The sequence below is a fragment of the Iodobacter ciconiae genome, assembly GCF_003952345.1.
Lineage (GTDB): Bacteria > Pseudomonadota > Gammaproteobacteria > Burkholderiales > Chitinibacteraceae > Iodobacter > Iodobacter ciconiae.
In genome coordinates this window covers 1,845,489-1,903,159 of record NZ_CP034433.1, presented here as the reverse complement: position 1 = coordinate 1,903,159, position 57,671 = coordinate 1,845,489, and the positions used below count along the sequence as shown (strand labels likewise).

Sequence of the window (57,671 nt, the reverse complement as noted above, 5' to 3'; positions counted from 1 at the left end):
ATTTTGAATGGCTCGCCATTGTTTACCGGCAGCGCTGGTTCGGGTGAATCAGAAATTCGCCGTTATATTTTTGAAACAGATCTGCTTGAAGCCATCGTCGCCTTACCGGCCGATATGTTTTACAACACCGCTATTTCTACTTATGTGTGGGTGCTTTCCAATAAAAAATCAGCCGAGCGTCAGGGCAAAGTGCAGCTGATTAATGGGGTAAACCTCTGCGGCAAGATGCGTAAATCCTTGGGCAGTAAGCGTAATGAAATGTCTGAAAATGATATTCGAGAGATGACCCGCTGCTTTGGTGATTTTGCCGTGGTCGATGCGCGTGAGCTGGGTAAGCCGAGCGATTCAAAGAGCAGCCGTGGCCGCCAGGCCGCCACGCCTAAGGCTGAAGTGGCTAAAACCTTTGCGGCCAAGATTTTTGCCAGCTATGAATTTGGCTACCGCCGTATCAGCATAGAGCGCCCGTTGCGGCTGTCTTATCAGCTTAGTGATGAGCGCATCGCAGCTCTGCGTTATGAGCCAGGTGCACTCAATGCTGCGATGAAATGGGTGTATGCCGAATACGGCCAGCCTTACTGGCAGGATTCACCAGAGTGCGAAAATTACGGCCAGCTGGATGATTACCAGGTTGAAATCCGTGCCTATCTTAAAAGCCATTTCAGCGACCTTAAAGAAAAGCAGATTAAAGATTTGCTGGATGCTAAAACATGGCGCGCCCAGCAAGCGCTGCTGCTAAAAGCCCAGGCTTTGCAGCAAGTGATGGGCAGCATGCAAAGCGATGATTTTAACGGTTTTGACAATGCCTTAAATATTGCCATGAAAAAATCTGCCATTGTGCTCGATAGCAAAGAGAAAAAACAATTCATTGATGCGGTCAGCTGGAAAAACCCTGCCGCCGAAAAAGTGATTAAAAAAGTCCACAAGGCCACTGCTAAGCCTTTATACGGGCTGTTTGCTGTGGGTAATGAAGTGGTGGAATATCAAGCCGATGGTGATTTGCGCGACAATGAGAATGTGGCACTGGATCCTGCCCGCAGTGTTAACGACATCAATGAAGCCTATTTTGTGAAAGAAGTGCTGCCACATGTACCGGATGCCTGGATTGATGCCAGCAAAACCGATGCTAAAGATGGCCAGGTTGGCATCGTTGGCTACGAAATCCCCTTCAGCCGTCATTTCTACCAGTATCAGCCACCACGTGATCTGGCAGCAATCGATGCTGATCTGGATGCAATCAGTGCCGAAATTATGGCGCTGTTGCAAGAGGTTCATTCGTAAGTACGCCCTTTATTTTTTGAAATTGCCGACTTTATGGATGCCGTATTTCAGTAAGCTTATTGTGTGGTAGCCCGCTATGCGTCTTGAAGATTTCTGACGCCGGGGGGCAATTGGTGTAGCGTTTGCCTAGCCTGCAAGGATTTACCATCAATGGTCCAATGGTCAAGCGGATTTACAATCAAGTGAGAGTTGATATTGACTGAAGCAGATCCTCCTAACTCCTCTTTTACAAAGGGGAGGGGGATAAAGCTATAAAGCAGAATTTCACTTGTACCAAGCAAGAGCAGCCTTTTATTTAAAAAATGAAGATGATGTGGCTTAATAAGAATAAGTTTCTATTTTTTAAAAAGAGAGGAAGATATAAATAATATGATGTGGCGTAATAAGAATAACTTCCTCCTTTTTTAAAGGGGGATTTATTCTTGGATTGCAAATTAATCACAACATAATCAGCAACAAGGGAATAAAAGAATGAGCCGGTATAAAGCGTATGCAGAATATAAGGATTCAGGAACTGATTGGTTTGATTCTGTGCCCGCTCATTGGGATGTAAAGCGAATCAGTTATTTTGCCAAAATGCGCAGCGGTGATTTAATTATTTCTGATCAAATTGAGGCCGAAGGTGAGTGTCCTGTTTATGGTGGTAATGGCTTGCGTGGGTTTACGACTGATTTTAACTTGAATGGTCATTATGTGTTAATTGGCAGGCAGGGTGCCTTGTGCGGTAATATTAATTATGGCCGAGGGAAATTTTGGGCTTCCGAGCATGCTATTGTTGTGTACCCGCTTGTTGATGTGAATCTTAAATGGCTTGGTGAAACACTTAGAGCGATGAATCTGAATCAGTACAATGTATCTGCAGCACAGCCGGGATTGGCAGTAGCAAATATTATATGTTTAAAAATACCATTTCCAACAAGAAGAGAGCAGGATCTAATTGCCAGCTTTCTTGATTATGAAACATCGAAGATTGATGCTCTGATTGAAAAGCAGCAAAGTTTGATTGCTTTGCTTAAAGAAAAACGTCAGGCTGTAATTAGCCATGCCGTTACTAAAGGCCTTAATCCAAATGCCCCAATGAAAAATTCGGGTGTGGAATGGCTGGGTGAAGTGCCGGAGCATTGGGATATTTCCAGATTGAAATTCTATTGCTCTGTAAAAGGTCGAATTGGTTTTAGGGGGTATACCATTGAGGATTTGGTTGATGAAGAGAATGGTGCTCTAGTTATTGGTGCTACCGAAATGAGCTCTAATGGCGGTATCACATTAAATAATCCTCAGTATATTTCATGGAAAAAATACCATGAATCTCCTGAAATTATGCTGAAAGAAGGAATGATTTTATTTGTTCAGCGGGGCAGCACTGTAGGTAAAGTATCAAATGTACCTTATAACCTGGGCTTGGCAACAATAAATCCAAGTTTGATTGTGCTAAGGGATTTGAAGCTGCGCTCATTATTTGTTAGTTATTGTTTGATGAGCTCTTCAATTCAAAATCTTGTAAAATTACAAACATCAAATACTGCGATTCCCATGATTTCACAGGAACAAGTGGGAAATTACTGGCAGTTAATTCCGCCTTTCGAAGAGCAGGCTGAGATTGAGAAATATATTTATGAGCAAACAGAGAAAATTGATTTTGGAATAAATTCGGTGCTGAAATCCATTCATTTATCTCAGGAACGCCGTACTGCACTCATTTCTGCTGCGGTGACTGGCAAGATTGATGTCTGTAACTGGCAGCCTTCTTAGGGAAGATTAACTTGTTATTTCAAAATGGTTTTATCGGGAGCCTGGCAAATACCGGCTTGCCACTTGCATGGAAATAACGAAACTGAATACGAGCAGAAGTTAGCTTAGTTTGTACTTTATACCGGCTGGTTTAGCCGTCTGCATTACTTAAAGTACATGACTAATAAAAAGAATGATGATGAATAAAGACGATGAATTAATCTTTCGAAATAATATTATTAAGCAGCTGCTTGTTCATGGTTGGATTTTGGGTAAGGCAGATCAATATAATTGTGAATTGGCCATCTATCTTGAGGATTTATTGGGCTTTGTGCAGGACACGCAAGATGGAGAATGGCAGAAATTTTGCATTAATTATCCAAAAGAGCCAGAGCAGCGATTTTTAGAATTAGTAGTGAAGCAATTGCAAAAGGCAGACCAAAATGCCACCGGCGCGGTATCGCGCACTTATGGCACCCTGGGTGTATTGCGTTACGGAATTAAAGATCGTAATACCCGTTTTAGCCTGTGCCAATTCAAGCCCGAGCATGATTTAAATCCTGACACCCTGGTGCGCTATAAAAAAAACCGCCTGCGGGTAGTGCCAGAGCTGGTATATAGCCCTTATGCCACGATGGCGCAGAGGGCCCAAACAGGAGCGAAATCCAAAACCTGGCGAATTGATTTGGTTTTATTTGTAAATGGCCTGCCGGTGGCGACGCTGGAATTAAAATCCGAATTTAAACAGGCGGTGCAAAACGCCATTAAACAATACAAAACTACTCGCCTGCCTATTGACCCCGTTGCCAAAAAGCCTGAGCCTTTACTGAGCTTTAAACGTGGTGCTATTGTGCACTTTGCAGTGAGCCCATTTGATGTGTATATGACGACTAAATTGGCGGGTGAAAATACTTATTTCTTGCCATTTAATAAAGGGACGACAGAAGGAGGGGCAGGTAATGATAAGCCCGCCGGTATTAATCAATATGCTACAGATTACCTCTGGAATGAAGTATTGCTGCCAGATCATTTACTTAATATTCTGGCACGTTATGTACACTTGCAAATTGAAGATAAAGAAGATTTTGAAGGGTGCAAATATAAAAAAGAAAGTATGATTTTCCCGCGTTATCATCAGTGGGATGTTGTAAGTAAGCTGATTCAGGCTGCCCGCATTGAGGGGCCGGGGCACAGGTATTTAATTCAGCACAGCGCCGGATCGGGCAAATCTAATTCAATTGCATGGGTAGCACATCAGCTATCGTCCCTTTATAACGAATTAGGAAAAAAACAGTTTGATTCGGTTATTGTGGTTACTGATCGCAATGTGCTGGATGCACAGCTGCAAGATACGATTCATCAGTTTGAATATACTGATGGCGTGGTGGGGCGAATTAATAATCAGGAAGGCGATGGATCAAAATCAGAGAAACTTGCCAGGGCATTAGAGAGCGCCCAGCCAATTATTATTGTCACAATTCAGACTTTCCCCTTTGTATTAAAAGCCCTTGAAAATAGCGTTAATTTAAAAGAGCGCTGTTATGCAATTATTGCTGACGAGGTGCATTCATCCCAAACCGGCTCTACTGCAAGGCAGCTAAAAGAAGTGCTGATGAAAGATGCGCTGCCGGATGATCTTATTACGGCTTCCGTAGCCCTGCACCGGGGTTCTAAAAACCTGAGCTATCTTGCCTTTACTGCCACGCCAAAGCCTAAAACACTGGAGCTGTTTGGCAGGCTGCCACACCCAGACAAAGCCGCATCGCTAAGTAATAAACCTGTTGCCTATCATGTTTACAGTATGCGCCAGGCGATTGAGGAAGGCTTTATTCTGGATGTGTTGAAAAATTACACCAATTATCAGGTAGCTTATAAGCTGGCGCTAAAGATTGAAAACTCTGATCAGGATGTTGAAAGCAAACGCACCAGGGTAAAGCTCAATCAATGGGTGCATCTGCATGATCACAATATTGCACAAAAAGTGATGGTGATTGTGGAGCACTTTAAAAGCCATGTGATGGGTTTGCTTGGAGGGCAGGCCAAAGCAATGGTGGTGACCAGCTCGCGTAAAGAGGCTGTGCGTTATAAGCAGGATTTTGATAAATATATCAAAGAGAAGGGTTATCAAAAGATTCATACCATCGTGGCGTTTTCCGGCGAGGTGGAGTTTAGTGATAAAGATCCGAGTGTGGCAAAGCTGTCGGGGCAGAAGTTTACCGAGAGCAATATGAACCCGCGCCTGAAAGGGCGTGATCTGCGCAAAGCCTTTGATTCGGATGGCTACCAGGTCATGATTGTGGCGAATAAGTTTCAGACCGGCTTTGATCAGCCCAAGCTCTGCGCCATGTATGTGGATAAAAAGCTGGGGGGTGTTGAATGCGTGCAAACCCTGTCACGCCTGAACCGCACTTATCCTAGCAAGGCGGAGACCGGCACTTTTATACTGGATTTCTTTAACGAGCCACAAGATATCCTCCGCGCGTTTCAGCCTTTTTATCAAACGGCTGAGCTGGCTGATGTATCAGACCCGAATCTGATTTTTGAATTGTTTACAAAACTGCGGGCAGCAGAGATATTTAGCTGGCCGGAAATCGAGCAATTTTGCACTGAGTTTTATTCAAAAAACAAAAGCAATACGGCTGTTGCCAATATCTGTAAACCTGCAATAGAGCGCTGGCAACAGCGCTATAAACGGGTGGCAGAAACATTTAAACAAGCTAACAGCCTGTTTGAATTGAACAAAAAAGAAAGCCAAAACATTGCATTACTCGACAATGCAAAGAGCCAGCTGAAAGATTGCCAAAAAGAAAAAGACGCATTGGAAATCTTTAAAAAGGATTTAGGCTCCTTTGTGCACTTTTATGATTTTATGTCGCAGATTGTTGATTACGATAATAAAGATTTAGAAAAACTTAGCCTATTTGCCCGCAACCTGCAACCCATGCTGCGTGAAATGATTATTGAAGGTGACGAAATAGATCTGGATAACGTCACCCTTGCCCATTACCGCGTATCCAAGCTGTATCAGCAGGATTTGGCGCTTAAAGAAAGTGCGCATCAGTTTAAAACTGGTGGTGTATTGGGGTTAACAAAGCTAAAAGATAAAAAAGCAGAATTGCTATCACAGCTGATTATTCGCCTGAATGAATTGTTTATTACAGATCAGCTTACCGATAGCGATATGCTCGACTATGCCTACGCCATTCGTGATAAAGTCAGCGAAAATGAAATGGTCATGAAGCAAATCAATAATAATTCTGCCGAACAGGCAATGCTGGGCGATTTTTCAGGATCGGTAGAAAACGCCGTAATAGATAGTGGCCGTGTGCACCAAAATCAGATGATGCAGCTATTTACCAATCTGCAAGGAATGCAGAGATTTAAACAGCTTATTTTTGATTTGCTGGTGATGGGCTAAAGAGATAAGGCCAGATATCGGGGTTTTGAGTAAGCCATAAAAGGCGTGATATCAATATACAGGCAGATAATATATAAACCTTGGTGGTTAATCTGTACAGAATTACAACCGCATATATGTTAGGTGAGAGCAGTTAATGTATTTGGTTTTAAATAGTATTGAAAAAATAGTTGTAATGAGCATTGAAACTGATGTAAAGATATATTGCCAGTCAGGTATTTTACAGGTAAAAGCCTTTAATTAGATTTATCTGGAAATAGGGAAGGTTAGCCAAAGGCATCACCCGTCCAGGGTTGAATTTGCAATTAAATTGATATACTGGTGGTAAGTTATTGTATGGATATATTTGAGCGCAGGTTGTAATAACCGAAAGACTCACCTATTGGGGAGCTTTGCATGAATGTGTTTTACATCCTAGCACTCTACGATTTTGTGATCATGCGGAACTAGACATGTAAGTATTTTGGCCGCAATTTGCTTTGTACTTGTGTAAGCGCTGCTGCAAAATCAGAGGCAGGGCTTAGGGGGTGATGTCTGTTTTAAAGGCTGCCGGGGCGAGGTCGTGTTTTTGTAGCAGGCGGTAAAACTCTGTGCGGTTGCGATCAGCCAGGCGTGCTGCGTCGCTGACATTGCCTCCGGTCAGGCGCAGCAGGCGTTCAAGGTAATCGCGCTCGAACAGACGTTTTGCCTCGGCCAGCGGCAAAATGGCGGCAGATTCGCTATCCATGGCTTTTTGTACCTGGGCCAGTGTGATGATGGGGCCGGTGGCCAGCACGCAGCATTGCTCAACCAGATTGGATAGCTGGCGAATATTGCCGGGCCAGTTGGCGGTGCTTAAAAAGCTGAGTGCATCGGCAGCAAAGTGGCAGTTTGTTTTGGCATAGCGCACTACTACTTGCTCAAGAAAATGCCGGGCCAGCAGGGGGATATCTTCCCGTCGCTCGGTGAGCGACGGCAGCGCCAGGGACACCACATTGAGGCGATAAAATAAATCTTCTCTGAATGAGCCATCTAGCAGCAAGGATTGCAAATCGCGATGAGTTGCCGATAGCACCCGCACATTCACCGGCACGGCACGGCCTGCGCCAACCGGCCGCACTTCGCGCTCTTGCAGCACCCGCAGTAATTTAACCTGCAGCTGCAGCGGCATATCGCCGATTTCGTCCAGAAAAATGGTTCCGCCGTCAGCCTCCAGAAATAAGCCATTTTGCTTCTGACTGGCGCCGGTGAAGGCCCCTTTTTCGTGACCAAACAGCTCGCTTTCAAGCAGATTTTCCGGGATTGCACCACAGTTCACCGCAATAAATGGGCGTTTGGCCCGCGGGCTGGCGCGGTGTATGGCTTGTGCCAGCACTTCTTTGCCCGTGCCACTTTCGCCGCGAATCAGCACGCTGGCGTCGGTTATGGCAACCAGTCTTGCCTCGGCAAGCAGCTCGTCCATCACGGGGCTGCTGCTCACAAAGCCTGCCCGCCATGCATCGGCTTTGGCATGATCCTGGCTGGGCGGGCTGGCCAGTACCAAAGCCTGGCTGACTTTATCCAATAGTGCTTTGCCATCAAAAGGTTTAATCAGGTAAGCAAACATGCCGTGGCTGATTGCCTCGATTGCATCAGGTACCGTGCCGTGGGCGGTGAGCATAATGACCGGCAGGGCGGGATAGCGGCGGCGCACTTCTTCAAATAATGCCATGCCATCCATGCCGGGGAGTTTCCAGTCACAAAGCAGTAGATCGGCACGTTGTACTGCGAGCGCATTAAGGGCGGCTTCGGCGCTGTTGGCCGCTTCTACTTCATAGCCTGCGGCAATCAGGCGGATGGATACAAGGCGGAGCAGATCCGGATCATCATCAACCAGTAAGATTTTATTGCTCATGGCTTTTTGTTCCTTTCCAACATGTCTTTTTCCATTTCTTTTAAGGCCTCCAGCTTGGCGGCCAGATCATTCGCACGTTTTTGCTGCTCTTTGGTAGCGGTAATCTGCTTATCAAGCAAGGCTGTGAGTCTTTTTCGCTCGTTGATTTGGCTGCTGATCAGCTGGGCGAGGCTCTGGCTGGCAGAGTCTGTAATGGGTATTGCATCAAGCTGAGCCTGAATGCGGTTCAGATCAGCATGGCTATTTATCAGCTGCTGGGCCAGTGCCAGCAGCCTGTCGTTGGGTGGGGTGGAGGCTGATCCGATTTCCGTTTTGCAGGTGGTTTGCAAGGGAGCGCCGCCGACAGGCTCCAGGCTGGTGCAGGCACTAAAGGCCATGCAACACAGGCCAAGAACAATGCGTAAGTGAATGGTGTGTTTCATGAGTGACCTTGTAGCTGCCAGTGCAAACGGAAACGGGCACCTTGCTGGCTGGGGATAAGTTCTACATCGCCATGCATCAGCTGGGCAAAACTTCTTGCCATGGTCAGGCCGATGCCGGAGCCTGCCGATTCGCCATCAGGGGGGGGGCCGCAGTGAAATGGCTCAAAAATGGATTCTTTATCCGGGCTTGCAATACCCGGGCCCTGATCCTGGATTTCTATCCAGTTTTGCTGGCCGCTCTGGCCGTAGGTGATGGTAATTTCGCCATCTGGCGGGCTAAAACGAATGGCGTTCAGCAGCAGATTATCCAGAATAATACCCAGCTTGGCATGGTCGGCATCGGTTTGTGCTGCGGTGCCGGATTGCTGGATATGCAGTGATTTTTTTGCCAGCAAAATGCGCCATTGCTGTAAGTGCTGTTTTAAAAAATCATCCATAGACAAAGGGGTGATTTCCAGTTCTGCAGAGAGCCATCGCCCGGCGTCGTGGGCTAATAGCGCATCAACCCGCTGTCTTAAAGTCTGCGCATTGCTTTGCACCATGATGCTTATTTCCTTTTGCTGCTGATTCAGGTTGCCCAGTACTTCTTCTTGCAAGAGCGACGAAGCTTCATGAATCACAGCTAGCGGCGTTTTTAGCTCGTGTGATACATGGCGGAAAAACTGTGCTTTTTGTGTTTCGAGTGCAACCAGCCGTAAATCAAGCTCTGCCAGTGATTTAGCCAGGCCTTGTAAATCGGCCGGGCCGGTGAGCTGCCAGCTTTGCCTGCGTTGGCCCTGTGCCAGCAGGGTGATTTTTTGTTTGAGCTGCCCGATGGGCCAGCTAAACAGGATTGCCATCAAGATGGCCAGGCTTAGCGCTGCAACGGGGGACAGAATTGTCAGCCAGTCAACCTGTTTCTGTTTGTGACTGACGTCTTCCAGCCATTGCCGCCGCTGCTCAGCCAATTGTTGCTCAATTAACTGATCCTGCTGTTTAAGCTGCTGATTGAGCCGGCGAAACAGGATATTTACCTGAGTTTTAGTCAGATGTTTGTCAGAATCTGCTTGCAATAGCAGCTGCAAAATTATCTGGCTGCTTAAGTGAAGCACCGGGTGGGTGTTAAAAATTTGCTGGGCGGACTCCAGGCGGGCCTTTGCGCTGCGGGCTGCGTTTAAAAAAGTGGCTTCCGGCAAAATAAGTAATTGCCTGTTGGCCCGCTCAAGATGGAGTGCTTGCTCCTGTGATTGTTGCGAGGCATTAGACCAGTTGCTGGCCTGGTCCTGCTGCTGCTGCGCTTTGATGGTGAGCTCCGCTAGGCCATAACGCAATTGCACCAGTGCAATTGAAGGGGCAAGGGCGACCAGAGCAAAGCCGATAATCAGAAGAGTGCGAAAGGAAAGGTAGCGCAGCATGGTTGCCAGATATTGGATTTTTATTTAAATAAGGAGTGAATCCTGCGTGCAATGAGCCGTCAAATCAAAGTAATAAATTGCTGTGTATGACTGATTTATAGCTGGCCGGTTGTAATAATAAACAGAGCTTGCAGGGGCTGGGTCTGAGTGGGGGATTGTAATAAAGTAAAAGCCTCTGCCAGTGAGATGGGCAGAGGCTTTTTGTATGAAGCGTTTTCGCTGAAAGCCGGGTCATGCTGTAGCGCCGCAGCAGGGCGGGGGGTTATAGATCCAGTGCTGCTGTTAAATCCCCCGGCGGCTGCTCGCCACGCTCTTTAAAGGCTGCATTACGCAGCTGGATGCCTTCTAATTCGGGTAAATCATACACTTTACTGATAAAGCGGATGATGGAAGTAGTGTCATACAGAGAGTGATCTACCGTTCCTTTTTTGGCAAAAGGCGAAACAATCACGGCAGGGATGCGGGAGCCGGGCCCCCAGCGATCGCCCTTGGGCGGGGCAACGTGGTCCCACCAGCCGCCATTTTCATCGTAGGTAATGATCACAACCATGTTTTTCCATTGTGGCCCGCTCATTAAGTGCTGCAGCACATTGGCAGTGTGCTGATCGCCCGATTGCACGTCGGAGTAGCCTGCGTGCATATTTAAATTGCCCTGCGGTTTATAAAAAGCCACTTGTGGCAGAGTGCCAGCTACAGCTGCAGCGATAAAGTGGTTGGAAATCGGGCTGTCACCTATGCCGGCATCCAATAAATGTGTTTCGCGGGCCTTGGTTCCTGGGGCAAATTGTTTGAAATAATTAAAAGGCTGGTGATGATATTGAAAATTAGGCGCATCTGCACCGCCCTTACCATCCAGCGTTGCCTGCCACGCACCTCCATACCAGGCCCAGCTTACCTTTTTGGCAGAAAGTAAATCGCCAATGGTGTTGTAGCTTTGTGGCGGCAGGGTGCTTGGGTCTTCCGGATCGGCCAGAAGCGGGTCGCCGCCAGGGGCCGGGGCTACAAAGCTTGGCTGATAGGGCGGAGCCATGGTGTTTACGGCATAGCCATCGGGCGTGATGGCCCCATTATTAATAAATTTGGGCTTGCCATCCATTGCAGAGGCGGGGCCTTTGGGATCAAGAGCCAGCTGATAGCCCCCTGGTCCATCGCTTAATACGGCGATTTTGTCTTTGGCCGGGCTGCTTGCTGCATTAAAGTATTCCGGAGTGCGGCCAGAAATTAAAAACTGATGGTTTAGGTAGGAGCCGCCAAAAGCGGCCATAAAGAAGTTGTCACAGAGCGTGTATTGGCGGGCAACTTGCCAGAGATTCAGATTGGTAGCGCTCTCGCTATAGTATCCCATGACCAGGGCACCTGAATCGCCCCACGCTACAAACTGATCGTTCTTTCCGCCATTGATTTGCATCTGGTTGTGATAAAACAAATGGCACAGATCACGGGTAATGACCGATTCTGGCAAGAGTGCACCCGCTTCGTCTTTTAGCGGAAATGGCGCATTAGGCAGACCGCTGATTTGTTGCTCGTTAATCAGATAGCGCTTGCCTGCAATCATCTGCCCGCGTTGCACCAGGCCGCCCCATATTTTTGGCAGAGTTGTTAATTGTTTGCCATCGCGGTCCAGCTGTGGGGCATATTGTGCACTGGCCAAAGGTGAGGCCACGCCGGGGAAATTGCCATAAAGATTATTAAAACTGCGGTTTTCTAAATAAATGACAACTACGTTTTTTACTTTATCTTTTAAGCGCTGTTTATTTATCGGGGCTATTTTATGAGCGGTGGGGTTTTTTGCAGCTCCCATCGCAGGCAGGGTATACGCCGCGCCCATTGCTGCCAGCCCGCTCAGGAGCCGACGGCGTGATGGATCGGATGGGATGTCGTTATGAGTGGCGTCGCCGGCTGGTTTTTTTTTGCTCATGCTGTGTATTCCTTAAAAAGGATCTGCATTGCTGTAAATGACGAGAGTCATTATCGCCTTCACATCATAATTAAAATAACCACTCTATTTAAAGATATACTATTTACAAAATAGTGATTTATCTATTTGTGTTAGGGTAAATAATTAGAAAGGTGATGTAAGAAAGCTAATTATTTTTTGAAATAGTTGAATAGCTTTTTTAAAAATCAGATCGTTTTCTGATAGCTATAAATTAATATAGAATTTAAATAATATTTTTATGTCTTTTGGGATGGGGGTACTGCAGAAGCGGTTTTCGCTGTAAGTGGCGGTTAGCGATACAGCGCTCCCACAAAATGCATCAGAATATTTATCTAAGTTGATTGGCTTGATGCTGTTTATATGGCGCTGTTTGACATATCAAATGCCAAATCGTTTAAACCAGTCAAGCATCATTTTCCAGCCATCTTGCGCAGCAGCGGGGTGATAGCTGGGTCGGTAATCGGCATTAAAACCATGGCTGGCATCGTCGTAAACGACGATGTACTGGGTTTGCAAGCGCAGTGTTTTGCGCATTTGTTCTATAGATTCAAGTGAAATACCCTGATCTTTACCCGCATATAGCCCCAGCACCGGGGATTTGATTTTTTGTGCAATATCAACAGGATGCAGCGGGTTACTGCTGCTGGCTTGCCCTGTCAGCTGCCCATACCAGGCAACGCTGGCTTTCACTTTGGGTTGATGTGCAGCATAAAGCCAGGTGATGCGGCCTCCCCAGCAAAAGCCTGTGACGGCAAGGCGCTGCGGGTCGCCGCCCTGTGCGGCAGCCCATTGTGCGGTTTGGTCCAAATCTGCTAAAACCTGCTCGTCGGGTACTTTGCTTACCAGCTCTTTAATCAGTAATTGTGTGTCGCTAAACTGGCGCGGGTCGCCCTGGCGGTAATAAAGCTCGGGGGCTATTGCCAGATAACCCTGTCTGGCCAGGCGCCTGCAAAGATCCTGAATATGCTCGTGCACGCCAAAGATTTCCTGAATCACAATAATCGTAGGCAGTGCCTGAGCCGCCTGTGCTGGCTGTGCCCGGTATGCGGGCATTTCTCCGATATTTACCGGCCCCACCAGTAAGCCGCTGCTATCGGTCTGGATGGTGGACGCGGCGACGGGTTTGACGGCCAGGGCAAAGCCTGCAATTAAACTATTTTGTAGAAAAGTACGGCGTGCTGCTTCTGGCATAAGGTACTTCCTTTTTCAAAGTGATAGCCTGGGTTGATTACTTGAAATAGCGTGATTTCCCCGCTTATTCAGGGTGGCATTAGGTAGCAAGGTATTAAAACAGAAATAAAAGACAGGTTTTGCAGGAGTGATATAGCAGATTAGCATGAGAAATACTGCTCATGCAGGCAGGCTGTGAATTGACTCTGGGCGTACACACCCACACCGCTTATTGCGGTGTGGGTGTGTGACTGGAGCAACTTAGTGTTTTTTCGAGGTGCTCTGTTTTTTCTTTACGGCGCTGCTTTGCTTTGTTTTAGTTGTAGTTTTACTCGATTTACTGCTTGTACTTTTGGCTTTCGTGGTTTTCGTTACCTTAGCGCTTGTTTCACTGCTCTTTTTAGAGTTGGTGGCCTTACTTGTTTTAGCGCGGCTGCCAGTGCTTTCCCGCGCTACTTTAGGTGCTTCACAAACTTTTTGTTTTTTACCTTTGCGCTTCACTGTTTTGCATACAGGCTTGCTGCTGGCGGCCGTGCTGTTTTTGGGCGTACCGGTGGCCGCATTTTTTGGAACGCTGGCTAAGAGTGCTGTCATATTGACAGGGGCACCGCCTGTGCCATCGTAGCGGCGTGCGCCGTTGAAACGGGAGGTCCAGTAGTTCTGGTTAAAGTTTGTGATTTCAACGCTTTTACCGGCGCGTGGCGAGTGGATAAAGCGGTTGTCTCCCATATAAATCCCAACATGGGAAAAAGTACGCCCCAGTGTGTTGAAGAAAACCAGATCGCCCGGTTTAAGCTCATCCTTACTGATACTGGTACCCGATTGCGCCATGCTCAGCGCATTATGGGGCAAGGCAATATTCATCGAATTTTGAAAAACATAGCGGACAAAACCACTGCAATCAAGGCCGGCTTCGGGGGTGGCGCCTCCCCATTTATATTTTACGCCAATCAGGCTCATAGCCTGCAAAAGTACGTCCTGGGCGGGGGCATAATCGGGTTTTGCTTCGGGTTTGGCCTTGCGGGGCCGGGGGGTTATGGTCGCAGCCGGAGCAGCTTGCTCAACAGCAGGTTCGACCTCGATTGTGGGCAGCTCATCGGCATAAGCCGAAACCGCACAGGCACCCACAAATAATGTGCTGATTAATCTTATCCATTTCATGTGCGGAATATGGGCTCTTTATCGGATTGACCTGGGCCAACTCTGGTTTATAGGGGCTTTAAAAGCAGGCGCTAATACTAGCATGTTCACCTGAGTTGGAAAAATGGAATACTTGCGCGAATTGGGTATGGGCAAATGAATATAAGGTTTGCTTAGCGCTGATGATTCTTTGTGGTAAAAAAGAGGTAATTATGGGTTTGCCCGGCAGATTGCTGCAGAGTTAGCGGACTGCTTTGCGCATTTATGATAAAAGGAGCTGGCGTTCTTATCTCTTTGCGGATTGTTCAATGCTGAAGGAAACATTTACTGTCATGCGTGATTTGCCGCGTGTGCGCGAAATAGTCGCTGTATTGGTGCGGCATGGTTTGGGGAATTTAGTACAGAGGCTGGGCTTATCCAAAGGATTAGAGCGGGCCAGCGATTTCCTGCATTTGCCGGGCAATTATGAGACCGAGCTGCTCGAATCTCCCGTGCGGGTGCGCCGTGCTCTGGAAGAGCTGGGCCCGGCTTTTGTGAAGCTGGGACAAGTGCTGGCAACAAGGGTGGACATGTTTCCGCCAGAGTGGATTGCCGAATTTGAAAAGCTGCAAAGCAATGTGCCGCCGGTTGATTTTGCACTGATTCTGCCTGAATTAACTGCTTTACTGGGGCAGGATCCTGCCGGTATTTTTCTGGAGCTCGACCCCAATCCGGTAGGCGCGGCCTCTATTGCACAGGTACATCGGGCTAGATTATTTGATGGTAGCGAGGTGGTATTAAAAATTCGCCGCCCCGGTATTATTCCTAAAATTGAAGCCGATTTACGCATTTTGCGGCATATTGCTTCACTAATGGAATTTGAATTCACTGAATCCCGCCGCTATCAGCCGGTTAAAATTGCCGAAGAGTTTTCTAAATCTTTGCGCCGTGAATTAAATTTTTTAACCGAGGCCAGAAACTCAGAGCGTTTTGCGCAAAATTTTAAATTGCACCAGGATATTGTTATTCCTAAAGTCTATTGGGAATGGACATCCGAAAGCCTGAATGTGCAAAGCTATATTGCCGGGATGGCGGGTAATGATTTATCCGGGGTGGATGCTGCGGGGCTGGATCGCTGTATTTTGGCATCGCGTGGTGCGGATGCCGTACTTAAAATGGTGTTAATTGATGGTTATTTTCATGCGGACCCGCATCCGGGTAATGTAAAGTATTTGCCGGATAATCAAATTGCCTTTCTGGATTTTGGTATGGTTGGTCGTTTACCCCATCCGCGTCGAGATCAAATTGTTGATTTATTAGCTGCATTGGCACAGCGCGATGAGTACGCTATTTTAAATGTATTGCTGGAGTGGACGGGGGACACGGTGGTGGATGAAGAAAAATTCACTGCCGACATTGCCGGATTCATGTTTGATTATGAAAACCTTGCTTTAAAAGATATTCGCTTTGGTCATTTACTAAACGATATTGCGCAAATGATGCGTGAGCATCAGATTATGCTCCCTTCCGATTTAACCTTATTATTTAAGGCGTTAATTACGCTTGAAGGATTGGGCAGACAGCTTGATCCAGATTTTCAGATGGTGACGCATTTAACGCCCTTTGTAAAAGAGGTTATTCTGGCGCGTTTTAGTCCGCGTGCATTAATGAAGCGAAGTAAAGAAGGTGTATTTGAAGCTGTACAATTATTGAGCGGTTTGCCCAGAGATATTGGCAAATTGATTAAACAGGCACGGCGCGGCAATTTACGCATTGATCTGGATTTAAAACGGCTGGATCACTTTGGTCAGCAAATTACCCGTAGTGCCAATCGCCTGACGATGGGGATTGTGACGGGCGCGTTGATTATTGGTTCATCTATTGTGATGACGGTGCAGGCTGGCCCTATGATTTTTGGCTTGCCGCTATTGGGGGTTATTGGTTTTGTACTGGCGGTATTGAATACGATCTGGCTGGTGTTATCCATCTGGATATCGGGAAAGGAAGAGATTTAGTGGTTTTTATTATGATCGCTGTATTTTATATTTAAGGTATTTCCGATATAAAAAAATCGCCCCGCAGGGCGATTTTTTTATGCAGCAAGGCTGATTATTTGCCGAAGTATTTGCTGTAAATCTTTTGGTAAGAGCCATCAGCCTTAACATCGGCCAGGCCTTTATTGAGCTTAGCTAATAGCGCTGTATTGCCCTTTTTGACGGCAATACCATAAAACTCTTTATCAAAGCTGGTGTCGTCAATCAGTTTAAAGCCTGAGTTCGGATTGTTGATCAGATAGTTTTTAACCACGCTATTGTCACCGATCACAGCATCTACGCCGCCGGATTTCAGCTCTTGCAAGGCTAGCACAATGGATTCATAGCGACGAATATTGGTATTACCTTTACCAAAGTGTTTTTGCGCTACGATATCGCCGGTGGTGCCATTTTGTACGGCCATTTTTTTTGTTTTCAGATCAGCCAATTTTGTAATCGGGCTTTTAGCAGAAACAACGATTAATTGTTTGGCTTCAAAGTAAAGTGCTGTGAAATCCATCGATTTCTGGCGTTCAGGCGTGATGGTCACAGCTGCAATGACGATATCCCGCTCGCCATTATTTAGCCCGGCAAATAACCCTTCCCAGGGGGTATTAATCAGTTTGACCTGCATACCGGCCTTGCTGGCCACTGCCTGGATCAGATCTGCGTCAAACCCTACAACTTCTTGTTTTTTGTTCAGGGTTTCAAACGGCGCAAATGTGGCATCCGTACCGACGGTCAGTACACGCTCTGCGGCCAATGCGGGCATAACCATTACACTGCTGGTGATTAAAGCTGCAACTAACTGGCGTAACTTTTTCATTAAATCTTCCTTGTGTACGAGGGATGACAGAATACTTTGCTAATAAATGGCGTCAATGCGGGGTAGTAATAATTGCCTTGTGAATTTTACCGATTATGGCCTTTACTCCATTACCACGGGATGCAGACAGAAAACGGGTTAATCCCAGAGCAATCAGCCAGGCTTCACAGTCAAAATGACTGATTTCCTGGCGTGTTTTTCCCTGGTAAGCCGCCATCAGCAAAACAAGTAAGCCTTTCACAATGCGCGATTCGCTGTCAGCTGCCAATTGGATATATTCACCTTGCCAGCTGACTTTTAACCAGGCTGTGCTTTCACAGCCAACAATACGATTTTCTTCGTTTAATTCTTCGGCAGGCAAGGGGGGTAGCTCGCGCGCAAGCTGCACAAGCAAGCGATTTTTACCTTCCCAGCCATGAGCGCTGGCTAGCCTGGTTTCTATTTCATCTTTATTCATGGAATCTGTCCGTACAGCCTGATTCTGTGGTGAGGGTTTTAAGCCAGCAGCTCTAATGTTTCGCTTAGGGCCGCCAGGAGTGCTTCTACATCAGCGCTGGTATTGTAGGAGGCAAAGGACGCCCTTAAGGTGCCTTTGAGCCCTAGGCTGCTCAGTAGTGGCTGGGCACAGTGGTTGCCTACGCGCACGGCGATATTTCTGGCGTCCAGAAACTGGGCCACATCGTAAGGGTGGGCATCGCTAAAAGCGATTGAAACGATAGGGCCTTTCTGTGCGGCACTACCGATAACGCGCAGGCCATCAATCTGGCTAAGACCCTGCTCCAGTTGCAGGCGCAATGCTTTCTCATGCAGAGCAATGGCAGGGCGGTCCTGGGCGGATAACCAGTCCAAAGCAGCCGCAAAGCCAATGGCCTGGGCAATGGCAGGCGTGCCGGCTTCAAAGCGGGCCGGAGCCGGGGCGTAGCGGGTGTTTTCAAAAGAAACGTGCTCTATCATTTCGCCGCCACCTTGCCATGGCGGCATGCTGGACAGAATTTCGGCTCTGGCCCAGAGCGCGCCAACACCGGTCGGGCCGTATGCTTTGTGGCTGGAGAACACGTAAAAATCGGCATTCAGTGCCTGTACATCGATTATTTTGTGTGCCGCAGCCTGTGCACCATCAATCAATACTTTAGCGCCCACATGATGCGCTGCCGTGATTAAATCCGCGACAGGCAGCTCGCTGCCAATGGCATTGGAAATATGAGCCAGGCCGACCAGCCTGGTTTTATCCGAGAGCAGAGCATGAAAATGCCCGATATCCAGGCTGCCATCATCAAGTAAACGCACCGGTTTGATGATTGCGCCGCAACGCGCGGCCAGCATCTGCCAGGGCACGATATTGGCGTGGTGCTCCAGTGTGCTGAGTAAAATTTCGTCACCGGCTTGCAGGTAAGTCGCTCCCCAGCTTTGTGCCACTAAATTGATCGCTTCGGTTGTGCCACGGGTGAAAACAACTTCATTGCTGGAAGCTGCGTTGATAAAGCGTGCCACGCTGGCTCTGGCCCCTTCAAAAGCATCGGTGGCCGCCACGGCAAGGCGGTATGAACCACGGTGCACATTGGCATTGGCTGTTTCATAGAAATGGCGCTCGGCATCCAGTACCACCAAAGGTTTTTGCGTGGTGGCGGCGTTATCAAGGTAAATCAGCTCGGGTGCGAGCTGCAGGAGCGGAAACTGGGCGCGCAGGGCGTGGGCATCAAACATAGGGGCTCAACAATCTATTCAGGCCGCGATTGTAGCGCGGCAGGCGGTTTTTCATGGAAATGATTCTGAGCTTGGGGTGTGTTCGAAGTAAAGCGTAATAAGGCAATATTTTGGGTTCTTTATTTCAAACTGACATCTCTTCTGTAGTTGTGAGCGGGCGCCTGCATGGTTTAAGCTTTGCCCTTCAACAGCCTGCGTACTTCCTATGACTACTCCAACTTCAGTAACGCCTTACAAGCAAGCGGTGTCTGCTCTGATTGTGATTCATACGCCTGATCTGCAGGTGCTTTTGATGGAGCGGGTTGATTTTAACGAGGCCTGGCAATCGGTAACGGGCAGCCGGGAGGGTGATGAATCACTGGAGCAAACGGCCCGCCGTGAGGTCTTTGAAGAGACCGGTATTGATACCGCCCTGTATGCATTACGCAATTGGCAGCAAAGCCATGATTTCGAGATTTTTGAAATCTGGCGTCATCGCTATGCTCCTGGCACGACGCATAACACCGAGCATGTCTTTAGCCTGGAAGTGCCCAGCCCGATGGCTGTGACACTGGCCAAAGGAGAGCATCGCCGTTTTAAATGGGTCAGCTGGTTGCAGGCTGCCGAAATGGTGTTTTCACCTTCAAATGCAGATGCAATCCGTAGCTTGCCGGAGCGCTGCGCCCATTAATTTCGCTCCCCCGGGTGGTTTTTAATGCTGCAGCCATTTTTTTAACAGGGTATTGAGCTGTAAAGGAATGATAGGTTTGGCCAGGTGGTCATCCATGCCGACTTCGGCACAGGTTTTTTTGTGAGATTCCAGCGCATCTGCGGTCAGGGCAATGACTGGGGTGGTATCGCCTCTGGCCCGCATTTTCCGGGTGGCTTCAAGGCCATCCATGATGGGCATTTGTAAATCCATAAAGACCAGATCGTAGTGATGGCCTTTTAGTTTATTGAGTGCTTCTTCGCCGTTATTTGCTTCATCGCAGCTGATTTTCAGCAGCGATAACAGCTCACGTGCCACCAGACGGTTAATAGCCACATCGTCAACAACCAGAATATGTTTACCTTCAAAGCTCATGGTTTGCTCGGCACTATCAGCAAACTGCACTTCGGCGTTTTCTGTTGCAATGGCTAAATCCAGACTAAAGCTAAACTGGCTGCCCATACCGGGCTGACTGCTGACGGTGATATCTCCTCCCATCAGATTGGCCAGTTTTTTACTGATGGATAAACCCAGTCCTGTGCCGCCAAATTGTCTTGTTGTCGAGTTGTCCGCTTGAATAAAGGGCTGAAAAAGCCGGCTGATCTGCTCGGCATTCATGCCGATTCCCTGATCGGTAATCGTAAAAAGCAGCTGCGTTTCATTCAGGCAGCGAAGCTCCAGTTGTACGCTGCCTTGCTGGGTAAATTTAATAGCATTTCCCAGTAAATTAATCAGAATCTGTGTTAAACGTAAAGCGTCCCCTTTGCGCCATTCTGCGAACTGATCGGGCAGAATCAGAGAGAGAGTCAGCCCTTTTTCTTCTGCTCTGAAGCGAAGCAGCGAGACAACCTGAGTCATAATGTTGCGGCATGAGAAGGTTTCGTTTTCCAGATTGAGGCGTTCGGCCTCTATTTTTGAAAAATCAAGAATGTCATCAATCAGCGCAATTAAGGTGTTGGTAGACTGAGTCAGTTTGGAGAGATAGTCGTTTTGCCTTTCATCTAAATTCGTGTGTTTCATTAAATGGGCAATACCGTGAATGGCATTGAGTGGTGTGCGAATTTCATGGCTCATATTGGCTAGAAATGCACTTTTGGCTTTGGTCGCGGCCTCTGCTTCTTCTTTTGCCTGATTGAGCTCGGTGATATCCATCATGGTGGCTTCGATATGACGCGGCTCGCCTTCGGTGTTGTAAAGCAGGCGGCTGGTGGTGAGCACATCCAGTATCTTGCCATTGCTGTTGCGAATCTTAATGGCGTAGCGGCTGACCCTTTCATGCTTGAGTATCATTTCTTGCAGTTGTTTTTGTTCCTGCACATTTTCAAAAAAACACAGCGCGCTCTGGCCAAGCAGGGCTTCGGCACTGCTTACACCAAGGATATCGAGCATCGCCGAGTTAATAGCGAGGATTTTGCCACTGCCAAGCTCCGTTTTCATATACCCCGTCAGCATGCTTTCAACAATGGCACGAAAACGGGATTCGCTTTCTCTCAGGGCTTTTTCGATGCGGTTTCTTTCTGCCAGTTCATTTTCCAGATGCTGGTTTACTGCGCTGAGTTCCTGGGTACGGATTTCTACCCGGCTTTCCAGTTCATCATAAAGCCGGGCGTTTTCCATGGAAATTGCAGCTTGCGCTGACAAGGCATGGATCACTTCCTGCCTGGCGGAGGTGAAGGTGCCTGCTGCCAGCGGGTTTTCCAGATAGTAAACGCCAAGAAGTACGCCTTGCTTGATAATCGGGCCGCATAATACTGATTTCACCCGGGTGTTATGCACATAAGAATCGCGTTGAAAACGCTCGTCCAGGCCTGCATCATCCAGAGCGACCGTTTCTAATGTGCGCCATACGTATTGCAAAATAGAGGCGGCCACCGGCAGGCTCAGGCTGTTTCTGGGGCGTACGGTAATGGTGTTGTTTTCGATGATTCCGACTGTTTTAAGCCGTGGCTGCCCGTCTTCAGCCAGAATCAGAGCGCCCATTGTGGCCCCCGCGCTCTCGATCATCAGCTCGGTTAAACGAACCAGCAGCGGGTCCAGTGCCAGCTCGCTTGCGATAGCTTGTGATGCTTTTAATACGCCGGCAGAGGAGAGAGGGCGGCCATGGAAGATATCTTCTTCTGGCGGAATAAACTGCCAGACCGAGCTGTACTCGTGACTTAGTGATTTAGCCAAACCTGTAGCGCCCCAGTGCTGAAGGCTGGAAATGGCGTTTTTAAGATGGTGAGTGGCATAAAGAGGGTAGCCATGTTCAACCCATAATTTGCAGGCGTGGATTTCAGCCAGGGCAATATCCTGGGTAAAACCCTGGTTGCGCGCTGCAGCGACGGATTGGTGGCAGTAGGCAAGTGCGACTTCATGTTGCCCGTTTAGCTGGGCAATCTGCGCGTCAAGCAGCTGTAATTTATGCGAGAAATTGGCCGGGCAATGATGACTCCATGCGGCCAGCTGCTCGCGGTGTGTCTTGATTTCTTCGCGCTCTTTGTTGCCGGGCGTGCGATTGGCAAGCCCCATGGCCAAATACCACAGTGCATCAAAGTTGGCGATAAAGCCCATGATGTAGCGGCTGAGCATGACGCCTTGGCGGGCGTGTAAAATGACTTCTTCGTAGCGCCCGGCAAAGAGCATGCGCTGGGCGCGGTAGATATGATAAAAACACAGGGAAGAGCGGCTGTCTCTTTGCTCGCATTCCTGGACAAAAATAGCTTCATTCGGTGTGTTGCCATCCCATGCATCGGCGGTAAAGGCCAGTACGGAGAAGTGCAGGGCATTCAGTGTGTCAATAGCCCATTGGTTTTTGCTGGCAATCGAAGATTGCAATGTTTGCTCGATCCGCTCATCCAGTTTGGACAGGGGTAAGCCGCTGATGTAGCGATGCAGCACATCTGCGCAGTATAAATAGCCGGTGAACTGTTGATCTCCTGTCATCAGTCCGGCATTGATACTGTCCTGAATCAGCGGGAGTGAGTCATGCAGTGGCCTGACCCAGGGCAGACAGCCAACAGCATAGGGCCAGCCGGTTTTGCATTTAAGTGCTTGTGCATCCAGCGGGTTAATCAGCTGATAGCCCAGGCTGGCAAACTCGAAGCCTCGCTGGTACTGGCCAAATAAGCTGCCTAATAACACACCAAACGTGCCGTAGCCCTTGCAGATTTCTATTGAGTTGCCGTGTTCCAGTGCAGTCAGCACCATGCGTGAAATAATAAAAGGGTAGTAGCGTGGGTGCCCAAAAGAGGTCGAGGTATCCAGATTCAGGAGGGTTTTTTGGATCAGCTGCTGGATAGGGTCACTTAGTACGGGCAATTGCAGCAGATCAGCCGGGCTGCGCTCTTTCATCAGCGCTTCAATTTTGGCCAGTATTTCCCGAAATGCAGCTTCCGGGTCATTGGGCCAGGCCAGGCCAAGAAGCTCGAGTGCTTCTCTGCCCGCTTCAATTGCGCCTTGATAGTCTGCACTGAGGGTTTTGCCAATAATGAGCAGATTTTGAAATTCTGCTTTTTCTCTTGCAGTGTGCAATTGCGGCATTGTGGCAAGAATGATTTCTTCTGATCCGGCCAGATCTCCCGAAAGAAAGGTCGCTTGTGCCTGCGTGTAGTGTAGCCGTAAGCGTAGCGGATAGTCGTTGTCGGTCTGCTCGTCTTCATTCAGAAGCCGCTGGGCATTATTTGCAAATTGCTTGGCGCTGGTATAGGCCGCGGAGGTAATGGCCTTGGTGGCAGTCTGTAAGAATAAATCGGCTAAATAATGGTTTTGCTCGGGATCTGCTGCTTGTAAGAAAACGTTTAATCCTGCGCTAAACTGCTGGGCAATAATGAAAAGCTGTTCCTGAAATTGTGTGCCAACCCGGTTGCTGGCCAGGTGGCGGGCAATACGTAAATGAGTTTCCTGTTGTTCGGTGTCATTCAGTAATGAGTAAGCGGCTTGTTGCACCCTGTCGTGCATAAAGCGGATTTGTCTGGGTTTGCCCGCATCACAGGGTATTTCGGTCATCAGCTCGGCCTGGCGTAAAACATGCAGGCTTTCATTGGCTTTTGCCTGAGTGAGTCCTGTGATTGCGGCCAGATCACTCAGATTACATAATTTACCAAAGCAGGCGGCGGCACTGGCGAGCGCCTGTACATGGGCAGGCAGCCTGTGTAATTGTTCGATAACAAGATCAACTACGTTCTCAGCTACATTATGTGTGGCGAGGCGGCCGATATCCCAGATCCACATGCGTGAGTCTCGGTCCCAGTAGATAAATTCTTCATCAACCAGTGTGCGAAGCAGCTTACCGATAAAAAAAGGGTTGCCTCCCGTTTTTTTATGGATGAGGTTGGCCAGTGAAAAAGTGGGCTCGGCGGTGTGCAGGATATCAATTAAAAATTCGTTTACCTGGGCTGGGGTGAGCGGGGCCAGCTCAAGCAGGGTGCTGCGCACATTCTGGGTTTGCCACTCTGCCTGGGCCAGAAGCAGGGGGTGGCCGGTACTCACATCGGTGTTGCGATAAGCACCAATCAGTAGCAGGTGTTTATTGTGGATACTCGTAAGCAGCTGGCCCATTAAATCCAGGCTGGCAGTATCTGCCCATTGTAAGTCGTCCAAAAATAAAACCAGCGGTGACTGGCGGTGGCATATGCCCTGAATAAAATCGATCAGCGTTTTATTGTAGCGATGGCGCAGCTCGGCCGGGCCCAGCTCGGTAACAGGGGGCTGTGGGCCGATCAGCCATTGCAGTGCCGGAATGGCGTCAATCAAAATTTGTGCATTGCTACCCACTGCCGCAAGCACACGTTTTTTCCAGTGATCTGTATTGGGTTCGGCCAGCCACTGCCGGATGAGTTTGTCAAAAGCGCTCGATAGTGCGGCGTAGGGAATGCTGCGCTGGTACTGATCGAACTTTCCTTCAATAAAAAATCCGCCCGCCATCATGATGTCGGGCCTGAGCGATTGCACGAGTGAGCTTTTGCCAATGCCTGAATAGCCGGAAATAAGGACTACTTCGGCTCCTTGAGACTGGCTGCGGGCAAAGGCATCAAGCAGCCCCAGCCTTTGATAATCACGGCCATACAGCGTATTGGTCGGGTGAAGTACACCGGGTTCATCATCTTCTCCCAGCGGGAAAGGTGCAGTGAGCCCGTTTGACAGGCGATCCGTACATCGTTGCAAGTCATGGGCCAGCCCCGCCGCTGTGTGATAGCGTTTCTCCGGGACTTTTTCCAGCAGCTTCATGATGATGGCGGAGAGCGCCTGTGGTGTATCGGAAATCTCGGTGGGCGAGGTAGGTATTTTGGCTAGGTGGGCGTGAATTAAAGACAGCGTGTCGTTGCTGTTAAAAGGAAGCTGCCCTGTAAACATGCGATAGCAGATAACCCCTAGCGTATAGAGGTCGCTGCGCGGGTTAACATCCGAGCGCAGGCGGCCGGTCTGTTCGGGAGAAAAATAAGCGGCACGGTGTTTTTGCGGGTCTGTTTCGCCGCCATCTGCCATACCTACAAAGCGGACGCTGTGATCGGGAGCGATGATGATGTGATCGGGCCATAGCCTGCCGTGAGGCTTGCCGCTGGCATGTAAAACAGCCAGCGCTTGTGCAATGGCCGTCATCCGCTGAAGTTTTCTGGCAAGGGTAATGGCAAGTTGAAGAGTGGTGCTGGTGCTGTGTCCGGATTCACTGATTAAGTCTTCCAGGGTACGGCCCGGGCAATCGCTCAGAACCAGTACCATTGATGCACCATGTTTGAACAAATCAAGAACCTGCGGCGTATGCCGGGTCTGGAGCTGATCAAGTAAATCACGTTCACTATTTAAGGTAATGCTGGCTCTGGGGAGCGATGCAATACGCAAAATGCAGGCGGTACCATCAGCACGTACGGCACGCAGCATGCTTCCTGTTATGTCTTGATACAGTGTGTTTTTCAGACTGTAGCCGGGGATATCCACACTTACTCCGAAGGTCTGGCTGGAAGCGTTTATTTTATTTGTGGCGGAAAACCGTCGTCGCTTGGTCAGCAATCATAAGGCCTGTAAGACAAATCAGACAGGCAATTGCGTATCTCCTTCGGCAGGGCCGTGGTGCTTGGCCGTGAATGATCTGTCAACTTCAATTTCAGCGCCGGTGTTGGGGCCGGCGCGGATTTTACCGAAAATCAACCATCCGCTGTAATTTTAAGTACTAATTCACGTAATACTTTATTAGCGTCTTCATTGGCTACCTGGCAGGTGCCTGCATTTTCGTGCCCGCCACCACCGTATTCCAGCATCAGCTCGCCAATATTGGTTTGCGAGCTGCGGTTAATAATAGATTTTCCGGTGGCATATACCGTGTTTTGCTGGTGCAGCCCCCAAAGCATATGAATTGAAATATTGCATTGGGGATAAAGCGCATAAATCATAAAGCGATTGGTCGCATAAATTGTTTCTTCATTGCGTAAATCCAGAACCACTAAATTATCATAAATACGGCTGCAATTAATGAGCTGCTCTTTAGCTTGCGGGGCATGCTCGAAATAGACTTCGATACGCTCTTGTACATCGGGCAAAGCCAGAATGTCCTCAATGCCGTGGCTGCCGCAGTATTTAATCAAATCCATCATTAACTGATAATTGGATATTCTGAAATTCTTAAAGCGGCCCAGCCCTGTACGCGCGTCCATCAGGTAATTGAGCAGCACCCAGTCTTTGGGCGTCAGAATTTCTTCACGGGTGAATTCGGCAGAATCTGCTTTATCAACCGCAATCATCATATCGTCGCTAATGGTGGGAAAGACTTTTTTGCCACCGTAATAGTCATATACGACCCGGGCGGCCGAAGGCGCTTTAGGATCAATAATGTGATTGTTTTTTTCACCGACCGTGCGAATAGTTTCGGAAAAATGATGATCGAATGAAAGATATGCACCCGGCACATAAGGCAAATTAGTTGTGATGTCATTAGCCGTTATCGTGATTTTGCCATCCTGCATATCTTTAGGATGTACAAATAAAATATCGTTAATCATATTCAGTTCAGTTAATAGCACCGCGCAGACTAAACCATCGAAATCGCTGCGGGTGACGAGGCGGTATTTGGGTTCTGACATGGCGCTATTTCCTTACGTGAATTAAGACTGTGCTGGTGGTTTAATCACAGACATAGCCGTGGCAACCATGCCTGCTATATCGCTTGCGTTAGAAGGGAGCAGCATGGTGTTGCCTTCCTTGGCAATATTGGCAAAAGCGGCTACATATTGCTCGGCTACTTTTAAATTAACGGCTTCCAGACCACCGGGCTGTTTGATTGTTTGTGCCACCATATGAATCGCTTCGGCGGTGGCGCGGGCAACAAGGCGCAGTGCTTCGGCTTCGCCTTCCGCTTTATTAATTGCCGCTTGTTTTTCACCTTCTGAGGCATTAATGGCCGCCTGACGCTCACCTTCGGAGCGCTGGATCGATGCTTCCCGCTGGCCTGTCGCCAGGTTGATCTGTTCTTGCTTTACCCCTTCAGATTGCGCAATCCGGCCTCGTTTCTCACGCTCTGCTGTAATTTGCTGCTGCATGGAGTGCAAGATTTCTTTAGGTGGGGTTAAGTCTTTAATTTCATAACGTAAAACTTTTACGCCCCAGCTGCGTGCAGCTTCATCCAGCGCATTTACTACTGCGGCATTGATGTCGTCGCGCTCTTCAAACGTTTTGTCCAGCTCCAGCTTGCCGATGACCGAGCGCAGGGTGGTTTGTGCCAGCTGCGTAATGGCCATTACGTAATCGGATGTGCCATAGGAAGCAAGCTTAGGATCGGTAACCTGGTAATACAAAAGGCCATCGACTTGCAGCTGGGTGTTGTCCCGTGTAATACAAATTTGTGATGGCACATCAAGCGGGATTTCTTTGAGTGATAAGTTGTAAGCAACCCGATCAATAAAGGGCACGATAAAGCTTAGGCCCGGTTGTAAAACAGCATGAAATTTACCAAGGCGTTCAATAATAAGGGCGTGCTGCTGGGGCACAACCTTGAATGTTTTTGCGATGAAAATAACAGCGGTAATCAAGAAAAAAAAGGGAAATCCGAATTCCATCAGGTGTGCCTTAGTGGTGAATGGTTGAGGATAAGAGAGTTGCCCTGGGTGGCAATAATTATGTAATGGCTTAAGCCTGTTTCGGAGCCAGCGGCCAGTTCCGCATCCCACAGTGTTCCGCGATAGCGAACCCGGGCATGCCTTTCTCCTTGCCATGCCACGATTTCTACATGCTGGCCGATATCACTGCTGATTTCCTCTGGGCTGCTGTCATGTTTACTTTGCCATTGCCTGAGCGCTGCGACAGCGATCAGGCCAACGAGCGCTGCCGTGCTAGTTTGCACTGTAAAGTTAAAACCTAGCCATGCGGTAAAGGCCGCACTGGCGAGCCCGATGGCGATGGCGAGTAAGTAAAAGCTGCCTGTCAGCATTTCTAATCCGGCCAGGAGAGCTGCTGCGATTAGCCAGAGCGTTATTAAACTCATTATGCTGTGTCTTTTGATATAAATATCTGCTTTGGTATAGCTGAAATACCCAGCTTCTGGCAAGCGTTAAGGAAGATTTCCATCAGCTTATTGATGGAAAACAGACAGTATGTAAGTTTCCGATTATGTTTTCTTTTCATTTTTATTGTAAGAATGGTGGGTTGGTTTGCGTGGATTTAAACCGGATATTTGAATGGCTCTGCTGATGCCAAAGTATGACAGGCAAGTGCGATTCAGGTTGTTTTTACCGAGGTCATTTAGGGACAGCATGCATGAAAACCGCTTGATTGTCAGGGTTGAAAGATAAGCCGTGCAGTGAAGGGGTGAGGCACAGGCGTGTCTCTCCCCTTACTTTATTATGGGTTCAGGTGGTTGAGAGGCAGGTGCGTGGTGTTTTTAAATTCTTTTAAAACAAAGCTTGATTTGATATCCGCAATACCAGGGTGTTGCAGAAGCTGCCCCATGACAAACTTGGAAAAGTGGGTCATATCTTCAAAGTACACCTGCAAGAGATAATCCATTTCCCCTGTCATTGCATAGCAGTTCACCACCTCCGGCCATTCCTGAATGGCAGTGACAAATTCCTGTAAATGGCTATGCCCGCGTTTTTCCAGAGAAACCCGGATAAATGCCTGCAAACCCAGTCCGATTAATAGTGGATCCAAAAGTGCAACATATTTGCGAATAACACCACTATCTTCGAGTTGTTTGAGCCTGCGCAAGCATGGTGAAGGAGACAACGCGATGATTTCGGCCAGCTCTACATTGCTTAAGCGGCCATGTAACTGAAGCTCGTTCAGAATTTTTATATCAGTCCTGTCTAATTCCATGGTTCTTTCTCCCCTCATTTTATGTTTAATTGGTGTTAAATTGCATAAATATTTATTTTGTTAGCATTTTAGATGAAAAATTGCTCTCAACTTTTTGTAGAATGAAAGGCTAGTTTAGAACAGTTGCTGTGAAAAATACCATTTAGGAGCGCTCTTGTGTATACCGATGAAGCAGCAACCCTCAGATCCGATATGCAATTGTCCGTACCGGATGCCGTACTTGATATTCATTCTTATCCTGTACCACAGTACACCGATGTTGAACATCAGACATGGGCCAGGCTGATTGCAAACCAGAAGGCGGTATTGCCAGGGCGTCTTTGTCAGGCTTTTTTAGATGGTATCGAGCAAGTGAAATTCCCCTGTGATCGCATTCCAAGTTTGGTAGAAATCAGCAATAAGGTTGAAGCACTTTCTGGCTGGAAACTCACACGCGTATCCGGGATTGTGCCGGATGAAGATTTTTTTAAGTTGCTGGCACAACGTATTTTTCCTTCTACCGATTTTATTCGTAAGCCGGACGAAATTGGGTATACCCCCGCACCAGACATGTTTCATGATTTATTGGGGCATGCTCCACTGCTGACACACCCTCGTTTTGCTGCATTTTTTGAGGCTTTTGGCCGTGCTGGTATGCGTGCTTTTGAGCTGGATCACCCCGCTAAAGTGTGGTTGCCGCGCCTTTACTGGTACACGGTTGAGTTTGGCCTGATAGAGGAGGCGGATGGCCTGCGCATTTTTGGTGCGGGTATAGCGTCTTCTCCTAAAGAGGTGATGTTCAGCTTATCCGAGCAAACGCGTAAGCATGTGTTTGATATCGAAAAGGTGGCAGAAACGGCATATGACATATGGCATATGCAGGAAGATTTGTTTGTAATTGAAAGTTTCGATGCGCTGGAAAATGATTTTTCAAAATGGACTGCTAAGCACGGTCTAAATTAACCCGATATGGCAATGCCGTGATGATATTTTGCGTAAATTAAATCACGGTATTTTTGTATTCGGGCTTCACCTACTGGAGAGATAGATGAAAATGGAAAAACCAAACATTAACCCGCTTGAAACCAATGGTTTTGAGTTTGTGGAATACACGGGGAATACTCAGGAAGCATTAGATAAGCTGAAGGCCCTGTTTATTTCCCTGGGTTTTGTGGAAATCGCGCGACACAGAAGCAAAAACGCCAGTTTGTTCCGCCAGGGTGAAATTAATTTTATTGTAAACGGTGAGTCTACACAGCCAGCTAGTCAGTTTGCCGAAATTCACGGCCCGTCTGCCTGTGCGATGGCCTGGCGGGTAGCTGACGCAGATTACGCGTACAAATATGCGATTGAGCAGGGCGCCAAGCCCTACAACCGTCCGATTGGTTTTATGGAGCTCAATATCCCCGCGATTGAAGGTATTGGCGGCTCGGCGCTGTATTTTGTTGATCGTTATGGCCAGGATCAAAATATTTACGACGTAGATTTTATACCGCTTGAAGGCGTGGATCAGCACCCGGTGGGCGTAGGTTTATTTGAAGTTGATCACCTTACCCATAATGTGATACGCGGCAATATGGATGTCTGGTCGGGCTTTTATGAAAATATCGCTAATTTCCGCGAAATTCGTTATTTCGATATTGAAGGCAAGCTGACGGGCCTTGTTTCACGTGCCATGACTAGCCCTTGTGGCAAGATTCGCATCCCGATTAATGAATCGTCTGATGATAAAAGCCAGATTGAAGAATTCCTGCGCCAGTACCAGGGTGAAGGCATTCAGCATATTGCGCTTGCCACTAATGATATTTTTGCCACTGTAGAAGCATTGAAAGCCGGTGGTACACGTTTTCTGGATACCCCGGATAGCTACTATGATCGCACCGATGCACGTTTGCCTGGTCATGGTGAAGATTTAGAGCGCCTGCGTAAAAACCGCATCCTGATCGATGGTGCGCCTACCGAGGGCGGCGGCATCCTGCTGCAAATCTTTACTGAAACAGTGATTGGGCCGATTTTCTTTGAAATTATTCAGCGTAAAGGCAATGAAGGTTTTGGCGAAGGCAACTTTAAAGCCCTGTTTGAATCGATCGAAGACGATCAGATTCGCCGTGGTGTACTAAGCGCAGATTAAGTTTGTATGCACACCGCCACACACGGCTGTTTGTGGCGGTTTTTGTCTGATTTTGTGGTATGGGGCATGGGTGTGAGTTGTTCGATGCCGCTTCAAATGCCTCTTTGCTGTGCTTTCATACTGCAAACTGCCACAATGTAGGGCTTTAAAAACTCAATACTGCTTATGTCTACAAGTTATCCGTTTAGCTTGCTTAATCTAAGTTCTGATGAGCAGCGTGTGTGCGCTTTGCTGCAAAAACAGCGCCAGTGCACCAGTGCTGAGTTAATCAGCAAGGCCGGGGTCAGTAATCCAAATGCCGTGATTGATGGCATTAATCAGCAGCTATTAGCTAGCCATAGCCAGTGGTTTATTCAATGTAGCGCAACACGCAGCTTGGGCCGGCAATCAGTCGCGCCTGTTGGTTATTACCGGCTGCTTAGAAAACTTTTTTAGTTTTCAGTAATTCTCTCCAGCCAATATTGATTCAGAATCAAACCTTGACGCACAAAAAAAGCAGGGCACAGAGAAAGCCCGAAAAGCCTTGTTATGGCTTCTCTTGCGTGCCTTGTGCCCGGCTATTTTCCGGCCAGTGTGTGAATTAAATATCAAGTCTCGCGTTCGGGCTTTGCTGCGTTATGCTGCTACTTCACCGCATCTTTAGGCTCATCCAGTAAGCGGATTTCTTCTTTTAGCCATTGCTCATCTTCAGATCCGGCTTCCAGCAAAATCAATAGCTTATTCCACCACTCTTTTGCTGCTGCTTTGTCGCCACGCTCGACAGCGGCGCTGCCTGCCAGCATAAGGGCATCGGGCTCATTTGCGTTGACGGACAGTGATTTGACTAATAGCTCGGTGGGTTTGCCTTTAAAACTCTTCTGTTCGATAGCGAGTACACCTGCAAAACGGGCGATTTCTCCTGCATCATTTTTAATGGCAGACCATGCTTTCTCGTAGGCGCTGATCGCCTCCGTGTAGCGGGCTTGTGATCGGTAGCTGCGTGCCAGCATCAGCCAGCCCTGCTGATCGTTCGGCTCTAAAACCATGCGCGCTTCAAGTTTTTTGACCATGGCGGCAATTTCACCCGGGCCGATATCCGGGCGCTGGTGCGTATTTGGATCCAGTGCGGTAGGTGTGCCCAATTTGAAATACAGCCCGCCTGCGGCTAATGGCAAGGCAAGCAGTAGCCCAATCACCAGGCTACGCGCAGAGCGCTCGTTTTGCTTTGGGCTGGCGTTGCCGACCTCATGAACCAGGCGGCTTTCAGCCTCTTCGCGGGCGATGGCGTGATCGGTTTCGCTTAAACGTCCATGGTGCAGGTCTTCATCCAGCTCGGCTAAGATAGTGTCGTGCAAGGCATAGCGTGCACGGCGGATATCCCCTGCTTGCGAGCGGCCCTTGAGTAGTGGCCAAATCAGCGCTGCTACCGTGATAACCACCATCAGTGCGCAAATCAGTGTGAATAGGCCAAAGTGCGATGTGTTCATTGTGTGTCCTTGCCATGATGGGTGCTATCAAACTCTGCCCGTAAAGCCGCAAGCTGGGCTGGGTCGGCCGTGCTGGATGCGGGTTTTCGCTGGCGGATTTGCCGCAGCAATAGAATCAAACCGATTAAGAGCAGCAGGGGCGGCAATAGCCACAGCAACAGCGTTCTGGCCTTGAAGGGCGGGCGGTAAGTGACAAAGTCACCGTAGCGATCAGTGAGGTGGCTGATGATCTGCGGGTTGCTGTCGCCAGCAGCAATGCGCTCACGCACTTCACGGCGCAGATCTTCGGCCAGCGGCGCACGCGAGCTGGCAAGGCTTTCATTCTGGCAAACCAGGCAGCGCAGCTCAGCAGACAGCTCGACCAAACGCGCATTAGCGGCCACATCGCTGGCGGCAGGTGCGGCCACTTTAGCTGCTGCGGGCTGTAGCATCAGTGCAAGCCATAATCCGCATAAAGCCAGAGCACTAAAGCCCAAACCTTGAACCACGGAGGAAAAGAAGGACACGGAGAGCCACGGAGAAAGCCAAGATTTTCTCTGTGTAACTCCGTGCTCTCTGTGGTTCAGGACCTGGGTTTTAATATTTCGCGCTTTAAAGTAATCCAGTAGGTGGTAGTTATTCATCATCGTGCCTTTTGGAGTTCAGGCAGAAGGATGTTTTTAAAGATGTCGGGGGTGACTGCGCCGATGTGTTTGTAAGCAATATTGCCCTTTTTATCGATCACAAAAGTCTCCGGTACGCCATATACGCCGTAATCAATGCCCACTCTGCCATCTCGGTCAGCGATGACGACGTTGTAAGGATTGCCACGGCTTTGTAGCCATTCTTTGGCGTCCTTATCCGTGTCTTTGTAAGCCAGCCCGACGAGGGTGACCTTATGCTCCGCAGCGATGCTGTTGAGCACCGGATGCTCCTGAATACAGGCGCTGCACCAGGAGGCCCATACATTAAGCAGCCACGGCTGACCTTTGAGGCTGGCCGGTGAAAACTGCCCGCTGGCATCCAGACGATCGAGCTTAAATTGTGGCGCAGACTTGCCGATCAGCACGGATGGAAGTTCACGCGGATTGAGCGTTAAACCCGCCGCCAGCAGCAATGCCAGTGCCGCAAAAATAATTAAAGGAGCAAAGCGTTTCATTAAACTTTCCTAAGCTACAAAAAAGTTCTGTAGACACAGAGAATGGGGAAAATACAGTTTTTGAAAAACCCAAATCTTGAACTACGGAAGGCAGAGGGAACACGGAGTTACGCGGAGAAAACCAATGCCCTGAGTCATTTTGAATTTTCGTGCATTTGAATTTTTTCTCTGTGTTCTCCGTGTCTACAGGTTTAAGGTTTTACATTCTTAGCAGTCAAGCGTTGCTGCCGGTAGCGGCGGTCGGACAGGGCGATTACGCCGCCCAGCGCCATCAGCAGGCAGCCGTACCAGATCCAGCCAACGAGTGGCTTGTAATGCACACGCACCAGCCAGTCACCGGTGAACGGGTTGTCACCCAGCGGCTCGCCAAGGGAGACATAAATATCTTTGACCGGTGTGTGATGAATTGCCGCTTCGGTCATCGGCATCTGGCTGGAGAAATACTGGCGTTTTTCAGGCTGCATGACGCTGATGGCCTTGCCATTCTGGCTGAGGGTGAGCTGCCCTGTGAGCGCGGCATAATTACTGGCACGGGTTGATTTCACTGCGTCAAAGCGAAGGTTAAAGCCCGCAATCGTATGTGTGTCGCCAAAGGCCATACGCAGATCATCTTCGCGCTCGTAGCTCGATACCACGGTTACACCCGCTACAAACACCGCAATCCCGAAGTGGGCGATATGCATGCCGGAAAATGCCGCTGGCACATTGCACAGCGCCCGCCACCATGTATTGCCATTATGGCGGTTGCTGACTAAGCGACGGCTCCAGTCACGCAGCGAAGTGATGGCTACCCAAAGGGCGATACCCAGTGCGACGGCTACGCCCCATTTCCATTGTCCCCAGCAAAGTGGCAGCAAGATGCCGCCCACGATCGCCAGAATCATCGGTCCGTAATAAGCTAGCCACAGGCCGTGACCATCCTGGTTTTTCCAGCGTACGCTGCCGCTTAAACCCATCAGCAAGAGGGCTGGCATCATCAGCGGAATAAACACGCTGTTGAAATAGGGCGGGCCAACGGACAGCTTGCCCTGACCCAGTGCGTCGATCAGTAGCGGATAAAGTGTGCCAAGAAAAACCGTGGCACAGGCGACCACTAAAATCACATTGTTGGCAAGCAGCAGCGCTTCGCGCGAGCACCAGTTAAATGCACCGCCGCCTTCCAGTAATGGGGCGCGCCAGGCATAAAGTGCCAGCGATGCGCCGATCACGAGGCAGAGAAAAATCAGAATAAACAAGCCGCGAGCCGGGTCAGTGGCAAAGGCGTGCACCGAAGTCAGCACGCCGGATCGCACTAAAAACGTGCCTAAAAGCGAGAGCGAAAAGGTGCCTATGGCCAGCAGTACCGTCCAGTGTTTAAAGGCATTGCGTTTTTCGGCTACCGCCAAGGAGTGAATCAGCGCCGTGCCCGCCAGCCAGGGCATAAAAGAAGCATTTTCTACCGGATCCCAGAACCACCAGCCGCCCCAGCCCAGCTCGTAATAAGCCCAGGCGCTGCCCAGCATAATGCCCAGCGTCAGTGACACCCAGGCGGCTGCGGTCCAGGGGCGGCTCCAGCGCGCCCAGCTGGCATCCAGCCGGCCGGAAATCAGCGCGGCTACGGCAAAAGCGAAGGCGACCGAAAAGCCGACATAGCCCATATAAAGTAAGGGCGGGTGAAAAATCAGCCCTAAATCTTGCAACAGCGGGTTTAAATCTGCGCCATTGCTTGGCGCGGGAAGCTGGCGAATAAAGGGGCTGGACGTCAGTAAAATAAACAGATACAGGCCGCTGCCCACCCAGGCTAACACACCGCTGACTAAAGATTGCACAATAAGGGGTAAGTTGCGGGCAAATACCGCCACTGCTGCCCCCAGCCTGCCAGCATCAGTACCCACAGCAGGAGAGATCCTTCATGCCCGCCCCAGACTGCTGCAAATTTAAACCAGACCGGCAGTAGGCTATTGGATTGACGTGCTACATAGCGGATCGAAAAATCGTCTTGCAAAAATGCCGTGGCCAGCAGCGCAAAGGCGCTGGCGGTGAGTGCTAATTGCAATAGTGCGGCGGGCCTGGCGACGCGCATGGCGGGTAGCCACTGCCGCACCCCGCCCCAAATTCCCAGCGTGCCTTGCACCAGCGCTACCAGTAGCGCCAGAATCAGCGTGAAAGTACCGAGTTCACCAATCATTGTTTTTCCTGTAGTAAAGCTGAGCATGAGTCATTAAGGGCAAAAGGTCTGTAGGCACAGAGAGCATAAATAACACAGAGTACGCAGTAGAAAACAGAAGCATTCTTCGCTGCTGAATGCCGTTTAATCCCGTTTTTTTTGTTTTTCTCGGTGTACTCTATGTGCTCCCTGTAGCTCTGCGTTTGCAGACTTTTTATGTCTTTTTATCTGCTGCTTTCTGATGTGCTTTGTTGACTGCATCCTGCGCTTCTGGGGGCATGTAGTTTTCGTCGTGTTTGGCGAGCACTTCGGTGGCGGTGAAAATGCCGTTTTCCCAGCTGCCTTCTGCCACTACGCCTTTGCCTTCTTTAAATAAATCCGGCAGCAAGCCACGAAATTGCACCGGGATATTTTTATCGGTGTCGGTCACGGTAAAGCGAATGCTGACGCCATCGCCTGCGCGGATCAGGCTCTTATCCACCACCATCCCGCCCAGCCTGAAAGCCCGGCCATGCGGCGCTTCACCATTGATGATTTGCGTTGGTGAATAGAAAAAAACCAGATTCTGGCGAAAAGCATTCACAACAAAAAAAGTGACCAAAGCCAGCGTGATTAAAGCACCCGCTATCCAAAAAATACGCTTACGTCTGGGGGACATGGGGTTCTCCTACTAAATGATAAAAAGCCATGCATTGCATTGATCGTTTTGCTGTAGTGCGCGCATAAATGGTGGAGATTGCCGCGCTATTAGCGCATGGGCTTTTTGGGTGCCCCCTTAGTCCAGCCGATCGAGGAACAAGCGGCATGGGGTAGTCGTCGATTCGTGTTTGAGCGAAGCGAGTTGAATCGACGCCATGTCGATTGTCCGCAGAGAGGGAACCCCGCGCAGCGGGGCGCAGACGCTGGGGCGGCCTTCTTTGGCTTCGTTTCTTGGCCGCGCAAGAAAGGAAGGTCCAGCGGGACGCCCGCACCAAAATCAATGTGCCGAAGGCACTAAAAAGGTCTTTTTGACTTTGCTTAGCACGCATGGGGTGAACTTCGCCAATGTGAAGGGTAATGAGCGCGGCGGGTTGCACCCGCCCTACGAATGCGATCAACGCTCATATCCCTCATCCCCAATTTCTTCCGCCAAAGCCATCCTTCTCAAATGCCGGATTACTTGCTTGCGTTGCTGCCTGATCAATAGGCACTCCATGCCCAGCACTAAAACACAGGCGATGAGAGAGCCCCATACATACAGGCCATAGCCGCCCATATGGATAAAATCACTGAAGTTGGCCCAGTAGAGGGTTGAGAACATTATTTTTCTCCCTGTGCGATGCGCTCTTTTACCCAGCGGGTATAGCCTTCGCGCTGCAAAATGAGTGTGCGAACACGGGATAGACAGCTGGCGATGCTGTACATCCATGCGGCCAGCGACATCAACAGCATGGCAACCAGCATGGTACTGGCCATGCTGCTGCCTTTTTCCATTGAGATCGATGCGCCCTGGTGCAGGGTATTCCACCATTTGACCGAGAAATAAATCACCGGCACATTAAATACGCCGACAATTGCCAGCACCGAGCCAGCTTTGTCGGCGCGATCAGGTTCGTCAATGCTGCGGGTAAGGGCGATAAAGCCCAGGTACAGAAAAAATAATAGCAGCATGGAAGTGAGCCGGGCATCCCAAACCCACCAGGTTCCCCACATGGGTTTGCCCCAAAGGGCACCCGTGAATAGCGATAAAAACGCCATCAGCGCGCCTGTCGGGGCTAGCGCTTGTGCCATCATGGCAGATAGCCGGGTGCGTAGAATCAGATGCATTACCGACCAGAAAGCCATCACGACGTAAATAAACATCGCCATCCAGCTGGTGGGCACATGCAGAAAAATAATCCGGTAGCCTTCACCTTGCTGAGCGTCGCCGGGGGCAATCGCAAAGCCGATCCAAAACCCTGCAGCGCAGAGCAGTATGGCCAGAGCCATAAACAGCGGAATCAGCCGTCCTGCCAGCGGGTAAAACTGCATGGGAGAGGCGAAAGAAAATAGATTCAGCCAGCGCGGGCTGTGGGGTGGTTTCATGGTGTTCCTGAGTGCTTCTTTATAGGGTCTTGTGTGTTTAGTGTGGGTGGACGAAACATATGCATTTATTCAACCGCCAGTTTTACTGCCATTGCGGCCAGCCAGGGGGCTAAAAATAAGGTGGCGCAGAGGATGGCTGCGAGCAGGGATAATTCGGCCATGCCAGATAATCCGCCAGCGACTGCAGCGACTGCGCCGCTGCCAAAAATCAATACCGGCGCATAAAGCGGTAAAACCAGCAGAGCTAAAAGCATCTCCCCCTGACGCACACCCAAAGTGAGTGCTGCACCTATGCTGCCTAGGGCGCTAAGTGTAGGTGTGCCAAGTAGCAAACTTGCTATGAGAGTCAGTAGGGTATCATTTTCCAAACCATATTGAATCCCTAAAAGGGGGGCGATCAGGGTCAGCGGGACGCCGGTTGTGAGCCAGTGTGCTGTCAGCTTGCCTGCGACCATCACGCTGGCGGGGGTGGGGGTGATTAAAAGCTGCTCCAGGCTGCCATCTTGCCAGTCATTATTAAACAGCCGGGGCAGGGCCAGCAGATTGGCGAGTATCGCCGCCACCCACAGCACTCCGGGGCCGATGCGGGCGAGCAGCTTAGGTTCGGGGCCAATGGCGAGCGGAAACAGACAGGCTACCAAAACAAAGAACACCACACCTACTAGTAAATCGCCACGCTGTTGCCAGGCAAGTAATAAATCGCGGCGGATAATAGTGGCAAAAAAGTGTGCACTACTCATACTGAACAGCCTGCACTTAAATTTAGCTCGATGACGTTTTGTATGGCGTCAGGCAGGGCCTGATGTGAAGTCAGAATAACAATGCCGCCATCATGATTGTGCCGGGAGATCCATTCGCCCAATTGTTTTTGTGCCGCTTGATCAAGTGCTACAAAAGGCTCATCCAGTAGCCAGAGCGGGCGGCTTATTGCCAGTAACCTTGCTAAGGCCGCGCGTTTTTTCTGTCCCTGCGATAGGACGCGCACGGCCAGATCGCTCTGGCGGATGAGGCCAGCCTGGGCCAGTGTTTTTAGTGCAGCGGCTTCGCTTAATGCTTGTCCTGACAGATCAGCTGCAATGCGTAAATTAGCCAGCGGGCTGAGTAAATCTTTTAAGCCATCTTTATGGCCCAGATAATGCAGCATCCCGTAGTAATCATCTCCCCATTTTGCCAAAGGCCGGCCTTGCCAGCTGATTTCGCCATCTTGCGCTGTGCTCAATCCTGCCAGTATTTTAAGCAGTGTCGTTTTGCCTGCACCGTTTGCGCCGCGCAAATGCAGGCATTGCCCCGCATGGAGGGCAAATGATAAACCGCTAAAAAGGAGGCGATCAGCGCGCTGAGCTGAAAGTTTGGACACAGAAAGCATGGTGGGCAGTATACGGATTTGAGTTTTTTTACTGATAGGTATTTGGATCTATCTCAGAAGAGGTAGCCCTAAATGCAACGGACTCATTCATAGGCTTGGCGTTATAGTATGGGGCGATAAAGGGTGATTGGGCTATTGTTCAGGAGCCGGGCGAGTCTATGTTTGTGTGCTGATCCGCAAGCTGGCCGCGTTATGCGCTACCTGTGCGGGCAAAGTAAACCCTATAATACTTTGTATTCTGGCGGCATTACAAATGCGCATTGCTGAATTATCACAAATCGCTATATGGTGCGACTAATGATGGGTCTTATTGATTAATGCTCTCCCTCCCGTTTTAAGGAAGCTTGATGTTTGCCTCTCCGATTGCTCCCTTACAAGATCGCTTTGGCCGCGCTATTCGTTATTTACGCTTATCGGTAACGGATCGTTGTGATTTGCGCTGTAATTACTGCCTGCCTAAAGGTTTTAGTGGTTATGAAGAGCCTACAAACTGGCTGAGCTTTGATGAAATGACGCGCTTAGTTGGTCTCTTTGCTCAGGCTGGTGTTTCGCGTGTGCGCCTTACGGGGGGCGAGCCTTTACTACGGCACAATTTACCTGAGCTGGCCGCTCGTTTGTCGGCGCTGCCGGGGGTGGAAGATCTATCGCTCTCTACCAATGCAACGCAATTGGTAAAACACGCGGTAGCGCTGAAAGCTGCCGGGGTGAAGCGCATTAATGTCAGTTTGGATTCACTGGATAAGGGCTGTGTTAATACGATTACCGGCCGGGATAGTTTTGATGCCATTATGGCTGGAATTATGGCAGGCAAAGCGGCGGGCTTTGATCCGATCAAGCTTAATATGGTTGCCATGCGCGGCGTGAACGAGCACGAAATTAACCGTATGGTGGCTTTTTGCCTGGAAAACGGGTTTATTTTGCGTCTGATTGAAGCCATGCCCATGGGCAGTACCGGTCGCAATGCGCAATATCTGGATTTAAACCCAGTTCGTGAGCAGCTGGTTGCCCAGTTTGGCCTGATTCCCGAAGTGGCCGAGCTGGGTGGCGGGCCGGCGCGTTACTGGCAAACGGCAGACGGTAGCGGGCGGGTGGGTTTTATTACCCCAATTTCGCAACATTTCTGTGCCTCCTGTAATCGCGTCAGGCTGGCCGTGGATGGCACTTTATACATGTGTCTGGGGCAGGAAGAAAAATTTGAATTTGCACCGCTGCTAAGGGGGGGGGCAAGCGATGCAGAGATTTTAACCGCACTCAAAACCGCCATCGAGCTAAAACCGGAACGCCACGAATTTAAAGAACAACCCGGTAAAATCATCCGCTTTATGTCACAAACGGGCGGCTGAATCTTTAAAAACTCTGTAAACACAAAGGGTGGGGAGAACACAGAGCCCACAGAGAAGCCTAAGTGCTGTTTGCTTTTCTCTGTGTTCTTACTTGACTCTGTGTCTGCAGAGTTTTTTTTAATACGAGCTACCCCAGCTTTATCCCTTGTTCCACTGCCCAGATGGCGGCTTCTAGCCTGGAGCGGAAGTTTAATTTTCTGAGCAGGCTTTTAACGTGCACTTTTACCGTGCCTTCTGCAATGCCCAGCTCTCTGCCAACTAATTTGTTGGATAACCCGTTAGCCAGGCAAGCGAGTATTTCTCTTTCCCGCTCGGTTAGGGATGCCATCATGGCGTTACGCTCACTGCCATCGTCTTCCCGCATGGCCAGAGCAAGTACTCTGCCCAGGCGCTCCGGTATGGCCATTTGTCCGTCCAGGGCTTCGGCAAGACTACTGATGATTTCTTCCGGCTCCATGTCTTTTAGCAAGTAACCATCGGCGCCTCCCCGCACTGCTGCTACCAAATCGGAGGATTGGTCGGACACCGTGAGCATCACGACACGGGAATCCAGATCCAGCTCTTTTATGGCGCGCAGCGTGGCAATGCCGTCCATATCTTTCATGTTTAAATCCAGAATAACTAAATCGGGATTTTTTGCTTCAACCACAACAAGGCCCTCTGCTCCGCTGGCTGCTTCGCCAACGACATTAAATCGTGCATCCAGGGCCAGAAGCTGAATGACACCCTTACGAAATAAAGGGTGATCATCGATAACAACGACGGTATATGTGTTGCTCATGACGTGTATCCTTCTGCAACAGGGCTATTGGGGGTGAATTGTAAGGAAACGATGGTGCCGTTTGGGAAATGGCGGGCGATGCTGAGCTCTCCCTGCAGGCTGTTGGCGCGGTCGCGCATGATGCTTAATCCGTAGTGCTGCTTTTTTTCAGGATGATCATTGATACCCAGCCCGTCATCTCTGATTGTTACCAGGACGGTTTGCTCTGACCAGATCAGGGTGACCCAGGCATGCTGTGCATGGGCGTGGCGTTCGATGTTGGCGAGTGCCTCGCGCACAATTTGTAAAATGTGGATTTCTTCATGTGCGCTCAGCTCGACACCCATCAGGTGGTTTTCCAAAAATACCGGATGGGCTGCGCGCTCTGCAAATTCGTGCACAGTTTGTTCCAGCGCTTCGGTGAGCCCGCGCTCGTGCATTTGCAGGCGAAAAGTATTGAGCAATTCGCGCAGCTGGCGGTAAGCATCATTCAGGCCCTGGCGCAATTCTGTGAGTACGGCCTGGGCTGTGTCGCTGCGGGCTGCTTCAGGAAATTCGGTTTGTAAGCGCATTACTTGGATCTTTAAGTAAGACAGAGATTGCGCCAATGAATCGTGAAGCTCTCTGGCAATGACCGAGCGCTCTTCGTGCAGTGCTAAACGATGCAGAGCCTGCTTACGTTTGGCATTGGCCAATGCAGTACCGATCTGGCGCGCTACCGCCTCAAGTAATTGCCGCTGCCAGTCAGCTAGTTTTTGTGAGGGCTTGAGTTGAATTGGCATTATGCCGTAGTTCTTTCGTCCGTCACTGAGTTGAAATACCGGGTAATCAGTGGTCTGGGTCGGTGTATTTGCGGCTTGGCTGCAAGAAGCACAGGCTTTTTGATCGCAATACTTGCTTGGTTTATTGGTGATGACGGCAAAGCGAAATGCCAGTGGAGCCTGTTCGGTTTCAGTGATGCAAATGGCTGCGTGTTCCAGCTCGATCACGCTGCCTAAATCACTTAATACCTGGTCAAAAGTGTTCTGATCAGGCTCTTGATCAGACAGGCGCTGCTTAATACGATAGAGTAGCTCCAGGCTGCGCTGATTTTGTGATAAAGCCCTGGTTTTTTCACTGACACGAGATTCTAACTCACCAATGCCACGGGCTAATTCAGCCACCATGTGGTTGATGGCTTGCCCTAGTAAAGTGATTTCGCCCGCGCCGTCTTCCGGCGCACGTACGTTTAAATCACCGCTTTTAATTTTACTGGTGGTGTGAACCATGGCAATAAGTGGTTGTGTGACGTGTTGCGACAGCCAGCGTAAAGTTCCAATAAGCACCAGAACCATAATACCTAAACTAATCCATTGGATACGTCCCAGCCAGAGCAGGCGCGTTTCGTGCCTGGCTTCAATGGCCTCTACATAGGCATCAATTAAAGAAACAAAGTGAATTGCTTTTGGCAGCAGGCTGCCATCGTGATTTTTTTTAAGTTGAGATAGCTCTTTTTTGATTTCTGTCCGCCAGGTTGTTTCCATATGGTCGTAGTGCGCCCGTATCGGATCATTTGCCTGATTGGGTAGGTTATTGAGTAATGTCGGGTGATAGAGGCGGTGCTCAAACTCGTTAATCACTGTTTGCAGTTGAGGATGGCTGGCTGGCGGGGGGGCGGGAGGGGATTCGTGAGTGGCAACAATCAAATAAACCTGCTTACGCAAGGAGCCTGCCAGATTGATTACGGTGCCTTCGCCTGTTGAGCGCACTACTGTGCTCCAGCTCATAAAAAAAGCCAGAAATGCAGGCAGAACCATCAGTAATAATGCACGGGTAATAAACTGCAAAATTGACGTTTGGCGGAAACCTTCCTTAATACGCATATGCCATACCTCTAAATTTCCATTCCAGTGATCATGTTACGGTCCGATTCGTTTACGGTTTGGAATACACGTCATCCGTTTAATGCGCTTTTTGCCAAAATCAAGTTTGCATAAGGGCTTAAGCAATGTAAAAGCTGCAAAATATAGCCTGTTTTACTTCATTACTTCATGTAGTTTAAGCGTGTTATAAGCGTCGGCCTTGTTTTGCTTACCCCTAAAGAGGTAAATGCAGGGGGGTTTTTGGGCTTACACCTCTAAAGAGGGATTGTATGTATTACAACTGCAGCCTAACCTTAGAAACTTACCATATTTGATTGGCTGTCGTAGTGGATCATTCTCGCCGAAACTTATTGTTTGGTCGCCGTCCGCAAGCGCCTGTCGCGCCGCGTCCTCCTTGGGCGACGGCGCATTTTTTGGATCGTTGTACCCATTGCGGTGATTGTTCTGCTGCCTGCCCTACGCAAATTATTAAAGTGGGTGATGGTGGTTTTCCAGTTGTGGATTTTACACAGGCCGAATGCAGCTTCTGTGGTGAGTGCACACAGGTATGCACCAGCCTGGCTTTGGATCAAAGTGTCAGTCCGCCCTGGCGAATCCACGCAAAGATTAATGAAAGCTGCCTGGCTGAGCGTGGTGTCGAATGCCGGATTTGCGGCGAAGCATGCGGCGAGCAGGCCATTCGTTTTCAGCTGGCAGTTGGTAAAGTAGCTCATCCCTTTGTTAATGCAGAACAATGTACAGGCTGTGGTGCCTGTGTTTCGTCCTGCCCAAGTCAGAGCATTCGTTTGCTGGAGCTGGTTGCATGAATATTTTTAGTCTTGTGATTCGGGCCGTTCCCGATCATTTAGAAAACGTCAGAGCGGCGGTGTTACTGGTGCAAGGGGTCGAGTTGCACCTTGAGCATGAGGGGCGTCTGATTATTACGGTTGAAGATGTGCCGGGTGTCCGCTCTTCAGATTTACTCAAGCAAATTCAAGATATCCCCCATGTTGCATCAGCCACACTGGCTTATGAATATTGTGACGAAGAATTATCCCAATCCCCTTTATTGACATCAGAAAAATCTGAGGAGCGCTTATCATGAGCCTGGATCGCCGTGAATTTATTAAAATATCTGCCGTAGCCGCAGCGGCTGCCAGCGCAGGTATTCCGCTTGCAGGTGCCGCACCAAAACCCATGCCTGCTACGGCGGGTGATGGCAAAAATAGTATTCGCTGGGATAAAGCTCCCTGCCGGTTTTGCGGCACGGGCTGTGCGGTGCTGGTGGGTACACAAAATGGTCGTGTGGTGGCTACGCAGGGGGACCCAGATGCAGAAGTGAACCGGGGTTTGAATTGTGTGAAAGGCTATTTCCTGTCCAAAATTATGTATGGCGAAGATCGCTTAACCCAGCCTTTACTGCGAAAGAAAAACGGCCAGTATCATAAGGATGGTGAATTCACCCCGGTTAGCTGGGATGAAGCGCTTGCCGTTATGGCAACAAAATGGAAAGACGCACTGAAAACCAGCGGGCCGGAATCGGTAGCCATGTTTGGCTCGGGGCAGTGGACTATTTATGAAGGCTATGCCGCATCCAAGCTGATGAAAGCAGGTTTCAGATCCAATAATATTGACCCGAATGCACGCCATTGCATGGCCAGTGCCGTGACCGGTTTTATGCGCACCTTTGGTATGGATGAGCCTATGGGGTGCTATGAGGACATTGAAGCTGCGGATGCCTTTGTGCTCTGGGGCTCGAATATGGCTGAAATGCACCCTATTTTGTGGAGCCGCATTACTGACCGGCGTTTGTCCAATCCTAAAGTTAAAGTTTCGGTGCTCTCAACTTACGAGCATCGCTCGTTTGAGCTGGCCGACATTGGTTATGGTCTGGTTTTTACCCCGCAAACCGACTTGGCGATGATGAATTTTATCTGCCATCACATTATCAAAACTGGCCGTGTGAATCAGAAGTTTGTAAAAGATCACTGTAATTTCAAAATTGGTGAAACAGATATCGGTTACGGATTAAGACCCAAGCATCCGCTTGAAGCAAATGCAAAATCGAATGGCTACCCCGATGCTAACGGTAAGCCTAAAACCAATCCTAACGAGATGAAAGACGGCTCATTTGAGCAGTTTTCAAAATTTGTATCTGATTACACGGTCGACAAAGTCAGCAAGCTCTGCGGCATTCCGGAAGACCGCTTAATTGCGCTGGCCGAGCTGTATGCTGATCCAAAAATCAAAGTGACCTCGTTCTGGACCATGGGCTTTAATCAGCACACCCGTGGCACATGGGCGAACAATATGATTTACAACATCCACTTGCTGACAGGTAAAATTTCCGAGCCGGGTAATAGTCCGTTCTCACTCACTGGCCAGCCTTCGGCCTGTGGTACGGCGCGTGAAGTAGGCACCTTTGCCCATCGCTTGCCTGCTGATATGGTGGTGACCAATCCTGAACACCGCAAACATGCCGAAGAAATCTGGCGCATTCCTGAGGGCACCATTCCTGCCAAAATCGGCTTACATGCGGTGGCAATGGCGCGTGCGATTAAAGATGGTAAGGTGAAAGTTTACTGGCAGATGTGTAATAACAATATGCAGGCTGGCCCGAATATTAATGAAGAGCTGTACCCGGGCTGGCGCAGGCCGGACACTTTTATTGTGGTGTCTGACCCTTATCCAACGGCATCGACTCTGGCTGCCGATCTGGTGTTGCCAACTGCAATGTGGGTAGAAAAAGAAGGTGGCTTTGGTAATGCCGAGCGTCGTACCCAGCTATGGCGCCAGCAGGTGGATGCACCTGGTGAGTCCAAGTCTGATTTGTGGCAGCTGATGCAATTTGCCAAGCGCTTTAAGGTTGAAGATGTGTGGCCTGCAGATTTGATTGCCAAACAGCCTGCGGTAAAAGGTAAAACGTTGTACGACGTATTGTATGTAAATGGCAATGTGGACAAATTTAAAGCTGCAGATCAATTTAAAGGCTTTGAAAATGTTGAAGCCAAACTTGCCGGGTTTTATGTTCAGAAAGGTTTGTTTGAAGAGTATGCCCAGTTTGGTCGAGGTCACGGACATGATTTAGCACCGTTTGATCTTTACCATCAGGTGCGTGGCTTGCGCTGGCCGGTGGTGAATGGCAAAGAAACCAAATGGCGTTATCGCGAAGGTTATGATACTTACGTGAAGAAAGGCGAGGGCGTGCGTTTCTATGGCAATAAAGATGGCCGGGCCAATATTATTGCCCTGCCTTACCAAGCGCCGCCGGAAATGCCCGATGCCAACTTTGATATGTGGCTCTGCACGGGACGCGTGTTAGAACACTGGCATACCGGCACCATGACCCGTCGCGTGCCGGAGCTGCATAAGGCGGTGCCGGAGGCGATGGTGTTTATGAACCCGAACGACGCTAAAAAACGTGGCTTGCAGCGTGGCATGCTGGTGAAAGTATCGTCTCGCCGTGGTGATATTAAAGCCCGCCTGGAAACGCGCGGCCGCAATAAACCGCCGGTAGGGCTGATTTTTATCCCTTTCTTTGATGAGGGGCGTCTCGTGAATAAGCTGACGCTGGATGCGACTTGCCCGATTTCCAAACAGACCGACTTTAAAAAATGTGCGGTGAAAGTGGTAAAGGCTTAAGGACCGGATATTGAGCATGGCGGGGCAACCCGCCTGAGTACCACGTGGTATAAAATGGCGGGTTTCACCCGTCTTATGAAAGGGGCTGGTGGCTAACGGATCGTAATCATTTAGCCGTTTGCCTGCCTTAAAGGAGAGAAAAATGAAAAAATTAATGCCGATGCTGGCTTTGTTTCTGAGTTTCTGTATGGTTTTGGCCCCTGTAACGCAGGCAGAGGGCATGAAATCCTTGCGTGGCACTGAGGCTGTTAAAGGTGACGCGCCTTCTGAAAATTATCGCTGGGAAAAAGACCGTAAGCCTTTGCCGCGTCAGTTTGTACAGCAGCCACCGTTAATTCCGCATACCACCAAGGGCTATCTGGTTACTAAAGAGTTTAATAAGTGCCTTGATTGTCATAGCTGGGATCGCACGGCAGACACTGGTGCAACTAAAGTATCAATTACACATTTTAAAACACGCGGTGGTACCGAGCTGACTAATATTTCGCCGCGCCGGTATTTCTGTCAGCAATGCCATGTACCGCAAACAGATGCCAAACCACTGGTGGATAATACTTTTAAGCCAGCCGATGGCTTGGTTAAATAAGCGGAAAAGGAATGACAAATGAGCGATGAGACCAAGCCTTCACTGAAAGCACGGCTCTGTGCACGGATGCAAGCACTACGCAGTATGCGCATCGGTTATGTTGGTGTGATTGTGGCGTTTTTTGTGGGGATTATTTTCTGGGGCGGCTTTAATACCGCACTGGAGATGACCAATACTGAGAAATTCTGTTTAAGTTGCCATGAAATGGCTAGCAATGTGTACCCGGAATACCAGGAAACTGTGCATTACACTAACCGTTCGGGTGTTCGTGCTACTTGCCCGGATTGCCATGTTCCGCATGAATGGGGTCCGAAAATGTGGCGTAAGCTTGAGGCTTCTAAAGAAGTCTGGGGCAAGCTGACCGGCTACATTAATACACGTGAAAAATTTCTGGATAAGCGTCTCGAGCTAGCAGAAAACGAATGGAAAAGGATGAAAGCAAATGATTCTCAAGCCTGCCGTAACTGTCATAACTACGAATATTTTGATTATATGGAGCAAAATACCCGCTCGGCCAATGCCCACCAAAAAGGCTTATCTGAAGGCATGACTTGTATAGACTGCCACAAAGGCATTGCGCACCATTTACCTGCCGTCAATCAGAATGTGGGGCCAGATGGTAAGGGTGTCAGCAAAGACGTCATGCACCCCGCATCGCCTAAGCCAGCAGTTAAAGCTGAAAATGCCAGCGAGGAAGAAATCGCAGGTACGCAGTAAAAATTGGATTTCGAGTCAGGCAGACAAAGCGGGCATCTTCGGATGTCCGTTTTTTTTGTCTGAAGCAAAGTGGGGTGTGGTGAATGGCTTTGTTTTATACGAAGAAAACTGGTGGTTTTTAAAAGGGGTATTACTGGCTTAGATAGCTTACTTAGCCCATGAGCGAAAATTGCATTTTATTTGTACTCCGATCGCGTATTTTATCCGTAGGGGCATGGACAGCATCTTGGTGAAATTTATAACAATGCTGACTTTTTTGTTAAAAATTGTAATTTGTTCTGGTGTATTTTAAACCGATGGGGGGTTGCTATGCATTCGATCCGTAGTGCTATTGGGTCACTGTTTGGAATATCTGGTACTAAAGCGGCGGCTTCGGTATCTGGCGAGGCGAGTCATAAAAGTAAAAATGTCTCGATGGGAAGGATAGTTGCGGTTTGTGATCATACTTCCGTTTTATCTACGAAGTATTTATCAGATTGCTCCGCACTCGCTGTGTGTTCCGGCTGGAACGGGGCGGTGTACGAAAGCCGTACACTGATGCATTTGACAGGTAGTGCTTTAGATTACGGTCTGATTGAGTTTGATGTTTACAAGCTGCTTTTTCAGGTTAAGACACACTTAAAAGGAGGGGATAAAGTGATCTGGGTTGCAGGACTTGATTGTCAATCCAACCTCAGGATGGGGATTAATATCGCTCAGATGAGCCGTACAAAAAATCAGCCAATACTAGAACTTCTTCAGATGAACGGGATAGAGGTAGAAATTGCAGGCTCGGATGCTGTAACTATTTTCCCTGACGGGTCCTTCAGGCTTGGTGAAGGGGTGGATAGCAGGGGTGTTTTAAGTCAGCAGGATAAGGAGGCTTTGTTCGCCGTCATTAACGAATAGCATGCAATATTTTTCGTGTTTTTGCGGGGATGTTTTTTCAGCGCATCCCCGGTGAAAACACCCACGGGTAGTGGTCTAACTAATACAACTGTCAGAGAGTCTGAGTAATTTACATGCGAATACTTGCTTTAAATTTGGCGCCTTTAGCAAGTTTAGTGCTGAGTACCCTTGGCATTGGGTTAATTGCCAAAGATATTTACATAATTTTAGTTGCTTGATTTTACATTCACTCCAACCTAGGTAGGTTTTCTGGCCGCAACAAATAAACGTACTAATTCCAGCTGGTTTTTATTTGAAGCTTGGCGAAACTTACCTTTTAGTAGAGCTTCAGCAGCAGCAGGCGCACCTGCCTGGTATTGCATGAGCACTTCAGCAGCACAAAAATGGAATTCTGAATGAGCTGTACATGCAGAGTGATATTCAGGGTAATGAGAAAAACTTAATTTTCCTGGTCCATGCAGCCACCTCCCAAGCTCGCACTGGTTGTCTTGGGCAATGATGCTAACGTCAAGAGACTCCTTTCCTTTCCCGTCCAGCTCATTTTTTAATTTGGTTTTCCAGGCCGTGTGGGCATCCAGAACCTGTTTTAAATTCAATCCGGCAAGGACTCCTTCTTCGGAATCAACCACCAATTCTGCCTTTTCATTCCCGGACAATCGTTGCCGAAGCCAATCCATCAATGCCATATTTATCACTCCCTTGTTTATTTTAATATTTAATGTAATTACATTAGCATTTGTTTATATTCATTACAATTAACCTGATCGGTAATTGTCAGGGATGCAAAAATATGTTAGTCATTTAGGACGCATTGGATTTTTGCTGTTTCTGTATGCAATAGACCGCTCTGGTTGACACTTTTGCGTATGCTTAGCAGCTGATTATGTAATGGTTATTTAAATTAATTTTTTGGTGTTTTATTAAAGGAAAAGGCGAAATGGTTATTCTTTGGCTATTTTGCACCAGGGCAAAAAACTTGACAGGTTGAGGTGTTTCGGTAAGAGGCTGTTTGTTTTTAATGATTGATTTGGATGAAATGATAGTAAGGGTGTATATCCGAAATCAGGAAAAAGAAGACGAGGGGCATGGTTAAATAAAGCGGATCTGTGAGGCTTACTGATGCTTTCGAGGTGTTTTTCTAATGGCCCCCAGCTTTATTTGAGGGCCTGTTTAGTAAAAAGTGTGTTGTGGCTCATATTTGCTTATCTGCGTGTTCGTGCAATCCATTGCTGCACAGCAGGTCTTTGCCATTGTATGTTCGCGTAGCTCTCTAGTTTTGCGGGTACAGGATCACCGTTTTTAATCAGGCGTTGCAGCATCAGCGCAAGGTCGGTGTCGGCAATGCACCATTGATCAAACAGTTGGGTCTGATGATCTTGAATCAGTAAATCAGCCGTGGCAATCAGCTTCTCAGCGGCGGCTTGGCCTTTAGTGCTTAGTGGCTGATCGCTGGGCGAAAAAAATACCACATTGGTTGAGCGTTCAATGCGTAAATCGAGTAGATCACTACGCAGCCAAGCCTGAATCTGCCGTGCTTTGGCACGCTGACGCAGATCTGCCGGATAAAGCGCCGCGTAGTCTGGCGCGGGGAAGCGCTCTTCCAGGTATTCGCTAATGGCGGAAGATTCTGATAAAGCAAAATCAGCATCTTGTAAGGTCGGCACGCGGCTGGTAAGAGATTGTTGGCGGAAGGTGGTTTGCTGTTGCTCACCGGCATCTAAATCTAGGGTTTTGATTTCGAAAGGCAGGTTTTTTTCCAGCAATGAAACAAATACCGACATCGCATAAGGGCTAGTGAACAGTGAATCTACATAGAGGGTAAAGGGGGCTGGATTCATGCTGGATGCCTTGTGAGGATTGAAAATATCAGGCCGTCTTACATCGGGCCATCATAAATACATCAACAAACTGACCGTTTCTGAATGCATAGTTTTTACCTATGCCTTCTTTAATAAAGCCATGCTTTTCATAGAGGGCGAGGGCGGCTAAGTTGTCGGTGTAAACAGACAGCTCTATGCGGCTGATGGCCTGCCATTGTTCAGCCGTTTCGATCGCGGCCTGCATCAGTGCATCGGCTATGCCTTGCCGGCGGGCGTTGCTTTTAACCGCCATGCCTATCCCTGCCACATGCTTACGGCGCGGGTTTTGTTCGATATGCAGGCCTAATTGCCCAAGTACCTCATCCTCCCTGACTGCCACCAAGCTGATGGCGTGGCCGGGGGGATTACTCAGACGAGATTCCCAAAGCTCGGCAGACGGATACGGGCTTTGTAGCGTGGCCGCATAATTGCTGGGTTCGGCATACAGCTGGCGAATTTGCTCTATATCTTTTCTTTCGCTATGGCGAATACTAGGCATGCCTACCTCCTGAATATGTAAGTTGAGTGTATCAAATCACTACTTATAGAGTCAGGTTTAATTGGGGAAAAAGGAAGAGCTGTGTTTAAAAGCGTAAAAAAAGAGGCGAATCCTCGCCTCTTTTTAGCTTAAAGCTTACGCAAGCTGCAGGTGTTTAACAGGCTACTGAATCATGGACAAATAATAGCCGATCGGAAAAACCAGCAATCCCATGCCAGAGAGCAGCATTTTTCCCGGCCAGGCGGCCATTTGCCAGCGGCGTAAGCAAAATACGGCAGCAAGGGGAAAAGCCAGCAGCATGCCTGCCGCCCAAAACCAGTTTTTATTGCCCAGTGCCGTCATTAAAGACACCATCAGGCCAACAAAACACAAGGCCACGCCGATGGAAAACACAATCACGAGCAGGCCAATCAGCCAGGGTGAAGTAAGAAGAAGCACAGTTTTGTTCCTGCATTGTAGGGCGGGTGAAGCCCGCGTATTTTTCAGCGTTGCTCGCGGGTTTTACCCCTTAGGCGCTAACCAAAGTCAAAAGCCATTTTTTTTTGTGCCTTCGGCACATTAATTTTGGTGCGGGCGTCCCGCTGGACCTTCCTTTCTTGCGCGGCAGAAGGCCGCCCCAAACAGCACGAAGGCCCCTTACTGCGGACAATCGAGGTGGCGTCAATTCAACTCGCTTCGCTCAAACACGAATTGACGACGGCCCCACCCCGCTTGTTCCTCGCTTCGGCGTGCTTCAGGGGGACTTAAGCCCCGTGCCGAGAGCGTGGGCATAGGGTTTTTTCGCTGTTTGCTCATGAAAAAACGATTTGGTTAGCGCACATGGGGTTTCATCCGCCCTACATGATTAAATTGCGTAGCTATCAGGGCGGGCAGGTGTGCCTGCTGATTGTGTCAGCACTTCATAACCGGTTTCGGTGACTAAAATGGTGTGCTCCCACTGTGCGGACAGGCTGCGATCTTTGGTGACAATTGTCCAGCCATCGCTCATGCCTTTGATGTCGCGTTTGCCTGCATTAATCATCGGTTCAATCGTAAAGATCATGCCTGCCTGCATTTCCGGGCCTGTGCCTGCTTTGCCGTAGTGCAGTACTTGAGGATCTTCGTGAAATTTGCTGCCGATACCGTGGCCGCAGAATTCACGCACGACCGAGTAACCTGCACCTTCAGCATATTTTTGAATGGCTGCGCCAATATCGCCAAAGTGCGCGCCGGGTTTTACCTGATCAATTCCGATCCACATGGCGTTATAGGTTACTTTCGCCAGGCGGCGTGCGGGCGCAGAAACATCTCCTACCAGATACATACGGCTATTGTCGCCATGGTAGCCGTCTTTGATAACGGTGATATCCAGATTGACGCAGTCGCCGCTTTTGAGTGGCTTATCAGCAGGAATACCGTGGCAAACGACTTGGTTGACCGAGGTGCAAATCGCTTTTGGATAGGGTGTATAGCCGGGTGGGCAGTAATTAAGTGGTGCAGGAATAGTGCCTTGCACATCTCGCATATATTCATGGCAAAGGCGATCAATCTCAGCCGTTGTGACGCCTACTTTTACAAAGGGCGTAATGTAGTCCAGTACTTCGCTGGCCAATTTTCCAGCGACGCGCATCTTGGCGATATCGTTGCTATTTTTGATAACTATAGACATGAGTGGGCCTCAAAATGGCGAAGAGAGTGTTGGCAGAGCCAGCCTCTCTTCGCAGGGTATTCATCTAAGCAGTAGTAATTTTTGTGCCTTAGCGCTTATTGGCTTCTGGTAGCACAATGTTTACTTCTAGTACTTCAAAGTCATCCTTGCGATCAAGTTGCACAATGATGTCTTCCGGGTTGATTGCTACATATTTGGAGATGACGGCGATCAGCTCTTTTTGCAATTGGGGCAGGTAGTCTGGAGTGCTTCTACCGTTTCTTTCATGAGCCAGAATGATTTGTAGGCGCTCTCTTGCAACGGAGGCTGTTTTTTTCTTTTCACCAAAGAAATAACTAAGAATAGACATGCATTAACCCCCGAATAACCGTTTCCACAACGGCGCTTTGGGTGCTTCAACAAAACGCAATGGACGCTCTTCACCCAGAAAACGGGCGACCACATCTTTGTAAGCCTCAGAGACATCACTGCCAGCAAGGTGAATGGCCGGGCTGCCCGAATTAGACGCTTGCAAGACACTTTCGGATTCCGGAATCACGCCAATTAATTTAATGCGCAGCAGGTGCTGTACGTCATCAAGCGATAGCATCTCGCCTGAATCGACGCGCTTAGGGCTGTAGCGGGTGACCAGTAAATGTGTTTTTACGGTGCCGCCGTCTTCTGCGCGTTTGGATTTTGCATCCAGAATGCCGATGATGCGGTCGGAATCGCGTACGGATGAGACCTCGGGGTTGGTGACAACGATCGCTTCTTCGGCAAAATACAGGGCCATAAAGGCGCCCGTTTCAATGCCGGCCGGGCTGTCGCAAATGATATAGTCAAAGCCGGATTGTTCCAGCTCTTTCAGAACTCTTTCTACACCTTCTTTAGATAATTCGTCTTTATCACGGGTTTGTGAGGCAGGTAGAATGTAAAGATTGTCACAATTTTTGTCTTTAATCAGAGCCTGGTTGAGTGTGGCTTCACCTTTAATGACGTTTACGAAATCATAAACAACGCGGCGCTCGCAGCCCATAATTAAATCAAGATTGCGTAAGCCCACATCAAAGTCAATAACGGCAGTTTTAAGGCCACGCAAGGCTAGGCCAGAGGCGAAGCTCGCACTGGTGGTGGTTTTGCCCACCCCACCTTTGCCGGATGTGATAACGATGATTTTTGCCACTATAAATCCCCTGAGTACTTTATTTAGTTAGTTTCGTTTAATGCTTCGATTACGATTTTTTCCTGATCCAGATAAATTTGTGCTGGTTTGGTTTTAATCGAATCAGGTAGGTCTTCTTGTAATGAGCGATAAATGCCGCCAATTGAAACCAGCTCCGCTTCCATGCAGGTGGTAAAAATTCTGGCCTGATTCTCGCCCTTTGCACCCGCTAGTGCACGGCCACGTAATGGGGCGTAGACATGTATGTTGCCATCGGCAATTACTTCAGCGCCTGCAGACACCAGCGCCAGTACAATCAAATCGCCACCCTTGGCATAAACCTGCTGCCCGGTGCGTACCGGGCGGGTAATGACTAAGGCTGGCGGGGGAGGAGCTGCTTTGCCGTAGGGCAGGGGCGCTGTGAGTGAGTCATCTTGTAACACCACCAGTCCTGCTGCCGAGGCCGCAAGTTTTTGATCGCTGTTGCCGCCGTGTACTGCAATGGGGCACAGACTAAATTGCTGTAAAAGCCGCACCAGGGTGCTTATTTCCAGTGCGGAAGGCAATTCGGGCAAGCTGCTGAAATCAATAATAAGTTGTTCGCCTGCCAGAAAGTGCTCGCGCCCGCCCAGTTTTTCAAATAAAGCGGCTTCTAACCTGGCTGGGTCAAGTGTGGCCGGAACGAAAGACAGTAGTTTAATGCTGCTGCTTTTAAATTCAAAAATGCTGTCTAAGTCAGTAGCAGAATTTGTCATGCACGTAGGCCAAGTAAGCGTTTGATCGGTGAAGTGTGGGAGTTTACCGCGTAGCGTTACGTCAAGGAAGCTGTGTTATAGCGTAAGCGCAAATGAGTTGATACTACGGGGCTCAGTTTGATGCTTCATATCCACAGTTTTGTGGGCTGCATTGCAGTGGGGCAGGCCCACTGCTGCATTTTAATAGGCGCGTCTTACCAGGCCGGTACGATGCATGATGGTTGTTGCTAGCTCTTCTATCGACATTCGGGTGGTGTTGAGATAGGAAACGCCTACATGACGCATGAGCGCTTCAGCTTCGGCAATTTCAAAGCGGCAATTTTCGATTGATGAGTATTTGCTGTCAGGTTTTCTTTCTTCGCGAATTTCTGTGAGTCGTTCCGGCTCAATGGTTAAGCCAAATAGTTTGTTTCTGTAGGGAAGCAGAAGTTTTGGCATGGTGTGATTGCCAAAATCTTCAGGGGTCAGCGGGTAGTTGGCCGCTTTAATTCCAAATTGCAGGGCTAAATAGAGACAGGTTGGGGTTTTTCCTGATCTGGAAACGCCAACTAGAATTAAATCGGCTTCGGATAAATCTCTGGGCATCACGCCATCGTCGTGGTTGAGCGTGAAATTAACGGCATCGATCCGGTTTTTATGTTCTTCAAAATTAATAATCGAATGTGATTTGCCCACGGTATGCGATGAATCCTGGCCAAGCTCGGCTTCTAAGGGGCCGATGAACATTTCAAAGAAATCAATTACCAGCGCCTCGGGTACATGGGTGAGTTTACGGATTACTGGGTCAACAACTGTGCTGAAAACCAGCGGCCTGCAGCCATCAATTACCGAGTGTTTGCGGATTTCCAGAGCGACTTCTATGGCTTTTTCCGGGGTATCAACATAGGGCAGGGTGACACGATGAAAAGTAACGTCTTCAAATTGTGTGAGTAAAGAGTGGCCGAGCATTTCGGCAGTAATACCAGTCCGATCGGAGACAAAGAAAGCCGTTCGACGCATCATAAATCTCCAAATATTAAGTACACTGAGCACGGTTGTCCGGTTAGGGCGGCTGTCCGTTAAAAAGGTTTTTTTAACTATAAAAAAGCTTGGTTTTATAGTGTTCTACTCATCATCTCTTCTGATAGTAAGCTTTTCATCTAAAAATGCAAGAATTCTGTTGTAAGGTTGCTATTCGGCGCGGATTGGGAATAATTCTGTCAGTTAGCATTTAATGTATTTTCATGTAGTGGTTTATCCTGAGTTTTCTCTGGGCGGTCTCAGCCTAGAATGCACCTAATTTATCGCAACGCAACATTTCAAATAAGGCTCCGTACTATGTCCGAACGCTATGTGATCGATTTCGCCCGTCTGCGCATGCACGATGTAGAACAGGTAGGCGGTAAAAACGCCTCGCTCGGTGAGATGATCTCTCAGCTTACAGAAAAAGGCGTTCGCGTCCCCGGTGGTTTTGCGACCACCGCAGCGGCATATCGACAATTTTTGGCTCACCAGGGGCTTGCTGATCGTATTGATGCGATTATGAACACTCTGGATGTCAATGATGTCCGCGCGCTTGCCATTGTGGGCAAGCAAATCCGTACCTGGATTCTGGATACGCCGTTTCCGGAACAACTGGAAGCCGAGATTCGCGAATATTACAAATTGCTTGGTGATAATGTAACTGTTGCGGTGCGCTCTTCTGCAACAGCAGAAGATTTGCCTGATGCGTCTTTTGCGGGGCAGCAGGAAACATTCTTGAATATTCGTGGTTTTGAGAATGTTTTAGTGGCGATGAAAGAAGTGTTTGCGTCTCTTTATAATGATCGTGCTATCTCTTATCGCGTGCATAAAGGTTTTGATCATAAGCTGGTTGCACTGTCTGCGGGGATTCAGCGTATGGTGCGCTCGGATGTGGGTGCTGCCGGCGTGTTGTTTACCATTGACACCGAAACCGGCTTTGATCAGGTTGTGTTTGTAACCGCTTCCTATGGCCTCGGTGAAACCGTGGTGCAAGGTGCAGTTAATCCTGATGAGTTTTACGTACATAAGCCAACATTGCGTGCAGGTCGCCCGGCTATTGTGCGCCGCCACTTAGGCGGAAAAGCCATCAAGATGGAGTTCGATCGTGAAGCGGTAGCGGGTAAATCCGTGAAGACGGTTGATGTTGATCCGAGTGATCGCCGTAAGTTCTCGATCAGCGATGCTGAAGTGGAAGAGCTGGCAGGCTACGCACTGACTATTGAAGAGCATTATGGCCGTGCCATGGATGTGGAATGGGGCCGCGACGGGATTGATGGCAAGCTGTACATTTTGCAGGCGCGTCCGGAAACCGTAAAATCGCAAGAAAGCAATGCGGAAAGACTGACTAAATTTCGCATGCTGGAAAGAGGCAGGGTGTTAGCTGAAGGCCGCTCGGTTGGGCAAAAAATAGGTCAGGGCCGTGTACGTGTGGTGCGTGATGTGTCCGAAATGGACAGAGTTGAAGCAGGGGACGTGCTGGTTTCTGACATGACTGATCCCGATTGGGAGCCTGTGATGAAGCGTGCTTCTGCCATCGTTACCAACCGTGGTGGTCGGACTTGCCACGCAGCAATTATTGCGCGCGAGCTGGGTATTCCTGCAGTGGTCGGTTGTGGCGATGCAACACAGGTCTTGAAAGAAGGCGATCTGGTGACCGTTTCGTGTGCCGAAGGCGACACCGGCAATGTTTATGAAGGGATTCTGAAGTTCGAGCGGATGGATACTTCGCTTAGCCATATGCCTGAATCGCCGGTTAAAATCATGATGAATGTGGGCAACCCCGAGCTGGCATTTGAATTTTGTCAGTTGCCAAGTGAAGGCGT

General features: G+C 49.0%; 51 protein-coding genes (2 of these 51 cut by a window edge). 16 read left to right on the top strand and 35 right to left on the bottom strand.

Features of this window, described 5'->3' with window-relative positions; genetic code table 11:
- The 3 genes from EJO50_RS08370 to EJO50_RS08360 all read left to right on the top strand — a co-directional run.
- On the top strand, positions 1 to 1,278 hold the 3' portion of the coding sequence (locus EJO50_RS08370) for a type I restriction-modification system subunit M (RefSeq protein WP_125973258.1). The gene continues 1,059 nt to the left of window position 1, outside the view; only the last 1,278 of its 2,337 coding nucleotides appear in the window; its start codon lies beyond the left edge, outside the window; its stop codon occupies positions 1,276 to 1,278.
- A 471-nt stretch (positions 1,279 to 1,749) separates the two neighbouring features.
- Positions 1,750 to 3,030 (top strand): restriction endonuclease subunit S, encoded by a 1,281-nt coding sequence (locus tag EJO50_RS08365; protein ID WP_125973255.1) that lies wholly within the window; start codon positions 1,750 to 1,752, stop codon positions 3,028 to 3,030.
- Positions 3,031 to 3,202: 172 nt separating this feature from the next.
- Complete coding sequence (locus EJO50_RS08360; RefSeq protein WP_206434484.1) at positions 3,203 to 6,427, top strand: type I restriction endonuclease subunit R; 3,225 nt, start codon at positions 3,203 to 3,205, stop codon at positions 6,425 to 6,427.
- A gap of 520 nt (positions 6,428 to 6,947) precedes the next feature.
- Here EJO50_RS08360 and EJO50_RS08355 read toward each other — a convergent pair.
- From EJO50_RS08355 to EJO50_RS08330, 6 genes are all read right to left on the bottom strand, one after another.
- Complete coding sequence (locus tag EJO50_RS08355; protein ID WP_125973253.1) at positions 6,948 to 8,300, bottom strand: sigma 54-interacting transcriptional regulator; 1,353 nt, start codon at positions 8,298 to 8,300, stop codon at positions 6,948 to 6,950.
- The gene (locus EJO50_RS08350) at positions 8,297 to 8,722 is read right to left on the bottom strand and encodes a DUF334 domain-containing protein (protein WP_125973251.1); all 426 of its coding nucleotides are present in this window, start codon (positions 8,720 to 8,722) and stop codon (positions 8,297 to 8,299) included. Before EJO50_RS08350 ends, EJO50_RS08355 begins: the two co-directional genes overlap by 4 nt.
- A complete protein-coding gene (locus EJO50_RS08345) occupies positions 8,719 to 10,116 on the bottom strand; it encodes a sensor histidine kinase (RefSeq protein ID WP_125973249.1) in 1,398 nt (465 codons plus the stop codon). The genes EJO50_RS08350 and EJO50_RS08345 overlap by 4 nt, the downstream gene beginning before the upstream one ends.
- A 262-nt stretch (positions 10,117 to 10,378) precedes the next feature.
- Positions 10,379 to 12,034: an acid phosphatase gene (locus EJO50_RS08340; protein WP_125973247.1), complete on the bottom strand. Its 1,656-nt coding sequence runs from the start codon at positions 12,032 to 12,034 to the stop codon at positions 10,379 to 10,381.
- Between the two features lie 399 nt (positions 12,035 to 12,433).
- Positions 12,434 to 13,246 (bottom strand): dienelactone hydrolase family protein, encoded by an 813-nt coding sequence (locus tag EJO50_RS08335; protein WP_125973245.1) that lies wholly within the window; start codon positions 13,244 to 13,246, stop codon positions 12,434 to 12,436.
- 240 nt (positions 13,247 to 13,486) lie between these two features.
- Positions 13,487 to 14,386 (bottom strand): C40 family peptidase, encoded by a 900-nt coding sequence (locus EJO50_RS08330; protein WP_125973243.1) that lies wholly within the window; start codon positions 14,384 to 14,386, stop codon positions 13,487 to 13,489.
- A gap of 287 nt (positions 14,387 to 14,673) precedes the next feature.
- Here EJO50_RS08330 and EJO50_RS08325 point away from each other — a divergent pair, with 287 nt between their 5' ends.
- Positions 14,674 to 16,359, top strand: a complete 1,686-nt coding sequence (locus tag EJO50_RS08325; protein WP_125973241.1) for an ABC1 kinase family protein — start codon at positions 14,674 to 14,676, stop codon at positions 16,357 to 16,359.
- A 94-nt stretch (positions 16,360 to 16,453) separates the two neighbouring features.
- On the opposite strand, the gene EJO50_RS08320 is transcribed toward EJO50_RS08325, so the two are convergent.
- From EJO50_RS08320 to EJO50_RS08310, 3 genes are read right to left on the bottom strand one after another with little or no spacing between them, the layout of a single operon-like run.
- The gene (locus EJO50_RS08320) at positions 16,454 to 17,203 is read right to left on the bottom strand and encodes a basic amino acid ABC transporter substrate-binding protein (RefSeq protein ID WP_125973239.1); all 750 of its coding nucleotides are present in this window, start codon (positions 17,201 to 17,203) and stop codon (positions 16,454 to 16,456) included.
- A 52-nt stretch (positions 17,204 to 17,255) separates the two neighbouring features.
- A complete protein-coding gene (locus EJO50_RS08315; protein ID WP_125973237.1) occupies positions 17,256 to 17,660 on the bottom strand; it encodes a SufE family protein in 405 nt (134 codons plus the stop codon).
- Between the two features lie 38 nt (positions 17,661 to 17,698).
- Positions 17,699 to 18,907: an aminotransferase class V-fold PLP-dependent enzyme gene (locus tag EJO50_RS08310; protein WP_125973235.1), complete on the bottom strand. Its 1,209-nt coding sequence runs from the start codon at positions 18,905 to 18,907 to the stop codon at positions 17,699 to 17,701.
- A 205-nt stretch (positions 18,908 to 19,112) separates the two neighbouring features.
- On the opposite strand from EJO50_RS08310, the gene nudB reads away from it, so the two are divergent.
- Positions 19,113 to 19,577, top strand: a complete 465-nt coding sequence (gene nudB, locus EJO50_RS08305; RefSeq protein WP_125973233.1) for a dihydroneopterin triphosphate diphosphatase — start codon at positions 19,113 to 19,115, stop codon at positions 19,575 to 19,577.
- Between the two features lie 21 nt (positions 19,578 to 19,598).
- Here nudB and EJO50_RS08300 read toward each other — a convergent pair whose 3' ends face one another.
- From EJO50_RS08300 to EJO50_RS08280, 5 genes are all read right to left on the bottom strand, one after another.
- Positions 19,599 to 25,583, bottom strand: coding sequence for an AAA family ATPase (locus EJO50_RS08300; RefSeq protein WP_125973231.1), 5,985 nt, complete (start codon positions 25,581 to 25,583; stop codon positions 19,599 to 19,601).
- A gap of 134 nt (positions 25,584 to 25,717) precedes the next feature.
- Complete coding sequence (locus EJO50_RS08295) at positions 25,718 to 26,650, bottom strand: exopolyphosphatase (RefSeq protein ID WP_125973229.1); 933 nt, start codon at positions 26,648 to 26,650, stop codon at positions 25,718 to 25,720.
- Positions 26,651 to 26,671: 21 nt separating this feature from the next.
- Positions 26,672 to 27,622 carry an SPFH domain-containing protein gene (locus EJO50_RS08290; RefSeq protein ID WP_125973227.1) on the bottom strand — a complete coding sequence of 317 codons (951 nt, stop codon included), beginning with the start codon at positions 27,620 to 27,622 and terminating at the stop codon, positions 26,672 to 26,674.
- Positions 27,622 to 28,047, bottom strand: a complete 426-nt coding sequence (locus EJO50_RS08285; protein ID WP_125973225.1) for an NfeD family protein — start codon at positions 28,045 to 28,047, stop codon at positions 27,622 to 27,624. Before EJO50_RS08285 ends, EJO50_RS08290 begins: the two co-directional genes overlap by 1 nt.
- Positions 28,048 to 28,403: 356 nt before the next feature.
- Positions 28,404 to 28,877, bottom strand: a complete 474-nt coding sequence (locus tag EJO50_RS08280; protein WP_125973223.1) for an Lrp/AsnC family transcriptional regulator — start codon at positions 28,875 to 28,877, stop codon at positions 28,404 to 28,406.
- 156 nt (positions 28,878 to 29,033) lie between these two features.
- Here EJO50_RS08280 and EJO50_RS08275 point away from each other — a divergent pair, with 156 nt between their 5' ends.
- From EJO50_RS08275 to EJO50_RS08265, 3 genes are all read left to right on the top strand, one after another.
- Positions 29,034 to 29,819, top strand: a complete 786-nt coding sequence (locus tag EJO50_RS08275; RefSeq protein WP_125973221.1) for a phenylalanine 4-monooxygenase — start codon at positions 29,034 to 29,036, stop codon at positions 29,817 to 29,819.
- Positions 29,820 to 29,904: 85 nt separating this feature from the next.
- Complete coding sequence (gene hppD, locus EJO50_RS08270; protein WP_125973219.1) at positions 29,905 to 30,987, top strand: 4-hydroxyphenylpyruvate dioxygenase; 1,083 nt, start codon at positions 29,905 to 29,907, stop codon at positions 30,985 to 30,987.
- A 165-nt stretch (positions 30,988 to 31,152) separates the two neighbouring features.
- Entirely contained in the window at positions 31,153 to 31,422 is a 270-nt protein-coding gene (locus EJO50_RS08265; protein WP_125973217.1) for a hypothetical protein, read from the top strand.
- A gap of 188 nt (positions 31,423 to 31,610) precedes the next feature.
- On the opposite strand, the gene ccmI is transcribed toward EJO50_RS08265, so the two are convergent.
- From ccmI to ccmA, 10 genes are all read right to left on the bottom strand, one after another.
- Complete coding sequence (gene ccmI / locus EJO50_RS08260; RefSeq protein ID WP_125973215.1) at positions 31,611 to 32,453, bottom strand: c-type cytochrome biogenesis protein CcmI; 843 nt, start codon at positions 32,451 to 32,453, stop codon at positions 31,611 to 31,613.
- Positions 32,450 to 32,884 carry a cytochrome c-type biogenesis protein gene (locus EJO50_RS08255; RefSeq protein ID WP_125973213.1) on the bottom strand — a complete coding sequence of 145 codons (435 nt, stop codon included), beginning with the start codon at positions 32,882 to 32,884 and terminating at the stop codon, positions 32,450 to 32,452. The genes ccmI and EJO50_RS08255 overlap by 4 nt, the downstream gene beginning before the upstream one ends.
- A gap of 191 nt (positions 32,885 to 33,075) precedes the next feature.
- Positions 33,076 to 33,591 carry a DsbE family thiol:disulfide interchange protein gene (locus EJO50_RS08250; RefSeq protein WP_125973211.1) on the bottom strand — a complete coding sequence of 172 codons (516 nt, stop codon included), beginning with the start codon at positions 33,589 to 33,591 and terminating at the stop codon, positions 33,076 to 33,078.
- A gap of 191 nt (positions 33,592 to 33,782) precedes the next feature.
- A complete protein-coding gene (locus EJO50_RS08245; protein WP_233702200.1) occupies positions 33,783 to 35,465 on the bottom strand; it encodes a heme lyase CcmF/NrfE family subunit in 1,683 nt (560 codons plus the stop codon).
- The gene (locus tag EJO50_RS17440) at positions 35,387 to 35,758 is read right to left on the bottom strand and encodes a hypothetical protein (RefSeq protein WP_233702199.1); all 372 of its coding nucleotides are present in this window, start codon (positions 35,756 to 35,758) and stop codon (positions 35,387 to 35,389) included. The genes EJO50_RS08245 and EJO50_RS17440 overlap by 79 nt, the downstream gene beginning before the upstream one ends.
- Positions 35,759 to 35,951: 193 nt before the next feature.
- Complete coding sequence (ccmE, locus tag EJO50_RS08240) at positions 35,952 to 36,395, bottom strand: cytochrome c maturation protein CcmE (RefSeq protein WP_125973209.1); 444 nt, start codon at positions 36,393 to 36,395, stop codon at positions 35,952 to 35,954.
- 435 nt (positions 36,396 to 36,830) lie between these two features.
- Positions 36,831 to 37,037, bottom strand: a complete 207-nt coding sequence (gene ccmD / locus EJO50_RS08235; RefSeq protein WP_125973208.1) for a heme exporter protein CcmD — start codon at positions 37,035 to 37,037, stop codon at positions 36,831 to 36,833.
- Positions 37,037 to 37,801 (bottom strand): heme ABC transporter permease CcmC, encoded by a 765-nt coding sequence (gene ccmC / locus EJO50_RS08230; protein ID WP_125973206.1) that lies wholly within the window; start codon positions 37,799 to 37,801, stop codon positions 37,037 to 37,039. Before ccmC ends, ccmD begins: the two co-directional genes overlap by 1 nt.
- A gap of 65 nt (positions 37,802 to 37,866) precedes the next feature.
- The gene (gene ccmB, locus EJO50_RS08225; RefSeq protein ID WP_125973204.1) at positions 37,867 to 38,541 is read right to left on the bottom strand and encodes a heme exporter protein CcmB; all 675 of its coding nucleotides are present in this window, start codon (positions 38,539 to 38,541) and stop codon (positions 37,867 to 37,869) included.
- Positions 38,538 to 39,158, bottom strand: a complete 621-nt coding sequence (ccmA, locus tag EJO50_RS08220) for a cytochrome c biogenesis heme-transporting ATPase CcmA (protein WP_206434483.1) — start codon at positions 39,156 to 39,158, stop codon at positions 38,538 to 38,540. Before ccmA ends, ccmB begins: the two co-directional genes overlap by 4 nt.
- Before the next feature lie 356 nt (positions 39,159 to 39,514).
- Here ccmA and moaA point away from each other — a divergent pair, with 356 nt between their 5' ends.
- Complete coding sequence (moaA, locus tag EJO50_RS08215; RefSeq protein WP_125973200.1) at positions 39,515 to 40,510, top strand: GTP 3',8-cyclase MoaA; 996 nt, start codon at positions 39,515 to 39,517, stop codon at positions 40,508 to 40,510.
- Positions 40,511 to 40,637: 127 nt separating this feature from the next.
- On the opposite strand, the gene narL is transcribed toward moaA, so the two are convergent.
- Both narL and EJO50_RS08205 read right to left on the bottom strand, forming a co-directional pair.
- On the bottom strand, positions 40,638 to 41,291 hold the full coding sequence (narL, locus tag EJO50_RS08210; protein ID WP_125973198.1) for a two-component system response regulator NarL: 654 nt from the start codon (positions 41,289 to 41,291) through the stop codon (positions 40,638 to 40,640).
- Positions 41,288 to 43,132, bottom strand: a complete 1,845-nt coding sequence (locus EJO50_RS08205) for a histidine kinase (RefSeq protein WP_125973196.1) — start codon at positions 43,130 to 43,132, stop codon at positions 41,288 to 41,290. The genes narL and EJO50_RS08205 overlap by 4 nt, the downstream gene beginning before the upstream one ends.
- Before the next feature lie 326 nt (positions 43,133 to 43,458).
- Between EJO50_RS08205 and napF the strand changes: the two genes are divergently transcribed.
- From napF to EJO50_RS08175, 6 genes are all read left to right on the top strand, one after another.
- Positions 43,459 to 43,938 carry a ferredoxin-type protein NapF gene (napF, locus tag EJO50_RS08200; RefSeq protein ID WP_125973194.1) on the top strand — a complete coding sequence of 160 codons (480 nt, stop codon included), beginning with the start codon at positions 43,459 to 43,461 and terminating at the stop codon, positions 43,936 to 43,938.
- Positions 43,935 to 44,216 (top strand): chaperone NapD, encoded by a 282-nt coding sequence (locus EJO50_RS08195; protein WP_164521457.1) that lies wholly within the window; start codon positions 43,935 to 43,937, stop codon positions 44,214 to 44,216. Before napF ends, EJO50_RS08195 begins: the two co-directional genes overlap by 4 nt.
- Positions 44,213 to 46,753, top strand: a complete 2,541-nt coding sequence (gene napA, locus EJO50_RS08190) for a nitrate reductase catalytic subunit NapA (RefSeq protein ID WP_125973190.1) — start codon at positions 44,213 to 44,215, stop codon at positions 46,751 to 46,753. The genes EJO50_RS08195 and napA overlap by 4 nt, the downstream gene beginning before the upstream one ends.
- 142 nt (positions 46,754 to 46,895) lie before the next feature.
- On the top strand, positions 46,896 to 47,339 hold the full coding sequence (locus tag EJO50_RS08185; RefSeq protein ID WP_125973188.1) for a nitrate reductase cytochrome c-type subunit: 444 nt from the start codon (positions 46,896 to 46,898) through the stop codon (positions 47,337 to 47,339).
- An 18-nt stretch (positions 47,340 to 47,357) separates the two neighbouring features.
- Positions 47,358 to 48,056: a NapC/NirT family cytochrome c gene (locus tag EJO50_RS08180; RefSeq protein ID WP_125973186.1), complete on the top strand. Its 699-nt coding sequence runs from the start codon at positions 47,358 to 47,360 to the stop codon at positions 48,054 to 48,056.
- Between the two features lie 309 nt (positions 48,057 to 48,365).
- Positions 48,366 to 48,944, top strand: coding sequence for a hypothetical protein (locus EJO50_RS08175; protein WP_125973184.1), 579 nt, complete (start codon positions 48,366 to 48,368; stop codon positions 48,942 to 48,944).
- Between the two features lie 236 nt (positions 48,945 to 49,180).
- Here the strand turns inward: EJO50_RS08175 and EJO50_RS08170 are convergent, their stop codons facing one another.
- The 9 genes from EJO50_RS08170 to ppsR form a co-directional block, all read right to left on the bottom strand.
- On the bottom strand, positions 49,181 to 49,630 hold the full coding sequence (locus tag EJO50_RS08170) for a CZB domain-containing protein (protein ID WP_125973183.1): 450 nt from the start codon (positions 49,628 to 49,630) through the stop codon (positions 49,181 to 49,183).
- A gap of 516 nt (positions 49,631 to 50,146) precedes the next feature.
- On the bottom strand, positions 50,147 to 50,782 hold the full coding sequence (gene yfcF, locus EJO50_RS08165) for a glutathione transferase (protein ID WP_125973181.1): 636 nt from the start codon (positions 50,780 to 50,782) through the stop codon (positions 50,147 to 50,149).
- A gap of 28 nt (positions 50,783 to 50,810) precedes the next feature.
- A complete protein-coding gene (locus EJO50_RS08160; RefSeq protein WP_125973179.1) occupies positions 50,811 to 51,302 on the bottom strand; it encodes a GNAT family N-acetyltransferase in 492 nt (163 codons plus the stop codon).
- A 162-nt stretch (positions 51,303 to 51,464) separates the two neighbouring features.
- Positions 51,465 to 51,740, bottom strand: coding sequence for a hypothetical protein (locus tag EJO50_RS08155; RefSeq protein ID WP_125973177.1), 276 nt, complete (start codon positions 51,738 to 51,740; stop codon positions 51,465 to 51,467).
- A gap of 406 nt (positions 51,741 to 52,146) precedes the next feature.
- Positions 52,147 to 52,950, bottom strand: coding sequence for a type I methionyl aminopeptidase (gene map / locus EJO50_RS08150; protein ID WP_125973175.1), 804 nt, complete (start codon positions 52,948 to 52,950; stop codon positions 52,147 to 52,149).
- A gap of 88 nt (positions 52,951 to 53,038) precedes the next feature.
- Positions 53,039 to 53,299, bottom strand: coding sequence for a cell division topological specificity factor MinE (gene minE, locus EJO50_RS08145; RefSeq protein ID WP_125973173.1), 261 nt, complete (start codon positions 53,297 to 53,299; stop codon positions 53,039 to 53,041).
- Positions 53,300 to 53,302: 3 nt separating this feature from the next.
- Complete coding sequence (minD, locus tag EJO50_RS08140; RefSeq protein WP_125973171.1) at positions 53,303 to 54,112, bottom strand: septum site-determining protein MinD; 810 nt, start codon at positions 54,110 to 54,112, stop codon at positions 53,303 to 53,305.
- A gap of 23 nt (positions 54,113 to 54,135) precedes the next feature.
- A complete protein-coding gene (gene minC, locus EJO50_RS08135; RefSeq protein ID WP_125973169.1) occupies positions 54,136 to 54,846 on the bottom strand; it encodes a septum site-determining protein MinC in 711 nt (236 codons plus the stop codon).
- Positions 54,847 to 55,026: 180 nt separating this feature from the next.
- On the bottom strand, positions 55,027 to 55,845 hold the full coding sequence (ppsR, locus tag EJO50_RS08130; RefSeq protein WP_125976373.1) for a posphoenolpyruvate synthetase regulatory kinase/phosphorylase PpsR: 819 nt from the start codon (positions 55,843 to 55,845) through the stop codon (positions 55,027 to 55,029).
- A gap of 318 nt (positions 55,846 to 56,163) precedes the next feature.
- On the opposite strand from ppsR, the gene ppsA reads away from it, so the two are divergent.
- Positions 56,164 to 57,671 carry the 5' portion of a phosphoenolpyruvate synthase gene (ppsA, locus tag EJO50_RS08125; protein ID WP_125973167.1) on the top strand. 865 nt of this gene lie beyond the right edge of the window, so the window shows 1,508 of its 2,373 coding nt (coding positions 1–1,508); it begins with the start codon at positions 56,164 to 56,166; the stop codon falls past the right edge of the window.

Coding starts and splice junctions, on each gene's coding strand:
- EJO50_RS08335 (WP_125973245.1), bottom strand. CDS start 13,246: ATGCCAGAAGCAGCACGCCGTACTTTTCTACAAAATAGTTTAATTGCA.
- EJO50_RS08345 (WP_125973249.1), bottom strand. CDS start 10,116: ATGCTGCGCTACCTTTCCTTTCGCACTCTTCTGATTATCGGCTTTGCT.
- EJO50_RS08175 (WP_125973184.1), top strand. CDS start 48,366: ATGCATTCGATCCGTAGTGCTATTGGGTCACTGTTTGGAATATCTGGT.
- EJO50_RS08170 (WP_125973183.1), bottom strand. CDS start 49,630: ATGGCATTGATGGATTGGCTTCGGCAACGATTGTCCGGGAATGAAAAG.
- ccmB (WP_125973204.1), bottom strand. CDS start 38,541: ATGAGTAGTGCACACTTTTTTGCCACTATTATCCGCCGCGATTTATTA.
- EJO50_RS08185 (WP_125973188.1), top strand. CDS start 46,896: ATGAAAAAATTAATGCCGATGCTGGCTTTGTTTCTGAGTTTCTGTATG.
- EJO50_RS17440 (WP_233702199.1), bottom strand. CDS start 35,758: ATGATTGGTGAACTCGGTACTTTCACGCTGATTCTGGCGCTACTGGTA.
- napA (WP_125973190.1), top strand. CDS start 44,213: ATGAGCCTGGATCGCCGTGAATTTATTAAAATATCTGCCGTAGCCGCA.
- EJO50_RS08285 (WP_125973225.1), bottom strand. CDS start 28,047: ATGAGTTTAATAACGCTCTGGCTAATCGCAGCAGCTCTCCTGGCCGGA.
- yfcF (WP_125973181.1), bottom strand. CDS start 50,782: ATGAATCCAGCCCCCTTTACCCTCTATGTAGATTCACTGTTCACTAGC.
- EJO50_RS08195 (WP_164521457.1), top strand. CDS start 43,935: ATGAATATTTTTAGTCTTGTGATTCGGGCCGTTCCCGATCATTTAGAA.
- map (WP_125973175.1), bottom strand. CDS start 52,950: ATGTCTATAGTTATCAAAAATAGCAACGATATCGCCAAGATGCGCGTC.
- EJO50_RS08250 (WP_125973211.1), bottom strand. CDS start 33,591: ATGAAACGCTTTGCTCCTTTAATTATTTTTGCGGCACTGGCATTGCTG.
- ccmI (WP_125973215.1), bottom strand. CDS start 32,453: ATGAACACATCGCACTTTGGCCTATTCACACTGATTTGCGCACTGATG.
- EJO50_RS08360 (WP_206434484.1), top strand. CDS start 3,203: ATGATGATGAATAAAGACGATGAATTAATCTTTCGAAATAATATTATT.
- nudB (WP_125973233.1), top strand. CDS start 19,113: ATGACTACTCCAACTTCAGTAACGCCTTACAAGCAAGCGGTGTCTGCT.
- EJO50_RS08160 (WP_125973179.1), bottom strand. CDS start 51,302: ATGCCTAGTATTCGCCATAGCGAAAGAAAAGATATAGAGCAAATTCGC.
- EJO50_RS08265 (WP_125973217.1), top strand. CDS start 31,153: ATGTCTACAAGTTATCCGTTTAGCTTGCTTAATCTAAGTTCTGATGAG.
- EJO50_RS08315 (WP_125973237.1), bottom strand. CDS start 17,660: ATGAATAAAGATGAAATAGAAACCAGGCTAGCCAGCGCTCATGGCTGG.
- EJO50_RS08340 (WP_125973247.1), bottom strand. CDS start 12,034: ATGAGCAAAAAAAAACCAGCCGGCGACGCCACTCATAACGACATCCCA.
- minE (WP_125973173.1), bottom strand. CDS start 53,299: ATGTCTATTCTTAGTTATTTCTTTGGTGAAAAGAAAAAAACAGCCTCC.
- EJO50_RS08255 (WP_125973213.1), bottom strand. CDS start 32,884: ATGCTACAGCCCGCAGCAGCTAAAGTGGCCGCACCTGCCGCCAGCGAT.
- EJO50_RS08180 (WP_125973186.1), top strand. CDS start 47,358: ATGAGCGATGAGACCAAGCCTTCACTGAAAGCACGGCTCTGTGCACGG.
- moaA (WP_125973200.1), top strand. CDS start 39,515: ATGTTTGCCTCTCCGATTGCTCCCTTACAAGATCGCTTTGGCCGCGCT.
- EJO50_RS08205 (WP_125973196.1), bottom strand. CDS start 43,132: ATGCGTATTAAGGAAGGTTTCCGCCAAACGTCAATTTTGCAGTTTATT.
- ccmD (WP_125973208.1), bottom strand. CDS start 37,037: ATGTTCTCAACCCTCTACTGGGCCAACTTCAGTGATTTTATCCATATG.
- EJO50_RS08310 (WP_125973235.1), bottom strand. CDS start 18,907: ATGTTTGATGCCCACGCCCTGCGCGCCCAGTTTCCGCTCCTGCAGCTC.
- EJO50_RS08325 (WP_125973241.1), top strand. CDS start 14,674: ATGCTGAAGGAAACATTTACTGTCATGCGTGATTTGCCGCGTGTGCGC.
- hppD (WP_125973219.1), top strand. CDS start 29,905: ATGAAAATGGAAAAACCAAACATTAACCCGCTTGAAACCAATGGTTTT.
- EJO50_RS08280 (WP_125973223.1), bottom strand. CDS start 28,877: ATGGAATTAGACAGGACTGATATAAAAATTCTGAACGAGCTTCAGTTA.
- EJO50_RS08365 (WP_125973255.1), top strand. CDS start 1,750: ATGAGCCGGTATAAAGCGTATGCAGAATATAAGGATTCAGGAACTGAT.
- EJO50_RS08320 (WP_125973239.1), bottom strand. CDS start 17,203: ATGAAAAAGTTACGCCAGTTAGTTGCAGCTTTAATCACCAGCAGTGTA.
- EJO50_RS08290 (WP_125973227.1), bottom strand. CDS start 27,622: ATGGAATTCGGATTTCCCTTTTTTTTCTTGATTACCGCTGTTATTTTC.
- minC (WP_125973169.1), bottom strand. CDS start 54,846: ATGACAAATTCTGCTACTGACTTAGACAGCATTTTTGAATTTAAAAGC.
- EJO50_RS08355 (WP_125973253.1), bottom strand. CDS start 8,300: ATGAGCAATAAAATCTTACTGGTTGATGATGATCCGGATCTGCTCCGC.
- ppsR (WP_125976373.1), bottom strand. CDS start 55,845: ATGCGTCGAACGGCTTTCTTTGTCTCCGATCGGACTGGTATTACTGCC.
- narL (WP_125973198.1), bottom strand. CDS start 41,291: ATGAGCAACACATATACCGTCGTTGTTATCGATGATCACCCTTTATTT.
- EJO50_RS08330 (WP_125973243.1), bottom strand. CDS start 14,386: ATGAAATGGATAAGATTAATCAGCACATTATTTGTGGGTGCCTGTGCG.
- EJO50_RS08295 (WP_125973229.1), bottom strand. CDS start 26,650: ATGTCAGAACCCAAATACCGCCTCGTCACCCGCAGCGATTTCGATGGT.
- EJO50_RS08350 (WP_125973251.1), bottom strand. CDS start 8,722: ATGAAACACACCATTCACTTACGCATTGTTCTTGGCCTGTGTTGCATG.
- ccmE (WP_125973209.1), bottom strand. CDS start 36,395: ATGTCCCCCAGACGTAAGCGTATTTTTTGGATAGCGGGTGCTTTAATC.
- ccmC (WP_125973206.1), bottom strand. CDS start 37,801: ATGAAACCACCCCACAGCCCGCGCTGGCTGAATCTATTTTCTTTCGCC.